The following is a 42,225-nucleotide window of genomic DNA, read 5'->3' as shown; positions in this document are numbered from 1 at the left end:
CCCCCCCCCCCCGTAAACCACCCTAACACCGTGGTTAACAATTACTTAATTTTTTCATACAAGCCCCCCTTTCGCCCATTTGTGGACGCAATCCCCCGCCACAGTATCTCCCGTTGGATGACAGAATGTCGGTCCAACTCGTGGGTTTGAGTTTCATGCGTTCTGGATCACAGCAGCCAAAGAAGGGGCTGAGCGATGAAAATACTGGCCGTCGACGACGATGAAAGCATCAGGGAACTTCTAACAGAAGCAGTCTCCGCTAAAACCACTCATCAGATCGTCACCGTACCATCTGGACCGGAAGCCATCCGGGCCATTGCCAAAGCAAAAATTCCGTTTGATTGCTTCCTATTGGACATTCAAATGCCGGTTATGGATGGCATCACGCTTGCGCGAAAAATTCGCAAAACGCGGGGACATGCCAACACACCGATCCTCATGCTGACAGCAATGTCGCAGAAAAAATATATCGATGCAGCATTTGCCGCAGGGGCGACAGACTATGTCACCAAACCTTTTGATTTTCTGGAACTGTTCAGCCGGATCTCAGTGGCCAGTCGCCTTGTTTCAGAACATCAGAGACTAGCGGTCAAGGCTTCGGAAATGGCATCCCTGAAACGTGACCTGCTTCACAGCACGAGTCACAGCCTGGAAGAGCCAATTGAAATCACAGGCGTGACACAGGTGCTGGGCTACGTCGCCTTTGAAAATCACCTGATAAATCTCACCCGAGGAGATCTGATGCGCAACGCCGCATTTGCGGTCAAGATCAACACCATCGAAACCGCCTATAAAACACTTCCGGCGATCGGTTTCCGCCAACTCTTGACGGACATTTCAAGCGAAATGATGTCTGTGATTGCTGAAAACAGTGTTGTGGCAACCTACAGAGGAGATGGTCTGTTCCTCTGTGTCATACCGCGTGCTGCCGCATTTTCTCAATCTCGCATCGAAGTTGAGCTCAACAAACGGCTAACCTACGTACCCTCAACTCAGATGGACGGGCTACAGAGTTCGGTCAACGTCGGAGAGCGCTTCAGTATGCTCTCTCTAACCCGCTGCGGTGCCATTGGCGCGCTGCAAAAAGCAGCACTCAGTGCCGAAGCGCGCGCCAATGATCACACCAAAGGCATTGTGAATCTGCGCAAGTCTGTGCGCCTACACCCAGGCACTGGCTTTCAAACTGAAATGGAACGCCGCGCATACGAACACCTTCTGCAGGATGCACTGCGCGACGAAACCCATCAACGACCAGCTATAGCTGCCTTCAGCTGAGCTGCGGATTAATGCCGCGTGCGATCAAGATCCATAAGGGCAACCTGCACAGGTTGCCCGTCGATTTTCATCACCGGCCCGGCTGGCTCAGCAATTAGCCCCAACGGCCTGATCCACCGCGGCCAGACAGCGGGCACCAACCCCATCACTTGCCTCGCCTCCATAGCACGGGCCGTTTGGATAAGCTTACGCATCAGGCGGGTTTGCACCTCGCGACGCCGTTGTGCAGGCACATCTCGCGCCACAAAGACCCGGCTTGCATCCAATACACGCGGATCAATCGGCGCCTCTTCATAAAGCAGATGCGTCGGGATCGACTCGAGCATGCCCTTCTGAGCATCACGCACCATGTAGGAGTACATCCCACAACGTGCAGTTGTCGGCGTGAGGCGCACACCTGCAAGAACGCGCTCCCCCTCATGCACCGCGATCCAGCTGCTCGCAGGCGTATCATATTGATCGTATTCCATACCCGCCACTTCTGGCAGGTCCCAATTATTTTGAACAATAAAGGACTGTTTGCGCGCCCTAAGTAAGTTGACCATCAGTTCGCCATGCTTGTGCATGTTCTCGAACGACAAGGTCGTCGTCAGCATATCCATCGGTTCTCCGGATACAGTATTGCCCCTAATTCAAACAAATACACTGGCACTCAAACGCGGCCATTCTGGCGCGCGCCGTATCACTAACCCTACCCACTGGATACAACACAGGACTGGGGACGGGAGCGCCCCAAAACACCCCAGACAAATACCTCGTCCACAAACACAAATCTTAAATCACTACAGGCATGGGTGGTTTTTGATCAAAAAACAAACAACCTAGCCGCGTGGACCCCACCAATCCCAATACACCTATGAGACGATTGAGCCACAAATTTGAGTCAACATCTACTGAAAAAGTTCACTACTAAAACTTTCCTCATAGTTTCTACTTTGTGAACACAGTTTTTGCAATTTTATATGAAGTCAGTGCAAAAAATTTACTCTCTATCAACCAATTGCACCGAGGTTCAGGGGACGCTGGGACAAAGCGACCTGACAATCGCGAAATTTCCCAGCCCATACCACCAAATTGCCACCTTACACGCGCAGGGTTGGCCAAACCTCCGCCCACGGCTTGGGCGCAATACTAGGGACAGATATGCAGGCGTATTTTCTGAACTTTCATGTAAAGGGTGAGATTGCTCACACGCTTTTGCTCTCTGAGCCGGAACCAAAACTTCTTGTGGACATATCCGCATCAGCCGCAACTGATGCAGAGGCTCCTGGCTTCCGCTACCCCAAGCGCGTTAGCTTCACCGTGCGCGACAAGAAGCTGATAGAACGGTTTCGCAAAACCGTCTCTCAAGGGGATGTGATTGAAGCCACCGGCACCTTTGATCAGTCCGGTTATGTCCCCCATCACCGCGGTCACGTAGACACCACCTTCGAATTGCTCGACTTTGTGCACTTCAGCGAACAGGTGGGTCTTGAACATGAAGGTCGCGTATTTCAGGCGCCCCTCTCGGCACGTCCGAACTGATAAACCTCAATAGTGTCGCTGGCCGAACACGTTCAGAACACATTCGAAAGCTTAACATGTCAGGAAATGCACAGAAGGTGCAGCCTCCACAAGCTTGTTTTTTCGGATGTCGCAGAATGCACACTGAACACCCCAAACACCGGACACTCAGGTCGCCACTCCTGTCAGCGATCGCCAAACGAGTGCGTCTGCTGGCACCAAAACGGCCTCCAAACATAGAAGACTCCCGGCGGCTCAAGCAACAGATCCACGATTTTGCAACTGGCGGTGTGGTGCTGTTTTGGCAACGTCAAGGAATCTACGCAGGCGCAGGCTTTCTCTGTGGATTCTATTACTCTTGGCCGCTGGCAGCATTTTGCTATCTGCTGGTGCAGACCGCAGATCTTTTTGACAGTGCCGTTTGCTACAGGGTGATCAACCGCACAGATCATTCCCTGAGATACAGCCACAAACTGCTGAAGCTTCTGTTTCTGTCCAATGGCCTCTCAGCCATGTCCATAGCGACGTTCACTTTGCTTTTGGCACGATTGGAAGGCCCAACAGAGCATTTTACCTCACTGTTCTTCTTGTTCGCCGCTGGGCTGTTTGCGGCTGTGAACAACCACCAGATCCCTCAAATTCTGGCCTTGCGGCTCGTCACCTATGGCGCGTTGTTCATCTTCATTCCTGCCTATGACATCGTCACACATACGGCCACGTTTCAATCCAAGATGTGGATGCACTTCGCCACCTCTCTGTTCGTGCTTTATTTTGTCTTGGAATGTTCAACGATTTTCCTGCGCATGTATCAGCGCACCCTGGATCAGCTTGATGATCTGCGCACGGAACGCGACCGCGCTCGTGAGAGCTATGAGATCAAATCCCAGTTTGTCTCCGTTGTAAGCCACGAGCTGCGCACCCCACTGACATCAATCACCGGCTCCCTCACCCTGTTGCGCGAAAGCGATCTGTCAAAGAACCCGGAAAGCGCAGACCGGATGCTGGAGATCGCGCATAAAAACAGCAAACGCTTGACCAAGCTCATCAATGACCTTCTCGACATTCAAAAAATGGAAGCCCGCAAGATGGTTTATCATCTTGCGCCGGTAGATGTGCAGGATCTGCTGGATGATGCGCTGCTATCCATTACTCCCTATGCGGATCAGTTCGACATTTCTGTGCGAACAATTCCATCAGACGTCCCTCTGACCATTCGCGCCGATCATGAGCGCATGATGCAGGTTCTCGACAACCTGCTGTCCAACGCAGTCAAGTTTTCCCATGCCGGCGGCTATGTGGAACTTGGCGCGCGGCTCTCCGATGGCTGTGCAGTTCTGGAAGTGCGCGACTACGGCATTGGCATTCCCGACCACAGCAGACACCTCGTGTTTGACAAATTCGCACAGGTCGACACGTCAGATTCGAGGAATTTCGACGGTACAGGGCTGGGTCTCTCGATCGCCCGCCAGATTGTGGAAGATCATGGAGCCTCCATTGATTTTGAAAGTGCGCCGGGTGAAGGAACGCGCTTCTTTGCGACTTTTCCTCTGTGCGACACAGACCCTGAGAGCAGCGGTCAAAATGACACCAAACGCCAGGCGGTCCGTTATGACGACGCATGATTTTCAAAGCAGTCTCATAGCCCTCAAGCGGCGGTTCCTCGCGGGCCTGCCAGAACGGGCAGCCGAAATTGCGTCCCTGACAGGCGCGCTCTCTAAATCCGGCCCCTGCCCTCTACAGCTCAGACAACTCCATCTGGCCAGCCACAAACTCGCCGGAATAAGCGCCACCTATGGGCTGGCTCAGCTTGGTGAAGTGGCGCGACACACAGAAACATGCCTTGAGGCCTGTCTCACTCAAGCCCCCACAGATCAATATCTCAGAAAGGTTTTGCAAACCGCCGACTTGCTGAGACAGGAGCTCAACCGTGTCATTTACACCGACAGCTTTGCTCAAATGCCCTGAGCATCGCTTACGATCTGTCGCAACTGATCAGGGAGACGCACGGGATCAAATGGTTTTTGGATGGCCCCGATGGCAGTCGAATGTATCTCAAAATGCTGCTGTGATGACACATCCTTGGACGTCATGAAAATGGCGGGTGTCTGCACTAATCCCGCTATCTTGCGCAGGGCGGCCAAGGTCTCAAATCCGCTCATCCCCGGCATCATAACATCAAGCAGCAATAGCTCCGGCGCAAATCCTTCGGCATGTGCCACTGCTTCTGCGCCACTGGCGCATTGCAAAACGTCGAAGCCCCCAAGATCTGAAAGCGCCAAAAGCGCGATCTCCCGAATGTCGGGATCATCCTCGACATGCAAAATTCTACGAATGTCGCCCATAGTTCACCCCAAATCCCCATCGCAGACTACCCGCACGTTCCAGCCCAAGGAACCCGCAATCCATCAGAACCGGCTATATCAAGGGCACATTGTCCAAAAGAGATGACGCGGCGTTGGGCAAAGCAGCCGAGCTTGCCCGTATAAGAAGATGCCCTAAGCTGTGCGAACCCATGCGATCAAGACCGGAGCCAGACATGACCACGCCCCCAATTATCAAAGAGCGTATCGGCCATACGATGGTTGTCACACTCAATGATCCCGACCGCCTCAACCCCATTTCAGCGTCCACTCGTGAAGCGCTCTCAGAAGTATTGGTCGAGGTTGAGGCTGATCCATCATTTCGCGCGATCATTCTGACAGGTGCTGGCGGCAATTTCTCATCCGGCGGAGACATTTCTGCAATGGATGCACCTATGCGTTTAAAGCGGATCAACTTTGAACATGTCAAACGCATGGTCAATCAAATCACCGGCGCCTCGGTTCCCGTCATTGCCGCTGTTGAAGGCTGGGCCGCCGGTGCTGGTCTGGCGCTGGCGATGCTCTGTGACACGGTTGTTGCGAGTGAATCCGCAAGGTTCATGTCGGCGTTCCCTAAGATTGGCCTGATTCCGGACTATGGCCTTCTTGCCTCTCTGCCCGCCCGCGTCGGACAGGCGCGCGCCCGACAAATCATGCTCTATGCCAACCCCCTCACCGCAGACACCGCACTCTCTTACGGCATGATCGATGAAATGGTCGAAGATGGCACGGCTCTGAAGGCAGCACTGGAGCTCACCGAGCATCTGAACACCCTCGCGCCGGAGGCGCTGCGCGCCATCAAAGCTTTTGATTCCGGTCGCCTTGATCACGCGCTGGACTACGAACGCAACGTGCAACCCCAACTCATGGCCAGCGACAATGCCAAAGAAGGGCGCGCTGCGTTTTTCGAAAAACGCGCGTCAAACTTTACTGCCAGTTAGCCCCAACTCACAAAAAGCCCGCCAAAATGGCGGTCCTTTCCGATCATACAAAATCGACGTGATGATACAGCGGCAACTCGCGAATGCGCTGTCCGGTTGCTGCAAATATCGCATTGGCCAGGGCCGGCGCCGCCGGAGGTATGGGCGGCTCTCCGACGCCGCGCACCGCGCTCCCATTCTCCAAACCGCGCACCATGATCTCAGGGCATTGCATCATGCGCATGCCCTCTGCGTCCCAATAGTTGGCTTGCTCTGCCATCCCATCGGAATAGGTGATTTCACTGTTCATCGCATGGCCAAGGGCAAAAACAACTCCACCCTGTACCAAATTTTCAAAATTCACAGGATCGATCACTGTCCCCACATCTGCGGCGACCCAGACTTTGTCGATGGTGATGCCATCTTCGGTATTGGTCACCTCAATCACTTCTGCGGTCGGAACCCCAAAGCTCTCAACAAAGGCGACGCCTCTGCCCTTGTTGGGCCCCAAGGGGCTGCCCCAGTTTGACATTTCACCAACAGCCTCAAGCACTTTACGGCTGACGTCATGTTGCATAAGACGAATACGTTCTTCTAGCGGGTCTGCGCCCGCCTCATGGATCAGCTCATCAAGCAAGCTGTCAAAAAAGAACCCGCCAGCCGACGCCCCAACCGAACGCCAGCTCGACACCGGCGCAAGCTCTGGTGCGCGATACGCCCGCATGCGGAAGTTTTCCAACCCATAAGGGTTGTTCCATGCACCCGCTGCAATCTGCATATCTGGGCCCGGCACTGTCACCCCTGCGCGTCCCATTTGAGATGCAACCACCGACGGCGTGGCAACCTCCAGATCCATGGCAATCACTTTGCCATCTTTAACAGCCCCGGAACCGCGCGCCATGCCAATGTGGCGCGGATAATCATGCGCAAAGTCCTCTTCACGGCTATAGGTTAGTTTAACCGGCGTTCCGCGCATCTGATTGGCAATTTCAGCAGCCAGCTCAACATGTTTGAATTCCAACCGATGTCCAAAACTGCCCCCCATAAAGTGATTGACCAAATCCACCTGCGCGGCGCTGTGCCCGGTAATTTTAGCCACAAGATCCTGCAGCATGCGTGGAATTTGGTGCCCGGTCCATACGGTCACCTTGTCATCTTCAACCAGAACAGTGGCGTTGAGCGGCTCTAAAGGTGCATGCGCCACATAGGGCACGCGATATTCTGCCTCGACCGCTTTGCCACTGGCAAGCGCTGCACTGACGTCGCCCTCGTTACGCCATTCTTTGTCCAGATGCGTCTCATTAAAAGACGCCTCAAGGGCTGCCCAATGATCCTCCTGCTCCGCAGGGTAAGGCGCTTCCCCCCACTCGGCATCAATCGCCTGCACAGCCTGAATGGCGCGCCAAGTGTTGTCGGCGATAACCGCGACACCGCCAGTCACCTCGACCACCTCTTGAACGCCCCGCATGCCTTTGGCAGCGCCGGCATCGTAGCTCAGCAGAGCCCCGCCCTGACGCGGGTTACACATAACGGCGGCATGCACCATGCCATCGATGTCCACATCGATACCATAGGCCAATGTGCCTGTTGATTTTGCAACCATATCAATACGGTTCATCGGCTTCCCAATGAGCCGCCACTGCGCGGGCGCGCGTAGGCGAATGTCTGTGACAGGCTCCAGCTCTGCCGCCTCCGCAGCCAGATCCGTGTAAGCAAGCGTGCTGCCATCTGGCAGAATCACTGCCCCTTGGGCTGTCTTCAGCTGTGCCACCGGCACGCCGGTCTTCGTGCTGGCCGCCAGCTTCAGCGTTTCACGCGCCACTGCACCTGCCTCTCGCAGCTTGTCAAAACTGTCAGGCATGGCTGTGGATCCGCCAGTCAGCTGCATGCCCAGCAACTTCATCATGCCGCCCATGACGCCTCGCGTGGCTTCCGCAGCAAAGCTCTCATCCGTCGCCATGAAGGGCGCCCCATCCGCCGCAAGTGCACGGTTCCAATAGGCTTTGTCCGGCTTGCCAAAATCGATCTGGAACTGGCCAAATTCAACGTCCAGTTCTTCCGCAATCAACGCCGCCTGCGCATGCGCCACACCCTGCCCTTTGTCGCCATGTGGCGTGATCAGAGTGATGCCATTGCCATCAATCACGACCCAGGGGTTAAATGTCGCCGCACCATCTGCAAGATCATTTTTCAGCGGATTTTCATAAGGCGTGCGGACTTTATAGACTCCAAACGCCACACCTCCAGCCACAGCAGCTGCGCCAATCAAAAAGCTACGACGTGCAATTTTTCCAACCTTGCCCATCACTTACGCTCCTTGAATTTTTGTTGCTGCTGTTTTCACGGCCGCACGAATACGAGGATAGGTGCCACAGCGGCACAGGTTGCCAGACATGGCTTCATCAATCTCTGCATCACTTGGATTGGGTGTCTCGGCCAACAGGGAGGCCGCCTGCATGATCTGCCCCGACTGGCAATACCCGCATTGCGCCACCTGATGTTCAATCCAAGCTTCTTGAACCGCATGTAATGCCTCTGGCTGCCCCAATCCTTCAATTGTGGTGATCTCGCCCTCCACATCGGACAGAACCGTCTGACAAGACCGCACCGCCACACCATCGACATGCACAGTGCAGGCCCCACAAGCAGCGACACCACAGCCGTATTTCACACCTTTGATACCAAGCTCGTCTCTCAACACCCACAAAAGAGGCATGTCATCCTCGACATCCACCTCATGCGTTTTTCCATCCACGATCAGTTGCATTGGCTGCCTCTCGTATTTCCTGTTCGCCTTCTACATCAGATAAAATACGCCAATGCCGCAGAAATCCACTCGCAGATTGTGCCAAACCCAAGCCCCCCTAAGTGACCTAAGGTGACGAATCGCCTGCAGAGGAACCGCCGCAGCGCAGAAAAACCATCCTCCGCCCAATGCTAGCGTTAGCGCCACCGGCAGCGGCACCGATAGCGACACCGCAACGATTTATCGCTAACATACTCATTTCTATTAGGATTTCACCTTCCCCAAACGCCCCCTCAGGACTATAGCCAAGGGTAACTTCTCATACTTTCAGAGCAGGACAGGAGCGCCTCATGACTGTTACCGTTGGCATCAATGGATTTGGCCGCATTGGCCGCAGCACGCTGATGCATATCGCCGAAGAGGCACGCCAGGATGTGCGTGTTGTGAAGATCAACGCAACCGGGCCGCTGGAAACCGCCGCCCACCTGATCCGTTATGACTCCGTACATGGCCGCTTCCGCAACGAAGTTTTGGCCGGAAATGGAACCATGGATGTGGGCCAAGGTCCGATGCGCATGTACTCCACCTACGACATGGACGAGCTGGATTGGGACGGTGTGGACATCGTCCTGGAATGCACCGGCAACTTCAACGATGGTGAGAAAGCCAAGAAGCACCTGGAACGTGGCGCCAAGAAGGTGCTGATCTCTGCCCCTGCGAAAAACGTGCAGAAAACCATCGTGTTTGGCGTGAACGACGATCAGCTCGAAGCCAACGACAACATGATTTCCAACGGCTCTTGCACCACCAACTGCCTCGCGCCTGTGGCAAAAGTGCTCAACAACGCTTTCGGCATCGAAAGCGGCATCATGACCACGATCCACGCCTACACCGGCGACCAGCCAACACTGGACCGCCGCCACAAGGATCTCTACCGCGCCCGTGCCGCAGCCATGTCCATGATCCCGACCTCTACCGGCGCGGCCAAAGCATTGGGCGAGGTTCTGCCAGAGCTGAAAGGCAAGCTGGACGGGTCCGCCATCCGCGTGCCAACTCCAAATGTGTCCGCAGTTGATCTGACGTTCACGACCTCCAAGGACGTCACCGAAGCGGATGTGAATGCCGTAATGGCCGAAGCTGCAGCAGGTGAGATGAAGGGCGTGCTGGGCTACAACGACCTGCCACTGGTCTCTGTGGACTTCAACCACACCACCGAAAGCTCCACATTTGCAGCGGACCAGACCAAAGTCATCGGCAAGCGTCTGGTGCGTATTCTGGCATGGTATGACAACGAGTGGGGCTTCTCCGCACGTATGGCGGATGTGGCTGCAAAAATGGGCAGCCTCTGATCTCAGCCCCTGAGCAGACAACAACTTGCGCCCCCGGATGGGGTCGGGCATACCAGACCTGACCACCACAATCCGGGGGCGCATTGCGTTATGACCAATCCGATCGCTGTCTTTATTGCTGTGTTTCTGCTGGTAGCATTGGGCGTCGACATGGTGTTCAACAGCAGCGAAGCAGCCCTGTTTCTGGCCAAAAAACTCTTTGACCTGATCGAATGGATGGCCTTCTGGCGGTGACGGTCCGCGTGTTTCGGTGGCTCAGCTTCCGCTGAGCCTGAGGGGGCGTTGCCCCCGTCACATCAAGATGTGACAGCCCCAAATATTCAAACGGGCCAAGAAACGCACCTGCTTCAAATCAGTTTTTAAGCCGATACCCCGTCTTCAACATCCACCACGCCACGGCACAGAGGGCCGCGGTCACCCCTGACACCACCATCAGGCCGAGGTAAGGACTGCTGTCAGACACACCAATCATTCCGTAACGCGCCCCATCAATCAGGTAGAAAATCGGATTGAACCTTGTGATGCCCCGCAACACATCCGGCAAGGCCGTAACCGAGTAAAACGTGCCAGACAGAAACGCCAATGGGGTGACGATAAAATTGGTAATCGCCGCCATCTGGTCAAATTTATTGGCAAAAATCCCGGCCACGATACCAACCGCGCCCATCATGGCTCCGCCCAGAACAACAAAGGCCAAAGCCCAGAGCGGATGCGCGATGCCCTGCCCCAAAACAAGCGCGATCGCAAATGAGATAGCACAGGCGACAAAAAGACCACGCGCCACAGCGCCAGCCAAATAACCCAGAACCATCTCCAGAGGCGCCAGAGGGGGCATCAACGTATCCACAATGTTGCCCTGCACCTTGGCAATCACCAGCGAGGAGGAGGTATTGGCAAAAGCGTTCTGAATAACGGTCATCATGGTAATCCCCGGGATCAGAAAGGTGAGAAATGGCACGCCCATGACATCGCTGCGGCTCGGTCCGATGGCGATGGAGAAAATCAGCAGAAACAATCCGGCGGTGACCAAAGGCGCCAGCAATGTCTGCGTCCAGACAGTGGCAAAGCGCAGAACTTCGCGCCGTGCCAAGGTCGCCAAACCGAGCCAATTCACCCGGCCAAACCGGCGCACGCCCATTTGAAGTTGATGATCATGACCTGATGCGGGCTTTTGCATGGGATGTCCTTCGGTGTTTTAGAGCAGCCGGGTTGTGGCCAATGCGCCATGGCGCGGCGCTGCGGTGATTCTTCGCCTTGTAACTCGGGCTGGGGTGATTAGAATAGGCCCCTGACCAAGAAATGCAGAGGCGGCCTTGTTAGGGGCCGCTTTTCTAGCTGAGGAAGTGACGGATGTCCTGGACCGACGAGCGCGTAGAGCTGTTGAAAAAAATGTGGGGCGAAGGCCAATCGGCCAGCCAGATTGCCAAAGAGTTGGGTGGGGTGACCCGCAATGCCGTGATCGGCAAGGTCCATCGTCTTGGCCTGTCCAACCGCGCGACCAGCTCTGGGGCAAAGGCAGAGGCCAAACCAAAGGCAGACGCAAAACCAAAAGCCGCGCCTAAGGCAAAACCAGCGGCCAAACCTGCTGCAAAGGCCGCCCCAAAAGCGGAGCCAAAACCAGAGCCGAAAACCGAACCAGCAGTGGCCGCGAAGCCTGCCCAGCCTTTGCGCAAAGCCATCATCCCAGCCGGACAGCCGCTGCCTCCACAACCGTCGGCAAATGAAATCAGCCCAGAGGCGCTGGCCAAGGTCAACGAGGTAGAGAAAACCGCCAAAAAGCTGACCCTGATGGAGCTGACCGAACGTACCTGCAAATGGCCAGTGGGCGATCCTGCCACATCTGATTTCTGGTTCTGCGGCCTGCCGGTTCAGGCCGGGAAGCCCTATTGTGAAGCCCATGTTGGCGTGGCTTTCCAACCGATGAGCGCACGCCGCGACCGCAAACGGTAACACCGCGCCTCAAATAGATGCAATTCACGTCATGGCCCCGCTTTTTGCGGGGCTATTTTTATGCGTAGCGTTGCGCGCAACTTATAGTTTAAATGCATGGGCAACAAAAAGAGGCTGAGCCATGTCCGGGCTTCTCTATGGGGATATCACCTGGCGCGAAGTTATCGCGGTGCTGCTGATTTCACTCACGCATATTGGTGCCACACCATTTCTCAAACGGTTCCCGAAGGTGTCTCGCTGGCTTTTGGATTTCAGCTCTGGCATTGGTTTGGGCTATGCCTTCCTCTACCTGCTGCCTAAAATCGCAGTGATGACTCAGGAAGTGGCCGTGCAATATCCTGATTTTGGAGCCATTTTTGAGCATCAGCTCTACATGTACCTGATGGCGGGTTTCCTGATCTACTATCTCGTCGACTTCAAACAGCACGACAACCGCCCTGCGCGTTTCGCCTTAACGCTCAACGCCGTCTCATTTGCCACCTACAACGTGCTGATCGGCATCACCATCACCCATTTCGAGAGTGATTTCACCACTGCCTATGCCGTTGCGGTTTTTGTGTTTTCCATACACCTCTTTGGCGTGAACAGCTTTCTGCATCGCGAATACCCCAAGGACTTCGCGCGGTGGATGGCGCCGCTCTTCATGACCGGGATGTATCTTGGCTGCATCCTGGGCAACCACATCGAAAAAGGCCATCATTACCAATCGGTTGCGACCGCCGTAGTGGGGGGCATTATCATCATCCTGTCGATCCGCCTCAAACTGCCACCAAGGGCTCGCGTGAATGTTGTGGCATTTCTGATCGGCGTGGCGTGCGCAGCCGCCGCCACCGCCGGATATATGGTCATCTGACAAAGCGTTAGGACGCAGGCACTGTCTGTCCCACCTCAGGATGGGCTTCAAATTGCGCTTTCAACTCTTCGGCGCGCTCAAAGAATGCGTTGCGCACCTCAGCAGCATAGGGATTGGCCACCTCAATCGCATGTAGCACCGTTGGCGGATCATCCTGCACCATGCGCACAGCTTCACGCAAAAGATCAAAGCTCGCCGTGGTCAGGCGCTCTGGCATCGGCCCCAAATCAGAAAGTACTTTGCCGATCATATGAGTGAGCCCTTGCACCACAGCCAACTCACGATCATGGTCCTGGGCGCTTGTCACCAACACTTGCAAACCACGCCGCCGCAATACTGCCGCCACGCGACGCCATTTGGAGCCGCGCACCGGGCACAACGCGATCTTATGTCCAGCAATGCCACTCCGCGCACTTTGAGGACCAAACAGCGGATGTGTGCCCAGAATCTCAACATGCGCGGGCAAGAGGCGCTGCATGTCCTGCATGGGCGCAACTTTGACGGATCCAACGTCTACCACCAATGTCCCCGGCCTCAGATGCGGCGCCAACACCCGACAGACATGCGCCATCGCGGAAACAGGCACCGCCAGAATGACAATGTCGCTCTGCGCCACCTCTGCCAGCCCCTGCAATGTCAGGCGCTGCCCATCAGGCAAGACGGCCCGGCTGTAAAGCGGGTCACAGATGGTGAGTTTGTTCCCCTGCGCCAATTCGCGTGCGATAAGGCGGCCAAATCCGCCAAATCCAACCAGCCCAACAGAAGGCTGCTGCGCCTGCTCCACTGAATGTGCGCGCTCAAATGTCTGTTTCAGTCCCATGATAGAGGGTCCCTTTTATAGGGCCTCGTCCTCAGGGGATGGATTGTCTGGAAGGTTTTTTGGCTTCATCCCCGTCAAACGCGGCGAATGAAGATGCAAAAGACCCCGCCACTATGTGGACAGGGGATAATAGATGCCAAAAAAGATGCCTTCAGTGTTCATGCGCGTTTGGTCGCACAGCCAGACGACCGCGTCAAGACACCTCAGACATCCCGCCCAACGGCGCTTTGACATCCAACCGCCGCACATAGAGCGCACAGAGCAAAGACAGCACGACACAGGTGATCATCAGAGCCATGCTTAAAACCACGCCATTGTCTGGCGTCAATAAAGCCCCGCTCACACTGGTCAGGACCGCTCCCAGCGCCACGCTCAACGCTCCCGACAGACCTGACGCGCTTCCGGCAAGTTGCGGACGTACGGACATTGCGCCACTGTTGGTGGCGGGCAAGGTCAACCCATTGCCAATACCAACAAAAATCACGCCTCCAACGAAACTGAAAGGATGCACCACCCCCAAGCAAGTGACCAGAAACCCGATGGAAAGCCCGCTCAGCGCAACAATCCGCCCCGCAATCATCAACCTCCACAGAGGCACCCGCTTTCCCAGCCTTCCGGAAAGAAACGAGCCAAAGGAAAATCCAATGGCAATGGCGCCAACGGTGATACCCACCACCGCAGGCCGCAAACCAAAGACCTGCGCCCCAACCAACACAGCCGCCGTGATGTAAACGTAAAACGCTGCGACAGAAAAACCGCTGCACAACGCATATCCCCAAAACCGGCGAGACGTCACAAGTTGGGGGTAGCTGGCAAATTGAGATCGCATCGTTGGCGATTTCTGAAGATTGGTTTCCCCCAGATCCCGCCAACACAAAAGCCAAAGACCAACACCTGCGAAGAGGTAGACCGCAAAATTCGCGCGCCAGCCAAAGGTCTCATGCAAAAGACCGCCCAGCGCAGGACCGGTCATGGGGGCAATAGCCATCACCATCGAAATATAGCCAAGCTTACTGGCGGCCTCCTGCGGCCCATGCATGTCGCGCACAACCGCACGGCTTAACGCGATGCCAACCACGCCTGCGGCTTGTAAGATACGCCAGCACAAAAAGCTTTCTATGCTCTGTGCCAGCAAACATCCCGCAGAGCCAAGTGAAAAAACAGCCAACCCATAGAGCATCATCGGGCGGCGTCCGAAACGATCCGACATCGGGCCCAAAATGATCTGCAACACAACCGTCGCCGCCAAAAATCCCCCCATGGCCAGATTGGCCACAGCATAGGTCGCGTCAAATTCATCCGCGATTGTCGCCAGCGACGGCAAAAACATATTAAGCGAAAGAACCGAAAGTGCGGTCAACAGAACCAAAGTGTTCAGATGCGGCGGGGTTGCACCTGCTTGAAGCAGTCTCAATTGCCCCCTCCCAAAAGCTTGAGCAGCCCCTTTTTCGCTTCATTTTCAAGCTTGTCTTTCAAAGCGTCTTCGGTGGATTGACCTTCCTTGGCCTCAAGACCCAGCTCTTTTTCAAGCGCTTTCACGGCATCGTCTTCCACCGCTTTTAGTTCCTCATCAAAACTCCCTTTGATCGCCGCTTCCAAATCGGGAACAATACTCGGGTTGTCCCAACTGCCCCGGATTTTAACCGGCACAATCACCGCGGCTCCCTCTGAGCCCTTCAGTTGTGGCGTGAATAGATAATCAATTGTGCGCAGCCCCAGCCCCACGGTGCCCTTCCCCGTCGCAGCCAACCTTGGCAGCGACATCGCCAGATCCTCGTTTAACAAAACACCGTCGGAAATTGTCCAACTGGCGGACATGGTGTCAAAAACCGTGGTCCCCCCGGTCACATCCCCCCGCAACAATCTATCCAAATCGATCCCTTCAATTGTACCGCGACCAATGCGAATTGTCCCGTCTCCACTCAGCCCGTTCATCAGAGCATCCAAACTCTGCCCAGAGCTCAAAAACCGCGTGTTCAAATCTGCCTTACCGGTAAAACTGTCCACATCCGCCGTTGCCGTCAAAAAGGGTTGCAACGCGATCTGGCGCACAGTCAGATCGCCGCGCACAGACAATCCACCACGGTTGTTGGCAACAAACGTGCCCCCCACAGTGCCGTCATAGGCTGCCATCTCTGCAATCGTGACCACCGCACGCGCGCGGTCAATCTCGACCGTCGCGCGGGTGCGCCCCACCTCGACACCGTCAAACGACATACTCTCAGCCGCAAAACTCACCGTGCCATTGACCAGCCCCAAAGCGCTGGCATTAATTTCATCCGTGGACCAACCGCCCTCCCCCGCAGAAGATGTCTGTGCTGCTTCGCCCGTCTCAGAAGACGCGAAAGCAAGTCGGTTGGTGGCAACCTGCGCCTTCACATATGGCGGGGTCACCGCGAGATCCACATCGGCCTGCACCGTCAGTGCGTTGCCCAGCGCTTCCAGCGTCCCGCCCCGCAGCGAAAACTGTCCTGCGCCCGTCAAAGTCACATTGCCAGACGCGGCCACAGGCCCCTCGGGGCCTGTCGTACCAAGCGCGGCAAAGAAAGCTGCCGCATCCGGTGCCGCGAGGCGCAATTGCCCGCTGGCTTCTGGTGTCAGGCCGAACCGCCCGTCAAACCCCGCACTGCCTCCAGCAGAGGTCAGGGTGATCGCCACCGAAGACAGCTGCCCCCGCAGCAAATCCAACGGCGCCGCGACAGAGGCCTCCATTTCAATCGCACGACCAAAAGGCGCGGCCTGTAGCGTCACATCTGCCGCTTTGTCATGCGACGGCCAGCGCATCTGCATGGACAGGCCGGAAAATTCATGACGTGTGCCGCCGTGCTCCAGATAACGCACCCGCGCATCTTTCATCACAAAACGCTCCAGCGCAAAGTCCTGTAACGCAACCCCGCCACTCTCGGTGCTCTCTGCATCTGGTGAAGGGGCCGGCGCATCCGCAGAGACACCGCTCAGGGTCCAATTAACGGCACCTTCCGCGTTTTTCTGCAAAAGCACATCCGGCGCGTCCAGCTCGATGTTCTTGATCCGCACCGCCCCGCTCAGCGCAGCCATGACATCCACGCCAATCACCGCTTTTTTCGCAGAAAACATCGGTCCCAGATCCGACCACGGCGCATTGGCAAATTGCACATCTTCGGCGCTGATCCCCAAGACCGGATACCAACTGATCCCAACCGGGCCACCAAAGCTCAGCTCCCGACCAGTCTGCGCTTTCACCTGATCTGCGGCCAATTTGGCAAGTTTTTCCCCCGGCAGCGCCACGACAAGCACAACAGCGCCAATCAGCAAAACAACAAACGCCCCAATCAATCCACGGATCAGCTTCATCACGGATCTCCTTTTCTGCTCAGAGAGAGCCTATGCCTGTAAAAGCCGACTGGCAATCACCCCGACCGGGGTGCCAGCCCCCTTACGCACAAGAAATCCCAAAGCGCCGCGATCCCCTTTGCCAAACTGCGCGCGCTCGCCTATATGGGCGCCATGTCCAGCAATCCGCCAGAACTCCGCCCCGACTTGGCAAATGCCCGCATTCATCAGGATGCCCGCGCCAGCGATCTTCGCCCCGGCCAGCCGACCATCGGCATGGTGTCCCTCGGCTGTCCCAAAGCCTTGGTGGACAGCGAGCGTATCCTCACGCGCCTGCGTGCAGAGGGCTATGGCATTTCCCCCGACTATTCCGGGGCCGATGCGGTGATCGTGAACACCTGTGGATTTCTGGACAGCGCAAAGGCAGAAAGCCTTGAGGCGATTGGCGAAGCCATTCAGGAAAACGGGAAGGTGATTGTCACGGGATGTCTGGGCGCGGAGCCTGAATACATCACCGGTACACACCCCAAAGTCCTCGCCGTGACCGGCCCGCATCAATATGAGCAGGTGCTGGACGCCGTACATGGCGCCGTGCCTCCCAGCCCTGATCCTTTCATCGATCTGCTGCCCGCCAAGAATGTTTCCCTGACACCGCGCCACTACAGCTATCTGAAGATCTCTGAAGGCTGTAATCACAAATGCAAATTCTGCATCATTCCGGACATGCGCGGCAAACTGGCCTCGCGCCCAGTTCATGCGATCCTGCGCGAAGCGGAAAAGCTGGTGGACAATGGCGTGCGCGAACTCTTGGTGATATCTCAGGACACCTCTGCCTATGGGCTGGATCGCAAATACTCCACGCACCCATGGAAAGATCGTGAGGTGCGCAGCCACATCACCGAGCTGGCCCGCGAGCTGGGCCAGTTTAACGCCTGGGTGCGCCTGCACTACGTCTACCCCTACCCGCATGTGCGCGAGCTGATCCCACTGATGGCGGACGGTCTGATCCTGCCCTATTTGGATATCCCGTTCCAACACAGCCACCCCGATACGCTCAAACGCATGGCGCGTCCTGCCCATACGTCCAAAACGCTGACAGAAATCGCCGCATGGCGCGACATCTGCCAGGACATCACCCTGCGCTCCACCTTCATCGTCGGCTACCCCGGTGAAACCGAAGAAGAGTTCCAGCATCTTCTGGATTGGATGGACGAAGCCCAACTCGATCGTGTGGGCTGCTTCCAATACGAAAATGTCGATGGTGCGCGCTCCAATGATCTGCCCGATCATGTGCCTGCTGAGGTCAAACAGGAGCGCTGGGAACGCTTTATGGAGAAAGCTCAGGCGATCTCTGAGGCCAAACTTGCGGCAAAAGTCGGCCAGACCATGGAGGTGCTCGTTGATGACATTGACGCGGACGGCATCGCCACATGTCGCACCAAAGCAGACGCACCGGAAATTGATGGCAACCTGTTCATCGATGAAAACACCGATGGGCTCAAGGTGGGCGACATTGTGTCCGTTGAAGTTGATGAAGCCGGTGACTACGATCTTTGGGGACGGCGTCTTTGAAGGCGCAATAACCACTTGCGCCAAAGCTGCGCCGTCACTCTCAAGGAGACGGCGCAATGCCTCAGGAAACACGCATTCTTTACAACGCAGACTGCCCTGTCTGTAATGCCGAAATCTGCCACTATCGCAGTTACAGCGAAGACAACGGCATCACACTTGGCTTTGATGACCTGAACACAGAAGCCCTCTCAACATGGGGCCTTGATGCAGACATAGCGGCAAAGCGCCTGCATGTGGTGCAGGATGGCACGCTTTATGATGGCATTCCTGCCTTCATTGTCCTATGGCAGGAGATGCCAAGATACCGCTGGCTCGCGCGCCTTGTGAGCGTGCCGGGCATTCGGCATGGGGCCATTCTGATCTATGATTATCTTCTCGCCCCAACGCTTTACGTCTTTCACCTCAGAAGACAGCGCAAAGCAGATAAAACACTCTCTCAGTGAGAATTGCGCAAACCGTCAAACAGCGACTTGTGCATACAGAACTCTGGAGCCCCCTCTTGACGCGCAGAGGGAGTTCCCAACCAATGCTGACACTGGTCCACAAATGGGCAGGTGCGACACCGCGTGATCATTTCCGCATAGCCCTGCGCGCTCAGTGTATTCTCGGCCATCGCTTCGCTCAGTGAGACCCCGACAGCGCGCGCCACGCTTCTCGTAAGCCAGAAATGCACCTGCGGGTCGCCCAACGGCACAACCGTTCCCATTATCCATGCGCCTCCAGCGCTTTTTTTAATCTGTCAAATCGCGTCCGGTTCACACAGGCGCTCGGCGCGATGTCTTCGTGTTCGGGTCCCTCAAGCGCATGGCGGCCCAGCCATTTTTGGCAACCTTCTCCCCAGGCACAGCTGCGACACTGCTCCACCATGGCGGCCCAATCCGCCTGCGACAGCTCAGACCTCTCCATAGCAGCCACAAGATCCGTCTGCGTCAGCTTCGCCATGCGCTGCGCCAGCCAGAAGTGTTTATTCCGATCTCCAAGAGGTTTCATAAATACGCTTTCCACTCATAAAATCAACGACTTGTGCCACAGCCTTTACGTGTCACCTTTGAGCCGCATCAATAAATCACCGTTGCGGCAGTAGTTCGGGGGGCGCTCCATCGGCACCTCTCGACGTAAAAGCCCGGCGCAGTGCTGCGGGGCATCACATCCACAACAGCGCGCAACTGCATGAGAAATCTCATCCATTGTAAGCGCACCGGATATGGCACTGTCTTGAAGATCTACACCCACACGATGCGCCATATCATCAAACAGCGCCGTGTGGCGGCGCATCTTTTCTCTCTGCGGTACAGGCGTGGTCATGCCGATCTCTCCCGATCACGATGACCCAAGCCTATCAAAGCGCGCAGGCGCCGCCCTTGACTTGCATCAACAGACGAGGACCGCGCTTTCCACACCTCATGTTTTAAGGGATTTTCAATCGATCCACTGGAGCGCTTAAGTCGTTGAAAACCGGAACATAAATCGACTCAATACACCCCAATCCATTGATAGGAATCGAAAATTTACACAGAATTAATCGATACAAAAACCCGTCCAACCGATTGAAATAATGACTTTATTTCAGGGTATCAAAATAAGCACGCACACAGTCCTGAACCCGACGAAACCGGTCTCCGCCAAGCTTCACGCCACCATACCAGCGCGTCACAACAACGATATGATCGCTCAGCTCTTCACGCTCCAGCATGCGCAAGATCACAAGTCCCGCACCGCTTTCACCGTCATCCCCCTTCAAAGGGGTGCCATCGCTCAGCAAAGCTGCCCAGGTGTTGTGGGTCGCTTTGGCAAATTTCTTATTGCGCTTAAGCTCCTTGAGGAACTTATCCACAGCCTTGCGATCTGTAACAGCCCCACCGGACACCGCGTATTTGCTGCCGCGGTCTGTCACCACATTGGTCAGTTGCAACACCTGCCTAAAGCCCCGCAGCCGTTTGTCTCACAACACTGATCCGCGCGCTGTTGGGCGGGTGTGTGCCCAAAAACTGGTTGCCTGGATCCGGCGTGCGCTCAAAGAAATTCACGCCGATAAGCGGGTCATAACCGGATTTATGGGTCAAAACCGTGCCCAAACTGTCCGCTTCCAACTCATGTTGCTTGGAATAGGAGCGCGCACCAACTGTGGCACCAAGATCCATCGCAGCCTGCACAGAGCTCGCATCGCCCCCCGCCGCCGCAATCAGCAAGCCTCCCGCCAGCGCACCGAAGCTGGCGTTGGTCTGCTGGCGCGCAATATGGCCACCAATGTGATGTGCCGCTTCATGCCCCATGACAAAGGCCAATTCATGCGCGTTACGTGTTTCGGCGATCAGGGGCGCGGTGAAAATGATCAACGGGCGACCGTTTTTATCCAATGTTTGATAGGCATTGGCGATCTTGGTCTCTTCTTTGTCCACCGAAATCAGATAGTCACAATTGGTGCCACTGGTTGTGCGTGCTTTGCATTCGCGCTCCACAATAGGCTCCATCCGCGCCTTGATCGGCGCCAGACGCGACACCGCCTGACTGTAGCTGATTTTTTCAACCTTCGGCTGTGGCGCAGCCTGTGGGCCCGGCTGAGGAGACGGAGATGTTGTGGTCGAAACACAGGCTTGCAACACCAGCCCAGCAAAAACCAAAGCGCCAATCGCTCGATTGCGGTTTGAATGGACCATGAAACCCTCCTGTCGCACCGTCGCTGCGCAAAACAGTGACGTTTCGGTTGAATTTAGGCCCCCTGCCCAAAAGACGCCAGTGGGAAAAGCTTGCACCTTTGCCCCCATGCGTTAGGCTGAGCTTATGTTCAGCATCGAGCACGAATTTGACTCCACCGTTGTGACACTCGTTGACGAGGGAACGGCTCCCTTGGGCGAAGATGTGGTGATCCACATGTTCGAAGACTGCGTCACAATCGAACAATATGACGCCCGCACAGACCGAATGCAGAAAATCACCCTGTCCAACACGCAGGTGCAGGATCTTGCCGCGGCCTTGGATCTGCCCGAGGGGGTTTACATGCTCAAAAGAGAGCCAAGCTGACCCACAACTTCACGGTCCGTCAATGCGAAACACCTTGTCGCGGGATGTCGCTCCGCGGATCAGGGTGAGCCGCGATTTTGCAAGACCCAGATGCTTGGCCAACAGCTTTTGCACAGCCACATTGGCCTTTCCATTTTCAGGAACGGTCGTGACATAGACTCGCAGGACATCGCCGTCCTGCATGATCCGGTTGCGCGACGCCTTCGGTGTAACACGTACAGCGATTTCTGCCCCAACAGCCATAGGCGGCTCGATTTCAGCACCCATGTGCCTATCCCTCCTGTAACGGCGATTTACATTCCACAATCTCAACGCATAGGGTAGCCCTCGCAGCACAGTGGGAGAGAGAAATAATGGCGCAAGGCACCGGCTTCTTTTTTGATGAGAAATGCTTCTGGCACAGCGGTGGCAACTACGCGCTGACATTGCCCGTTGGCGATTTGGTGCAGCCTCTCGCCGCTGGCGGCCTGCCCGAGAGCCCTGAAACCAAGCGACGCCTTAAAAACCTGATGGATGTCACAGGGTTAAGCGCCGAACTGCACCTACGCTCTGCCCCTGCGGCAACCGATGCGATGCTGGCTAGAGTGCACCCTTCTGATTTTCTGGAAAAATTCAAATCCGTCTCCGACGCGGGCGGCGGTGAAATCGGCCTGCGCACACCTTTTGGCAAAGGCGGCTATGAAATCGCCGCGCTTTCCGCAGGGCTGGCCACCGAAGCCGTGCGCGCCGTCGCTACGGGTGATCTGCAAAACGCCTACGCCCTCTCCCGCCCCCCAGGGCATCATTGCCTTCCGGACTGGCCGAATGGGTTCTGCCTCTTGGCCAACATCGCAATCGCCATCGAAGAGGCCAAAGCACAGGGACTGCTACAAAAAGTGGTGGTGCTGGATTGGGATGTGCACCATGGCAACGGCACGGAAGCGATATTTTATGACCGCGACGACGTGCTGACCATCTCCATGCATCAGGAGCACAATTATCCTCTGGATAGCGGCGACATCACAGATCGAGGGCGCGATGCCGGCCTTGGGGCCAATATCAACATTCCCCTGCCCCCCGGTGCAGGACACAACACATATCTCTACGCCATGGAACAGATCGTGCTGCCAGCTCTAAAAGCCTATCAGCCGGACATGATCATTGTCGCCTGTGGCTTTGATGCAAGCGCCTTTGATCCGCTCTCCCGCATGCTCGCCTCCGCCGACACTTTCCGCCAAATGACCAAACAGATCATGCGCGCCGCTGAGAACCTCTGTGACGGAAAGCTGGTTTTGGTACACGAGGGCGGCTATTCTGAAGCCTACGTGCCATTTTGTGGCCATGCGGTCATTGAGGAGCTCGCAAGCTCCGATATCCGCGCCGAAGACCCAATGGCCGCCGCCCTCGCCAAACGCCAGCCAAATGCCCGCGTCGAAGCATTTTTTGCCACATTGGTCGATGAGATGGCCAAAACTTTTGCCAGCCCGCCCGGTTGAAACCCACCCGCGCCACGCCACATACGAAACAACCTCTGAGGGAAGATCACATGCCTCAAGCCAACACTGCTGCGCTGGACTTTCTGCTGAGCCGCCGCTCACGCCCAGCAAAGACACTAACCACACCTGCCCCCACACGTGAGGAGCTGGCTCCTTTGCTACAGGCCGCTCTGCGCAGCCCCGATCATGGCAAGCTGGAACCATGGCGTCTGATCGTTCTGGAAAAACCAGCCTTGATCCGGCTTGGCGCTTTGGCCGCAAAGCGTGGAGAAGACTTGGGTCTGGAACCTGAGCAGATCAGCAAGGCACAGGATCAGTTTGCCAATGCTGAGTTGGTCGTCGCCGTGATCGAGGCACCAGTGCTCAGCGAGAAAATTCCTGACATTGAGCAAAGCTATTCTGCCGCCTGCGTCTGCCTGCAACTCCTGAACGCCGCACTGGCCGCCGGATGGGGCGCGAATTGGCTTTCCGGCTGGGCAAGCCACGACCGCAGCTTTGTCGAAACCGGCCTGGATCTCAGCCCGCGTGAGCGTGTTGCGGGTTTCATTCACATCGGCACAGAAAAAGCCACGCCGCCAGAACGCCCACGCCCTAATATGGAGTCCAAAGTGACATGGCTCTCAGCCTAGCAATCACCTCTTTCGGCAAAACACTGTCTCAAGTCGGAGACCCGCGTTTCCGGCGGGTCTTGTTCAAGGGTATTGGCCTGACTTTTGTTTTATTGATCGCCGTTTACACAATTTTCTTGATGTTTCTGAACTGGATTGGCGCAGGCCAGACAGTACAAGAGCTGGTGGGCAACATTTCTTGGGTTGGAGATGTCTTCACCTTCGCCTCAATGCTGCTGATGATCTTTCTATCCATCTTTCTGATGGTGCCCGTCGCCTCTGCCATCACATCAATGTTTCTGGATGAGGTGGCCGACGCAGTAGAAGATCGCCATTATCCGCATCTATCTGACGTGCCAAGCGTCGGATTTTCCGAAGGTTTAAAAGACTCGGTCAATTTTCTTGGCGTGCTGATCGCGGCCAATATCTTTGCGCTCTTGCTCTATGTGATCTTCACGCCCTTCGCGCTTTTCATCTTCTGGGGCTTGAATGGCTTTCTGCTGGGGCGCGAATATTTCCAACTGGTCGCCATGCGCCGTGTCGGGCGTGCCGAAGCCAAAAAGCTGCGCAAGAAACACATGGGCACCATCTGGCTGGCTGGCACCTTGATGGCCATGCCGCTGTCAGTCCCGTTGCTGAACTTGGTGATCCCAATTCTGGGCGCGGCCACCTTTACCCATCTGTACCATCAACTGGAGCCGTCGCAGGGGCATCACCCATCCGATTGAACCAGTCAAAGTCGCGAATGGAAATCACACCGGATGTGATGATGAAATAAAGGCCAACCCACATCACCGCCGCCGCAAGCGTGGTGATTTTGGCTTTGGTTTTCAGATGGTGATTTTCCGGCGCGCCCGCATGCGTGCCGGGCACAACCTCTCCCAGATCTCCTTGCGTCTCAAGACGAATCGGAATGACGATGAGAAAAGTCATGAACCAGAGAACCGCATATAAAACGAGGGCAGAAGTGATGGTCATGGCGCGCTCCTAAAAAATGACAACGGGCGTCGCCGCCCGCTGAAGCTGTTACACAGCTTCGCAGATCTCAGACCTGCTCAAGCTCCACAAGACATCCGTTGAAGTCTTTTGGGTGGAGGAAAAGCACGGGCTTGCCATGGGCGCCGATTTTTGGCTCCCCACTGCCCAGAACCCGTGCGCCTGTGGCTTTCAGATGGTCACGCGCCGCCAGAATGTCATCCACTTCATAACACACGTGGTGAATGCCACCTGAGGGGTTCTTCTCAAGGAACCCATTGATCGGGCTGTCTTCTCCCAATGGGTAAAGCAACTCAATCTTGGTGTTTGGCAGCTCGATGAAGACAACGGTCACACCGTGATCCGGCTCATCCTGCGGTGGGCCAACCTTCGCGCCAAGCGCATCGCGATACTGGGCGCTTGCGGCTTCCAGATCTGGCACGGCAATGGCCACGTGGTTCAATCGTCCAATCATCTCATTCTCCTCCGAAGGTCGCTGTAGTCCCGCTCGCCTGCCCTTATGAAAGCTGCAACGCCCCTGTGCAAGCGACAGGGCGTCGCGTCTGCCCTTAACCCTTCGTTAGGCAACCTCCGACTAGCCTATGCGCACGTTTCGGTATCAGTTTTTCGCTTCCCGAGGATCTCAGACATGAACGACCACTCGCCTTTCTCATCGCTGACCACCCCCTCCGCCGCGCGCCCGCTGCTTGGCATGACGGTTCTTGTGGTCGAAGACAGCCGTTTTTCATCTGATGCGCTGCGCCTGATGTGCGTCCGCTCAGGTGCCCGGATCAGACGCGCAGACTGTCTGACCTCCGCACGCAAACATTTGAAAACCTATTTGCCCACCGTCGCGATTGTCGACATGGGCCTGCCGGATGGCTCTGGCGCAGAGCTGATTGCAGAGCTGGCCGAAGCCACACCAAGGGTGGAATTGATCATCGGCACCTCCGGCGATGATTTTGCCGAAGACAGCGCTCTGGCGGCTGGTGCGGACGGCTTCATTGCCAAACCTTACGGCAGCCTTTCCGCCTTTCAACAAGCGATCCTGTCGCGCCTGACGGATGCCTATCGGCCCACAATTGCACGTGTGGCTGACAATGAAGCCGTTCAGCCTGATCCTGTGGCCCTGCGCGATGACCTCCTGCATGCTGCAGACACGCTTAAGGCCGACGATACAGATCTCGTAGACTATGTGGCACAGTTCCTCGGGGGCCTCGCCCGCAGCGCAAACGACACGCCCCTCCTGCAAGCCGCACAGGCGGTCGAAACAGCGCGCAAAGCCGGTCAGCAGGCGCAGCCAGACGTGGCGCATCTCCAGACGCTCATTCAGGATCGGCTGGACGCCACCGCAGCAGTCTGATCCGCAGCGTCGCAACCAAGAACATCAACAGGCCCTCACCACCTGCGGGCCTTGATCACACTTTAAGAAATCCCGTGTCTTTCATCCCTGCTTGGGATCGCTGGCAACCCGAACAAGCTGGGTCATATCACTCAGCCGCTCCCGCTGCTGCCCCGCATCATCAAAGTTGCCGGGCGACAGCCAGACATCAAAAGCGCTCCTCAAAGCCGGCCAGTCTTTGTCAATCACGGCAAACCACGCCGTATCCCGATTGCGCCCTTTGTAGACCAGTGCCTGACGAAACACGCCCTCATAGCTGAAACCAAGACGCTGCGCCGCCCGACGCGACGGGGCATTGAGCGCATCACATTTCCATTCATAACGTCGATATCCCGCCTCAAAAGCCCATTGCATCATCAGAAACATGGCCTCCGTGGCCGCAGGCGTGCCCTGCAGCACCGGCGCAAAGTTGATATTGCCCACCTCGATCGAGCCCGCCTCAGGCGCAATCCGGAGAAACGAGGCCACCCCTGCAAAGCGACCTTTGGTTTTGTCAAAGATCACGTAAAAGAAATGATCAGGGTTTGCGACGGTCTCGCGCACCCAGCGATGGTACTGCGCCGCGGAATGAAACGGCCCATAAGGCATGTAGTCCCATACCCAATCCGCATCCTGATAGGCTCGAAACAACAAAGCGGCATGCGCCTCTGCATTGAGCGGTTCCAACCGCACATACCGGCCATCTAGGATATCTCCCGACGGTCGAGGGGGCGCTTGCCAATTCGGGACAGCAAAGCCCAGCGGCCTTGGCTCTTTCATAGGGTCATTCCTTCGTTTGTCGAAGTAGTGACACAGCCCCCAGCCTGCGCCAAGACCCTTTTCATTTCATGACAATAGCGCCGGGCTGTCCCCAAGGGACATCCCCGGAAACACCGCCGTTTCCAAAGCCTGTCGGCTCAGACCAAAACTCTCCCGGATCGCCCAGCCTGCATAGCGGCGCACATCATCCGTGGGCATCAGATCGCGACGCTCAAACAGATCTTCCTCTGCCAAGCCCGGCCATTGCCCAAGCAACCGCCCACCCCGCAACGCGCCCCCGGCCAGAATCATACTGCCACCGGTGCCGTGATCCGTGCCCTTGGAGCCATTCTCCGCCACCGTGCGCCCGAATTCCGTCATCGCCAGAACCGTGGTCTTGCCCCAGACCTCCGCACCCAGTTCGCTTTTCAACGTCAAAAGACTATCACTCAGCCGCTCCAGAGGCCGTTGCAGCGTCTTGGCCTGCCGCGCATGGGTGTCAAACCCGCCAAGTGAAAAACAGGCCACCCGCGCCTCTTCTCGCAACTGCGCCGCCGCAAAGGAGGCCACCCGTTGATGTGCACTCCCTGCACTCTTTCCCTTGGCTGTCATCTGAGCGGCCATCATCTCGTCGAAATCGCCCATCACCTCTGAATCATCAACCTCAATGACGCCACCGCCAGGTGCATCAGAGGCCAGCGCAAAGGCCTGCGCCAGACTACGTGCCATTTCCGGATCACGCTCCATGGTCAACTGCATCAGCCGCGCGCCCTGACTGGACAGAACAAAATTCACATCCGGTGACCAGCTTTCCACCTCCGCTGCCCCGCGGCTCAACAACATAGGATCTGCCCCGATCGCATAGGCGGTGACCATTTCACCACCGGGCATATGCTGCAACATGCGATTGAGCCAGCCATCGCTCTCCCCCGCGCCGCCCAAAGTCGCCGTTCCCGCTTCCAGAAGGTCCTGACCGTCAAAATGGCTGCGCTTATGCCGATAGGGTGTTGAAACCGCCTGCACAATGTCCAGCTCCCCTGCCTGCCACAGCTCATAGAGCGGCGCACAGCCGGGATGTAGCGTAAACCCTTCCGCCAGCATCATCTCTGACGGCGCAGCCTGCGACAAGGTTGGGCGCAGCCGCGTCATCATCTCCGAATTCGGAGGCCGCAAGAAATCCAACCCGTCCATCCCCCCGCGCAGAATGATCACCACCAGCCGGTTCTCTCCCCGCGTGGCGGCAAAACTCACCGGCGTCACCAAAGGGCTTGCGGCGATCGAGCATCCCGCCAGAAGACCGGAGGAGAGGAAACTGCGCCGATTAAACACCGTATCATTCATGTTTCACTCTCCCCTCAAATCCGCTGAAACGCTGGCGACATCAAAACGAGCGCCACGCCTTCCTGCCGGTTTTCTGCCGCCTTGGCCGCGAAACGCACCGCAGCTGGAGCCTCTGGCCCGAGCGCTGTTTGCACAAAGTCGCGCGGATCAGGCAACCGCGTCATCACCGCCGCAGGCGCTGCCAGCGCCCATTGCAGCCGCGCGCCAAGTCCCTGTGCCGAAAGCCAATAGGCATCTGCCTCCTCAAAGCCGTCCGGCCCCAAAGGCGTGCGCCACGGCTGCCCCATAAATCTCAGCGGATGCATGACCAGCCGCATAATCTCTGCCGGCTTGGCCGCCTTCATCCGCGCCTCAGGCACCGCCAAAGCCCGCAAGGCCGAAGACACAAACAGCTCAGGCCGCTTAAAATTCCCCTGCCCGTCTTTCAGCGGAGCCCAGGCTGCGGGATGTTCCAGCAAAGCCTGCGTCACCTCGGCAAGATCCCCATCCGTCTCCAGATAGCGTCGCTGCAGACTGGCGATCAGCTCCGCATCTGGCACGTCACTGACAAAATGACGGGCAAGTTTCCAAGCAATATACCCAGCCGTGTCGGGATGGCGCGCCAAATCGCGCAGCACCGCATGAATGTCATCTAACCCCGCACGTCTCCCGCCATATGTCTTGCCCAGCACCTCTTCCGCGCCCGGCTCTGCACGCTTGTCCAAGAAACGTGCAGGCTTGCCCACGCCCGTTGTGAGTCCGGTCAGCAATTCGGCCAGTTGCCGTACATCCGCCTGCGTGTAATCCCCTGTGACGCCCAGACTGTGCAACTCAAGAATTTCACGCGCCAGATTTTCATTCAGACCTGCAGGGCGTTTGCCTTTCCGGTATCGCGCCGTACGGCTGTTGGGCCCAATAGACACGTCCTGATTCAGGTACACCAACATCTGCGGATGGGTAACAGCCGCAATCAACAGATCCTCAAATCGGCCTGTCACATGTGGGCGAATGGCATGTTCCACATGCGACACTGCGAGATAGCGGTAATAAATATTCTTGCCCGGCGCAGAAAAATGATCTGCCCAAAACGCCACCAACCGCTCCCGCAACGCATCCTGTGTCCAGACGCGACGCTGCAGCTCTGTCATCATGAAACCCAGAATTTGGCCATGCGCCCGCTTGCGATTTTTCTGAAACAACACATCGCGCTTTTCCCGATCGTCACTGCCTTTTTGCGCCTGCCGCACGGCCTGCCGATGCGCAAACAGTTCTGAAATCCGCTCGTAAAACACGTCATCTTTCGGGATTGCAAACTGCTCCGCCGCCACATCCGGCCCACGCAGCTGAGCCATCATCTGCGCGACAGTCTCAGGCCCCGCCACCTCAGGCGACCGGCCATAGCCAAACCGTGTTTGTGCCAACCCGCGATCAAAGCTCATGGTTCAAACCTTCACAAAAAACAGACGGCAGCCGACGGACGCGCCGCTGAAATGAGACGCCTGCTTCAGCATATAATGCGCATTGTAACCTGTGCGCTCACACAGGCCCAAATACTTTCGGACAGGCAACAACCTGCCAGCCTTCGGCGAAAATTGCACAGAAAAAGGGCCACTTTCTCGCGAAAGCGGCCCTTAAATTCACGCGGCGCTGCCAGTTACTCCTGCGGGATCACCCGCAGCCCCAGCTCCATCAGCTGATCGCTGGAAGGATCATTAGGTGCGTTCATCATCAGGTCTTCAGCGCGCTGGTTCATCGGGAACATCATCACTTCGCGGATGTTCTGCTGATCGGCCAGCAGCATCACGATGCGGTCCACACCAGCCGCACAGCCACCGTGGGGCGGTGCACCATAGGAGAAGGCTTTGTAAAGCGCGCCAAAGCGCTCTTTCACTTCCTCTTCGCCATAACCAGCAATCTCAAATGCTTTCAGCATGATCTCAGGCTGGTGGTTCCGGATCGCACCAGAAACCAGTTCATAGCCGTTACACGCCAGATCGTACTGATAGCCTTTCACAGCCAGCGGATCGCCGTTCAATGCCTCAAGACCGCCCTGCGGCATGGAGAAGGGATTGTGTTCAAAGTCGATCTTGCCGCTTTCTTCATCTGCTTCATAGATCGGGAAGTCCACGATCCAAGCAAAAGCAAAGCGGTTCTCGTCGATCAGACCCAGCTCTTTGCCAATCACATCACGCGCACGCCCTGCGATCTTTTCAAAGGCTTTGGGTTTACCGCCAAGGAAGAAGGCCGCATCACCCACGCCCAGACCCAGCTGCTGGCGGATCGCCTCAGTGCGCTCAGGGCCGATGTTCTTGGCCAGCGGGCCAGCGGCTTCCATGCCACCTTCCACTTCGCCGGACTTCAGCTTGGCCTGTGCCTCTTTCACCGAAATACCCAGTTCCTGCGCCACGCTGTCTGCGGTTTTGTCGCGCCAGAAGATGTAGCCCATGCCCGGCAGGCCTTCGCCTTGGGCAAATTTATTCATGCGGTCACAGAACTTGCGGCCACCCCCAGTTGGTGCCGGAATGGCGCGCACTTCGGTGCCTTCCTGCTCCAGCAGTTTGGCAAAGATCGCAAAGCCGGAGCCTGCGAAGTGCTCGCTCACAACCTGCATCTCAATCGGGTTGCGCAGGTCAGGCTTGTCAGAACCATATTTCAGCGCCGCTTCCGCATAAGGGATCTGCGGCCAGCTCTCTGGTGCGTCTACCTTGCGGCCACCGCCGAACTCTTCAAACACACCCGCCAACACAGGCGCGATGGTGTCAAAGACGTCCTGCTGCTCTACAAAAGACATCTCCATGTCGAGCTGGTAGAAATCGGTCGGGGAACGGTCAGCGCGCGGATCTTCGTCACGGAAGCACGGCGCGATCTGGAAGTATTTGTCAAAGCCCGCAACCATCATCAGCTGTTTGAACTGCTGAGGGGCCTGTGGCAGCGCATAGAATTTGCCGGGGTGAATGCGCGACGGCACGAGGAAGTCGCGCGCACCTTCTGGGCTCGATGCCGTGATGATCGGCGTCTGATACTCGCGGAAGCCCTTGTCCCACATGCGCTTGCGCATGGAGGACACAACATCAGAGCGCAGCACCATATTCTCCTGCATCTGCTGACGACGCAGATCAAGGAAACGGTACTTCAGACGGGTTTCTTCGGGGTATTCCTGATCGCCAAACACCATCAGCGGCAGCTCATCTGCTGCGCCGAGGATTTCCAGATCCCGCACGAACACTTCAATTTCGCCGGTCGGGATCTTGTCGTTGATCAGATCCGCGTCACGCGCTTTGACGTTGCCATCAATGCGGATACACCACTCGCTGCGCACCTTCTCCATTTCGGAGAAAACCGGGCTGTCCGGATCACACAGCACCTGCGTGATGCCAAAATGGTCGCGCAGGTCGACAAACAGAATGCCGCCGTGATCGCGGATGCGGTGCACCCAGCCAGACAGGCGGACGGTGTCGCCCACGTTGGATTTGTTCAGGTCGGCGCAGGTATGGCTGCGATAGGCGTGCATGTGCGGCCCCTCTTTCAGGGTGAAAAACATTGGTCGCGCCGATACACCTTTTTGGGCGGCCAAAGTCAAGAGAACTGCGCACGCCTGACCGCAAAAAGCGCCACGTCAGCGCAAGGGCGCTTCCTCAAGCACAGCCAAAATCTCTCCGCGCAGCGCGTTTGTCAGATGCACACGCTCCGCCGCCACCAAATCCGCCACCGTCAGCACAGCCTCGCGCACCACCCCCGCATTGAGCAGGCTTTGACGATAGACCCCCGGCAAACAGCCAGACGCCACCGCTGGCGTGAGCCGCCGCCCATCCGGCATGGTCAAAACCACATTGGTGATCGTGCCCTCACACAATTCGCCGTGCTCATTCAGAAACAGCCACTCCTGAACACCCTCTGGCAAATCGGCACGCGCTTCATCATAGATCGCACGCCGCGTGGTCTTATGCTGCAAAAACATATCATGCGACGACAGCCGCACATCCGAGATCCGGCACACCCAGGGCTTTGGGGCTGCGACAGGCATTTCCGCAGTGGTGATTTCCACGTCCCCCGCCGCTTCAAGCGTCAAACGACAGCGCAACGGGGTCTCGCTCCGCAATGCAGCCACAGCGCGCATCACAGCGGCTTCTGAAAACACAAAACCCAGCGCTTTGGCTGATTTTTCAAGCCGCGCCAGATGCAGCGTCAGACGTGCCACCGCCTCCCCCGGCTCATAGCGAAAGGTCTCAATCAGACGGGTTCCGGCTGGAACGCTCTGGCAAAGCGGGCTTTCCATAGGGCTTCCTCATATTCACTTGGTGCCGTGCTGTCCCAGACAACACCGCCGCCCACATTCAACACAGCCCGCCCGGCCTCCACCATCAGGGTGCGGATCGCCACATTGAAATCGCTGCGCCCATCCGGTGCGGCCCAGCCAATGGTGCCACAGTAGATGTCACGCGGCCAGGGCTCCAGATCGCGCAGGATCTGCATCGCGCGCAGCTTGGGCGCCCCGGTGATGGACCCACAGGGAAACAGCGCCTGCAAGATATCGCTCAGCGTGACGCCATCCTTGAGCTGCGCCGCCACCGTGGAGGTCATCTGATGCACGGTCGCATAGCTTTCGATCTCAAACAGCTTGGGCACATGCACAGAGCCCGGCTGCGCAACGCGACTGATATCATTGCGCAAAAGATCCACAATCATCAGGTTTTCGGCCCGGTTCTTCTCATCGTTGACCAGCCAATCCCGCCGCCGCGCATCTTCCACCGCATCCTCGCTGCGCGGCTGCGTGCCCTTCATCGGGCGCGTTTCAATGCGCCCCTGCGCATCCGTGCGGAAAAACAGCTCAGGCGACCGCGACAGCAGCGTCGGCAACCCCTCTTGCTGCACCAGCGCCCCATGCCCCACCGGCTGGCGCGCCACCAGCGCCGCATAGAGCGCTTCCGGATCGCCTTCGATCTGCGCATCCATCGGAAAGGTCAGGTTGGCCTGATAGATATCCCCTGCGCCGATATAGTCATGCACACGGTCAAAAGCGCTCCGATAGGTGGCGCCGCTCCAGCGCGGCTCAAACGCTTCAAGTTCAAATCCCTCCGGCGCAGGCAGTGCAGCTGCGGCTTGCGGTGCCTTGAAAACCCCAAACTGCATCAGCGGCAATCGCCGGGATTTGGGCAACATCCGCCGCAGACGCGGCTCCAGCACATAGCCCAGCTCATAACTGGCATAGCCCGCAAGCCAAAAGCCCGCCTCCTGCGCCTGTGACAGCACATCAAAGGCCAGCGGCACCTCTTTTGGGTCCGTCACCGAAATCACATGCTCTGGCGCTGAAAACAGCGCCGCATCCCCATTCGGTCCCCTATCAAAGCGAATCTGCACCCGGCTCTCCTGATCGGCGTTTCGTTCTCCCGCCCATATACGTCGCATCTTAGCAGATAACAGGGGTCAAAACCGACAGATCAATACATTTTCCCGATCCCCCTTGCGCCTTGTTCCCCGATGCGTATAACCCACGACAATTTGCGCATTCGGCGACTGCTGCCCGTCGCCATTCAAGCCCGAGGTCCACCATGCCCAAAAGAACCGACATCTCCTCGATCATGATCATCGGGGCTGGCCCCATTGTGATCGGCCAAGCCTGTGAATTTGACTATTCCGGTGCACAGGCCTGTAAAGCCCTGCGCGAGGAAGGCTACCGCGTCATCCTGGTGAACTCCAACCCGGCGACCATCATGACCGACCCGGGCCTCGCCGACGCGACCTACATCGAGCCAATCACGCCAGAAACCGTCGCCAAGATCATCGAAAAAGAACGCCCCGATGCGCTGCTGCCCACCATGGGTGGTCAGACCGGTCTGAACACCTCGCTGGCGCTGGAAGAGATGGGCGTTCTGGATAAATTCGGCGTGGAAATGATCGGCGCCAAACGTGACGCAATCGAAATGGCCGAAGACCGCAAACTCTTCCGCGAAGCCATGGACCGTCTTGACATCGAAAACCCACGCGCCACCATCGTGACCGCGCCCAAGAAAGAAGACGGCTCTGCTGATCTGGACGCAGGCATCGCGCAGGCGCTAGAGGCCCTGGATGACATCGGCCTGCCTGCCATCATCCGCCCCGCCTTCACATTGGGCGGCACAGGCGGCGGTGTGGCGTACAACAAAGAAGACTACATCCATTTCTGCCGCACCGGCATGGATGCCTCCCCGGTGAACCAGATCCTCGTGGACGAAAGCCTGCTGGGCTGGAAAGAATACGAGATGGAAGTGGTGCGCGACAAAGCGGACAACGCCATCATCGTCTGCGCCATCGAAAACGTCGATCCAATGGGCGTGCATACCGGCGACTCCATCACCGTGGCCCCTGCGCTCACCCTGACGGACAAAGAATATCAGATCATGCGCAACCACTCGATCAACGTTCTGCGTGAGATCGGTGTGGAAACCGGCGGCTCCAACGTGCAATGGGCCGTAAACCCCGCCGATGGCCGTATGGTTGTGATCGAAATGAACCCACGCGTGTCACGCTCCTCTGCGCTGGCGTCCAAAGCCACCGGTTTCCCGATTGCAAAAATCGCGGCCAAACTGGCTATCGGCTACACGCTCGATGAGCTGGACAACGACATCACCAAAGTGACGCCTGCGTCCTTTGAGCCAACCATCGACTATGTTGTCACCAAGATCCCGAAATTCGCCTTTGAGAAATTCCCGGGCTCTGAGCCTTACCTGACCACGGCGATGAAATCCGTGGGCGAAGCCATGTCCATTGGCCGCACCATTCACGAATCCATGCAAAAGGCGCTGGCCTCCATGGAAAGTGGCCTGACCGGCTTTGACGAGGTCACCATTCCCGGCCTCAATGTTGGCCCATGGGAAGAAGCGGACGACAAAGCCGCCGTGATCAAAGCGATCAGCCTGCAAACCCCTGACCGCCTGCGCACCATTGCACAGGCGATGCGCCACGGCCTCACCAATGAGGAAATCCACGGCGTCACCATGTTTGACCCTTGGTTCCTTGACCGCATCCGCGAGATCGTCGAAGCCGAAGCAGATGTGCGCAAAAATGGCCTGCCGGTTACCGAAAAAGAGCTGCGCGCGCTCAAAATGCTGGGCTTCACCGATGCCCGCCTTGCCGCACTGTCCGGTCGCGACGAAGACAACGTGCGCCGCGCCCGTCAGAACCTCGGCGTGACCGCCGTGTTCAAACGCATCGACACCTGCGCCGCCGAGTTTGAGGCGCAAACCCCTTACATGTACTCCACCTACGAAACCCCAATGATGGGCGAAGTGGAATGCGAGGCGCGCCCGTCTGAGCGTAAGAAGGTTGTGATCCTTGGCGGTGGTCCAAACCGCATCGGTCAGGGCATCGAGTTTGACTACTGCTGCTGTCATGCGTGCTACGCGCTGACCGAGCAGGGCTATGAAACCATCATGATCAACTGCAACCCGGAGACCGTGTCCACCGACTATGACACCTCTGACCGTCTGTATTTTGAGCCGCTCACCTTTGAGCACGTGATGGAAATCCTGCGTGTGGAGCAGGAAAACGGCACGCTGCATGGTGTGATCGTTCAGTTTGGCGGCCAAACTCCGCTGAAACTGGCCAATGCGCTTGAGGAAGAAGGCATCCCGATCCTCGGCACCACGCCAGACGCCATCGACCTTGCCGAAGACCGCGAGCGGTTCCAGGCGCTGGTCAACAAGCTGGAGCTGAAACAGCCAAATAACGGCATCGCCTCCACCGATGCAGAAGCGCTGAAAATCGCAGAAACCATCGGCTTCCCGCTGGTGATCCGCCCCTCCTACGTGCTGGGTGGCCGTGCGATGGAAATCGTGCGCGACATGGGCCAGTTGGAGCGCTACATCGCTGAAGCCGTTGTGGTCTCTGGCGACAGCCCGGTGCTGCTGGACAGCTACCTGTCTGGTGCCACCGAACTCGATGTGGATGCGCTTTGTGACGGCACCGACGTACACATCTCTGGCATCATGCAGCACATCGAAGAAGCCGGCGTGCACTCTGGCGACTCCGCCTGCTCTCTGCCGCCCTACTCGCTGGACAAAGAGACCATCGCGGAAATCGAGCGTCAGACCCGCGCCCTTGCGCTGGCCCTAAACGTCGTTGGCCTGATGAATGTGCAGTTCGCCGTGAAAGACGGGGACATCTACCTCATCGAGGTAAACCCACGCGCCTCCCGCACCGTGCCGTTTGTGGCCAAATCCACCGACAGCGCGATTGCCTCCATCGCCGCACGTGTCATGGCCGGTGAGAAACTGGCAGACTTCCCCAAACGCGCGCCCTACGTGGAACTGGACGCCACCAAAGATCAACCGATTGCCGATCAGATGACACTGGCAGACCCCAACATGCCATGGTTCTCCGTGAAAGAGGCCGTTCTGCCTTTCGCCCGCTTCCCGGGTGTGGACACCATCCTGGGGCCAGAAATGCGCTCCACCGGTGAAGTCATGGGCTGGGATCGCAGCTTTGCCCGCGCCTTCCTCAAGGCACAGATGGGCGCAGGCATGGAGCTGCCAACCTCCGGCAAGGCCTTCATCTCCGTCAAAGACGAAGACAAGACAGACATGATGGTGGATGCCGCCAACATCCTGATCGGCATGGGCTTCACCGTGGTCGCAACCTCCGGCACAGCATCTTGGCTGACCGAAAAAGGCGTGGACTGCACCAAGGTCAACAAAGTCTATGAGGGCCGTCCAAACATCGTGGATCACCTCAAAGATGGCGACATCTCTCTGGTGATGAACACCACCGAGGGCGCACAGGCGGTCAACGACAGCCGCGAAATCCGCTCCGTCGCGCTGTTTGACAAGATCCCCTACTACACCACTGCGGCCGCCTCCCACGCCGCAGCCCGCGCCATGAAAGCGCGTGAAGAAGGCGATCTGGAAGTGCGCAGCCTGCAAGGGTGAGCCGCGTCTCACGAACGGGCGTAGCGCCGAACATAAACAGTCTCCCAAAGGGCAGCCCACCGGCTGCCCTTTTTCTGTGCCTTGACAGGCCCCAGCCCCCTCCCTAAAACCCGCGCTTTTCCTTAAGGCGCGGAGAGCAGACCATGAGCACCAAATCCCACACTTTGGGCATCGACTTTGGCACCTCCAACTCCGCCGCCGGCGTTGCGGTGGATGGCAAACCTCACCTCATCCGCTTTGCGTCCGGCGAAACCACCCTGCCCACCACCTTCTTCTTTGATTTTGACACCCGCGCCACCCTACTGGGCACCCCAGCCAATCAGGCGCTTCTGGATGGGGCCGAGGGCCGCTTCATGCGCGCACTCAAACGCGTCTTGGGCACCACGCTCATGCATGAAAAGCGCCAGATCCTGAACACCCGTGTCACCTTTGTCGACATCATCGCCCGCTTCCTGCGCCACATCAAACAACAGGCCGAAGCTCAGACCGGCCAGACCTTCAGCCGCGCCCTCTCCGGCCGCCCGGTGGTGTTTCACGGTGCCAATGATCCGCGTGAACAACAGGCCGAAGAGGATCTGCGCGCCTGCTATCTGGCCGCAGGGTTTTCCGAGGTTGCCTTCATGGCCGAACCCGAAGCCGCCGCCATCGCCAATGGTGCGCTCAATCAGCCCGGCGCACTGGGCCTGATTGTGGATATCGGCGGCGGCACCTCCGACTTCACCCTGTTTCGCAGCCACGACAGCGGCATCACCACGCTGGCAAACCACGGCGTGCGCATCGGCGGCACCGACTTTGACCGCGCCATCAGCATTGACCGCGTCATGCCGCTCTTTGGGCGCGGCACAGAGCTGCGCAACCAATTGGGCAAAGGCACGCACACCGCGCCCAATGCCATCTTCAATGATCTGGCCACTTGGGAGAAAATCCCCTTCCTCTACACCGCGCAAACCCGGCGCGCCGTCGAAGACATGCACCGTCAGGCCGAAGCGCCGGATCTGATCGCACGTCTGGTCACCACTCTGCGCGATGAGCTGGGCCATGACATCGCCTTTGCCGTTGAGGCAGGCAAAGTCGCCGCCAGTCTACAAAAAACCGATCCCCAAATCGGCCTCACCCTCATTGAGCCGGGCCTACAGGCCCCCCTGCCCCCCGAGGCCCTGCCCCTGATCCTTGCGGATCACGCGCAGAAGCTGCACAGCGCGATGCAAGGCATCCTCACCGAAACCCAAACCGCGCCCGAAGACATCACACAGGTGATCTATGTCGGGGGCTCAAGCCTCCTGTCGGTGGTGCAAGACACCGCCAAAGCCCTCTTTCCGAGCGCAGATCACAAAGTGGCCGAGGTCTTTACAGCCGTGGCCGATGGTCTCGCGATTGCTGCGGAATCACACATTTAGCCCCTTTTCTCAGCCCGCTTTTTAGGCCTCTCTGCCAATGCCAAAGCAAAGCTTTGGCAGCGAAGCGCCTGTCTCTCTGTTCCTGCGTGTGGCATTTCTCATCAAACGCTCAACTAAAAGGTCAATTGCGAGCACTATAAGAGCACGAAGGCTCTCATAAACCATCTACGATTGCATCACCGCATGCATGCATGCTTCTATGTGACAATGGAAAACATACAGATTTTTATGCCCATTGCATTTGCCATATTGATTTTGACGCTAGCGCTACTCTCCTCGCTCTTCTATTTTCGATTACGCCGCGCCAAGCAGAAAAAACGAGAGATAACCCACAAAGCAGAGCAAGATATTGCCAAAATAAAAGAAGACTTAGAGACACGATTAGCCGAAGTACAGGCTGAGGCAGAACGAAAAGCTCATGCGGTTCAAACCGAGCACAGCAGAGCTTTGGAGCGATACGCTTCCATAATTGACCTAGAGGCTGAAGTAGAAAGGCTCAACGCTCTTGGCCAAAGCCAAGTTGATGAAGCCAAGTCTAGGGTATTAACACTCAATGGCGAAGCTCTTGCAGAACAAGAAAATATTCGGAAGCTGCGTGAAGATTATAAACAAAAACGATCCACATACGATCGCTTGAAAAGCGAACTCGCCATATTCGATGAAAGGTTGGCATTGGCTGAATTGGGTGTCTACGAACCTCATTTTGACTTTGGGGATAGCGAGGCATTCAAGAACGCGATTAAAGGGGTCCGCGATAGCCAAAAAGACATGGTTAAGAGAAAAACGGCGGTTTTTGGTACCAAAGTGTGGACCGTGGATGGCAGTGTGAAGAAAGGCGAGACAATGATAAATCGCGCTGTTCGCATTACCTTGCGGGCTTTTAACAATGAATGCGAGGCCGCCATTGCAAATACACGCTGGAACAACGTGCAAGCAATGGAGAAGCGGATAATTCGCGCACGTGATGCAATAGACAAACTAAATGCATCTAACAACGTCATTATTTCGAATAACTACTTACAAGCCAAATTAAGGGAACTTCGTCTTACTCACGAATACAGAGAGCAATTGAAAATTGAACGCGATGAACGCGCAGAGGTCTCCCGACTACAGAGAGAAGAAAAACGCCTACTTCAAGAAACTAAGGCAGCACAGAAAGAAGAAGAGCGTTACCAACAACTCTTAGAAAAAGCGCGGGCTGAACTAGGCGTTGTCACATCAGCAGCCCATCAAGCTAAAGTCGAAGAGTTGGAACAACTTTTGATCGAAGCACATGCAAAAACTGAACGGGCACAAGCCATGGCGGAAAAGACCAAGAGCGGGTTCGTCTATGTTATTTCGAATATCGGCTCATTTGGGGAAAATGTTATAAAGATTGGTCTTACAAGACGGTTAGACCCGTCGGACCGAGTGCGCGAGCTGGGCGATGCATCCGTGCCGTTTTTGTTTGACACTCATGCCATGATTTATTCCGAAGAAGCCCCTGCGCTTGAGGCTGCGTTGCACAGTGAGTTTGCCGAACAAAGGATTAATGCTGCGAATATGCGCAAAGAGTTCTTTCGAGTAACGCTATCGGAGGTCAAAGAAGCTGTTCAGCGTTTGGCCCCTAATGCTGAGTTTCACACTAATATTGAAGCTCAAGAGTTTTATGAAACTTTGGCAAAGCGAAAGGAACTTGCCAAACAGCTCGCAGAAAATGACGCAAGAGAACTACCTACCGAAATTTAACCTCATAACCTGTCCGAACCTTCGGTGCGGGCAGTGTCGGGAAGTCACAGCATCAATGTCTTGTGAGGCAGGAAGACACAATTACCAAATTTTTCTCCAGCTACAGCTCAGTCCATGATGCAGCTCAAACTTAACCAACCGCTCCGCCAGCGCACGCTGTTGCGCCCGTCCTCAATGCAACAGAAATGGGCCGCGACTCACCGAGTCGCGGCCCTGAAAATCGCACCGCCGCGTTACAGACGGAATACAGACGCGATACCGACGTGAATTTTCAGACCTTTTCCTGCGTATATTTCCGCAGCTCTGTGCGCGCCACCTGACGGCGATGCACCGCGTCAGGGCCATCTGCCAAACGCAACGTACGCATATGCGTCCATGCTGTTGCCAAGGGCGTGTCCTGCGACACACCGGTGCCGCCAAACATCTGCACCGCTTCATCAATCACTTTCAACGCCACATTCGGCGCCACCACTTTGATCTGACTGATCCATGGGGCGGCGGCGCGGGCATCGCCCTGATCCATCATCCATGCGGTCTTCAGACACAGCAGACGCGCCTGCTCAATCTCCATCCGGCACTGAGCAATGATATCATAGTTTGCCCCCAAATGCGCGAGTTTTTTGCCGAAGGCTTCGCGATCCAGCGCCCGCCTGCACATGTGCTCAAGCGCAATCTCCGCCTGACCAATCGCGCGCATGCAATGGTGAATGCGCCCCGGCCCAAGCCGCCCCTGTGCGATCTCAAAGCCCCGGCCCTCTCCCAGCAGGATATTCTCTGCAGGGACGCGCACATTGGTGAATTTGATGTGCATATGCCCATGGGGCGCATCATCCTGACCATAGACCATCATCGGGCGCAAAACCTCGATACCCTCGGTGCCCGCTGGCACCACGATCATGGATTGCCGCTTGTGCACCGGAAGCGAGTCATCCCCGGTTTTCACCATGACGATATAGACTTTGCAGCGCGGATCCCCCGCCCCAGAAGCCCAGTATTTTTCGCCATTTAGCACGTAGTCATCGCCATCCCGTACACAGGACATGGAGACATTGGTGGCGTCTGAGCTGGCCACATCCGGCTCGGTCATCAGATAGGCAGAGCGGATCTCACCCTTGAGCAAAGGCGCGAGCCACTGCGCCTTCATCACCTCTGTGCCGTAGCGCTCAAACACCTCCATATTGCCAGTGTCCGGCGCAGAACAGTTGAACACCTCCGCGCCCAGAGGGGTCTTGCCCATCTCTTCCGCAAAGAATGCATATTCCACCGTAGAGAGCCCGAAGCCTTTGTCAGAATCCGTCAGCCAGAAGTTCCACAAACCGCGATCTTTGGCCTCGGCTTTGAGCCCTTCCAGGATCTCTGCCTGCCGCTCTGTATAGGCCCAGCGATCCCCTTTGCCGATCTCCGCGTGATAGGCGTCTTCCAGAGGCATCACCTCTTCGCGGATCATCTCCTTGACTTGCGCCAAGAGCGCCTCATTTTCCGGCCGCATTCCCAGGAACATCGCTCTTCTCCTCTCAAAATCCTCGCCCCAACATGTCGTGTCCCCTCCACCATTGTCCACGATCTGACCCAGGAAATGACGCAGGGTCTTAAAAATCAGGGGTTCGCGAGACGTTAAAAAGCTCCGCAAAATTTTCTGCAATTTACTACAATTTTTTTCGCCCAAAAATGCATTTCAGGTCTTGCGCCTCCCGCCCCCTCTGAGTAAACACCGCCCCACAGTTGGGGTGTAGCCAAGTGGTAAGGCACCGGTTTTTGGTACCGCGCACCGTAGGTTCGAATCCTACCACCCCAGCCATCAATCCAGACATCAGTGTTTATTGGCCTCAGCGGCTTTGCTAGCGTCAAAAGTGCCCCTAAAAATGCCCCCGCTTTCGGCTCCGTCTGAGTATAGTCAGCAAGGACAGCGATAGGGATAAGTAATGATGGCGCAGGGAAGAGATGCGGAGAAGCCCGGAAGCTTCCCCACCTTGCATGATCATCCTCCCAAACCCAAAG

General features: G+C 56.7%; 42 protein-coding genes and 1 tRNA gene. 20 read left to right on the top strand and 23 right to left on the bottom strand.

Features of this window, described 5'->3' with window-relative positions; genetic code table 11:
• Window positions 1-195 precede the first annotated feature (195 nt).
• Entirely contained in the window at window positions 196-1,275 is a 1,080-nt protein-coding gene (locus SHM7688_RS12885; RefSeq protein WP_058240359.1) for a response regulator, read from the top strand.
• An 8-nt stretch (window positions 1,276-1,283) separates the two neighbouring features.
• On the opposite strand, the gene SHM7688_RS12880 is transcribed toward SHM7688_RS12885, so the two are convergent.
• On the bottom strand, window positions 1,284-1,877 hold the full coding sequence (locus tag SHM7688_RS12880; RefSeq protein WP_306341268.1) for an acyl-homoserine-lactone synthase: 594 nt from the start codon (window positions 1,875-1,877) through the stop codon (window positions 1,284-1,286).
• A 541-nt stretch (window positions 1,878-2,418) separates the two neighbouring features.
• Here SHM7688_RS12880 and SHM7688_RS12875 point away from each other — a divergent pair.
• The 3 genes from SHM7688_RS12875 to SHM7688_RS12865 all read left to right on the top strand — a co-directional run bounded on the left by SHM7688_RS12875 (window position 2,419) and on the right by SHM7688_RS12865 (window position 4,743).
• The gene (locus SHM7688_RS12875; RefSeq protein WP_058240358.1) at window positions 2,419-2,799 is read left to right on the top strand and encodes a hypothetical protein; all 381 of its coding nucleotides are present in this window, start codon (window positions 2,419-2,421) and stop codon (window positions 2,797-2,799) included.
• A 116-nt stretch (window positions 2,800-2,915) separates the two neighbouring features.
• On the top strand, window positions 2,916-4,400 hold the full coding sequence (locus SHM7688_RS12870) for a sensor histidine kinase (RefSeq protein ID WP_158500699.1): 1,485 nt from the start codon (window positions 2,916-2,918) through the stop codon (window positions 4,398-4,400).
• A complete protein-coding gene (locus SHM7688_RS12865) occupies window positions 4,387-4,743 on the top strand; it encodes an Hpt domain-containing protein (RefSeq protein ID WP_058240356.1) in 357 nt (118 codons plus the stop codon). The genes SHM7688_RS12870 and SHM7688_RS12865 overlap by 14 nt, the downstream gene beginning before the upstream one ends.
• On the opposite strand, the gene SHM7688_RS12860 is transcribed toward SHM7688_RS12865, so the two are convergent.
• Window positions 4,731-5,120, bottom strand: a complete 390-nt coding sequence (locus tag SHM7688_RS12860; protein ID WP_058240355.1) for a response regulator — start codon at window positions 5,118-5,120, stop codon at window positions 4,731-4,733. The genes SHM7688_RS12865 and SHM7688_RS12860 overlap by 13 nt on opposite strands.
• Window positions 5,121-5,314: 194 nt before the next feature.
• On the opposite strand from SHM7688_RS12860, the gene SHM7688_RS12855 reads away from it, so the two are divergent.
• Window positions 5,315-6,079 (top strand): enoyl-CoA hydratase/isomerase family protein, encoded by a 765-nt coding sequence (locus SHM7688_RS12855; protein ID WP_058240354.1) that lies wholly within the window; start codon window positions 5,315-5,317, stop codon window positions 6,077-6,079.
• Between the two features lie 43 nt (window positions 6,080-6,122).
• On the opposite strand, the gene SHM7688_RS12850 is transcribed toward SHM7688_RS12855, so the two are convergent.
• The gene (locus SHM7688_RS12850; RefSeq protein ID WP_058240353.1) at window positions 6,123-8,363 is read right to left on the bottom strand and encodes a xanthine dehydrogenase family protein molybdopterin-binding subunit; all 2,241 of its coding nucleotides are present in this window, start codon (window positions 8,361-8,363) and stop codon (window positions 6,123-6,125) included.
• A 3-nt stretch (window positions 8,364-8,366) separates the two neighbouring features.
• Window positions 8,367-8,825 carry a (2Fe-2S)-binding protein gene (locus tag SHM7688_RS12845; protein ID WP_058240352.1) on the bottom strand — a complete coding sequence of 153 codons (459 nt, stop codon included), beginning with the start codon at window positions 8,823-8,825 and terminating at the stop codon, window positions 8,367-8,369.
• Between the two features lie 329 nt (window positions 8,826-9,154).
• Between SHM7688_RS12845 and gap the strand changes: the two genes are divergently transcribed.
• Both gap and SHM7688_RS19895 read left to right on the top strand, forming a co-directional pair.
• Entirely contained in the window at window positions 9,155-10,153 is a 999-nt protein-coding gene (gap, locus tag SHM7688_RS12840) for a type I glyceraldehyde-3-phosphate dehydrogenase (protein ID WP_058240351.1), read from the top strand.
• 90 nt (window positions 10,154-10,243) lie between these two features.
• Window positions 10,244-10,387 carry a hypothetical protein gene (locus SHM7688_RS19895; RefSeq protein WP_058240350.1) on the top strand — a complete coding sequence of 48 codons (144 nt, stop codon included), beginning with the start codon at window positions 10,244-10,246 and terminating at the stop codon, window positions 10,385-10,387.
• A gap of 118 nt (window positions 10,388-10,505) precedes the next feature.
• Here SHM7688_RS19895 and SHM7688_RS12830 read toward each other — a convergent pair whose 3' ends face one another.
• Window positions 10,506-11,330, bottom strand: a complete 825-nt coding sequence (locus SHM7688_RS12830) for an ABC transporter permease (protein WP_058240349.1) — start codon at window positions 11,328-11,330, stop codon at window positions 10,506-10,508.
• Between the two features lie 173 nt (window positions 11,331-11,503).
• Here SHM7688_RS12830 and SHM7688_RS12825 point away from each other — a divergent pair, with 173 nt between their 5' ends.
• Both SHM7688_RS12825 and SHM7688_RS12820 read left to right on the top strand, forming a co-directional pair.
• On the top strand, window positions 11,504-12,103 hold the full coding sequence (locus tag SHM7688_RS12825; protein WP_058240348.1) for a GcrA family cell cycle regulator: 600 nt from the start codon (window positions 11,504-11,506) through the stop codon (window positions 12,101-12,103).
• Between the two features lie 121 nt (window positions 12,104-12,224).
• On the top strand, window positions 12,225-12,956 hold the full coding sequence (locus SHM7688_RS12820) for a hypothetical protein (protein ID WP_058240347.1): 732 nt from the start codon (window positions 12,225-12,227) through the stop codon (window positions 12,954-12,956).
• A gap of 7 nt (window positions 12,957-12,963) precedes the next feature.
• Here the strand turns inward: SHM7688_RS12820 and SHM7688_RS12815 are convergent, their stop codons facing one another.
• The 3 genes from SHM7688_RS12815 to SHM7688_RS12805 form a co-directional block, all read right to left on the bottom strand.
• Window positions 12,964-13,776, bottom strand: coding sequence for a prephenate dehydrogenase/arogenate dehydrogenase family protein (locus SHM7688_RS12815; RefSeq protein ID WP_058240346.1), 813 nt, complete (start codon window positions 13,774-13,776; stop codon window positions 12,964-12,966).
• Window positions 13,777-13,969: 193 nt separating this feature from the next.
• On the bottom strand, window positions 13,970-15,190 hold the full coding sequence (locus tag SHM7688_RS12810; protein ID WP_306341267.1) for a multidrug effflux MFS transporter: 1,221 nt from the start codon (window positions 15,188-15,190) through the stop codon (window positions 13,970-13,972).
• Window positions 15,187-17,109 carry an AsmA family protein gene (locus tag SHM7688_RS12805; RefSeq protein ID WP_058240345.1) on the bottom strand — a complete coding sequence of 641 codons (1,923 nt, stop codon included), beginning with the start codon at window positions 17,107-17,109 and terminating at the stop codon, window positions 15,187-15,189. The genes SHM7688_RS12810 and SHM7688_RS12805 overlap by 4 nt, the downstream gene beginning before the upstream one ends.
• A 153-nt stretch (window positions 17,110-17,262) precedes the next feature.
• Between SHM7688_RS12805 and rimO the strand changes: the two genes are divergently transcribed.
• Window positions 17,263-18,660 carry a 30S ribosomal protein S12 methylthiotransferase RimO gene (gene rimO, locus SHM7688_RS12800; protein WP_058240918.1) on the top strand — a complete coding sequence of 466 codons (1,398 nt, stop codon included), beginning with the start codon at window positions 17,263-17,265 and terminating at the stop codon, window positions 18,658-18,660.
• A gap of 56 nt (window positions 18,661-18,716) precedes the next feature.
• On the top strand, window positions 18,717-19,103 hold the full coding sequence (locus SHM7688_RS12795) for a thiol-disulfide oxidoreductase DCC family protein (protein WP_058240344.1): 387 nt from the start codon (window positions 18,717-18,719) through the stop codon (window positions 19,101-19,103).
• On the opposite strand, the gene SHM7688_RS20070 is transcribed toward SHM7688_RS12795, so the two are convergent.
• The 5 genes from SHM7688_RS20070 to SHM7688_RS12770 all read right to left on the bottom strand — a co-directional run bounded on the left by SHM7688_RS20070 (window position 19,097) and on the right by SHM7688_RS12770 (window position 21,317).
• Window positions 19,097-19,366, bottom strand: coding sequence for a DUF6455 family protein (locus SHM7688_RS20070; RefSeq protein WP_058240343.1), 270 nt, complete (start codon window positions 19,364-19,366; stop codon window positions 19,097-19,099). The genes SHM7688_RS12795 and SHM7688_RS20070 overlap by 7 nt on opposite strands.
• On the bottom strand, window positions 19,366-19,650 hold the full coding sequence (locus tag SHM7688_RS12785) for a DUF6455 family protein (protein ID WP_058240342.1): 285 nt from the start codon (window positions 19,648-19,650) through the stop codon (window positions 19,366-19,368). The genes SHM7688_RS20070 and SHM7688_RS12785 overlap by 1 nt, the downstream gene beginning before the upstream one ends.
• A 45-nt stretch (window positions 19,651-19,695) precedes the next feature.
• Entirely contained in the window at window positions 19,696-19,965 is a 270-nt protein-coding gene (locus tag SHM7688_RS12780) for a DUF6455 family protein (protein WP_058240341.1), read from the bottom strand.
• Between the two features lie 256 nt (window positions 19,966-20,221).
• On the bottom strand, window positions 20,222-20,575 hold the full coding sequence (locus SHM7688_RS12775; protein ID WP_058240340.1) for a YigZ family protein: 354 nt from the start codon (window positions 20,573-20,575) through the stop codon (window positions 20,222-20,224).
• A 4-nt stretch (window positions 20,576-20,579) separates the two neighbouring features.
• Window positions 20,580-21,317, bottom strand: coding sequence for a M48 family metalloprotease (locus tag SHM7688_RS12770; protein ID WP_058240339.1), 738 nt, complete (start codon window positions 21,315-21,317; stop codon window positions 20,580-20,582).
• Between the two features lie 124 nt (window positions 21,318-21,441).
• Between SHM7688_RS12770 and SHM7688_RS12765 the strand changes: the two genes are divergently transcribed.
• A complete protein-coding gene (locus tag SHM7688_RS12765; RefSeq protein WP_058240338.1) occupies window positions 21,442-21,681 on the top strand; it encodes a DUF8831 family protein in 240 nt (79 codons plus the stop codon).
• Between the two features lie 9 nt (window positions 21,682-21,690).
• On the opposite strand, the gene SHM7688_RS12760 is transcribed toward SHM7688_RS12765, so the two are convergent.
• Window positions 21,691-21,948 carry a DUF167 domain-containing protein gene (locus tag SHM7688_RS12760; RefSeq protein WP_058240337.1) on the bottom strand — a complete coding sequence of 86 codons (258 nt, stop codon included), beginning with the start codon at window positions 21,946-21,948 and terminating at the stop codon, window positions 21,691-21,693.
• Window positions 21,949-22,034: 86 nt separating this feature from the next.
• On the opposite strand from SHM7688_RS12760, the gene SHM7688_RS12755 reads away from it, so the two are divergent.
• Genes SHM7688_RS12755 through SHM7688_RS12745 form a run of 3 tightly spaced genes read left to right on the top strand, consistent with a single transcriptional unit; the run spans window position 22,035 to window position 24,492 of the window.
• Window positions 22,035-23,156 carry a histone deacetylase-like amidohydrolase gene (locus SHM7688_RS12755; RefSeq protein WP_058240336.1) on the top strand — a complete coding sequence of 374 codons (1,122 nt, stop codon included), beginning with the start codon at window positions 22,035-22,037 and terminating at the stop codon, window positions 23,154-23,156.
• Between the two features lie 50 nt (window positions 23,157-23,206).
• Window positions 23,207-23,785 carry a nitroreductase family protein gene (locus tag SHM7688_RS12750; protein WP_058240335.1) on the top strand — a complete coding sequence of 193 codons (579 nt, stop codon included), beginning with the start codon at window positions 23,207-23,209 and terminating at the stop codon, window positions 23,783-23,785.
• Complete coding sequence (locus tag SHM7688_RS12745) at window positions 23,770-24,492, top strand: EI24 domain-containing protein (protein ID WP_058240334.1); 723 nt, start codon at window positions 23,770-23,772, stop codon at window positions 24,490-24,492. Before SHM7688_RS12750 ends, SHM7688_RS12745 begins: the two co-directional genes overlap by 16 nt.
• Here the strand turns inward: SHM7688_RS12745 and SHM7688_RS12740 are convergent.
• Entirely contained in the window at window positions 24,437-24,742 is a 306-nt protein-coding gene (locus SHM7688_RS12740) for a DUF1467 family protein (protein ID WP_058240333.1), read from the bottom strand. The two genes, SHM7688_RS12745 and SHM7688_RS12740, sit on opposite strands and share 56 nt — an antisense overlap.
• 67 nt (window positions 24,743-24,809) lie before the next feature.
• Complete coding sequence (mce, locus tag SHM7688_RS12735; RefSeq protein ID WP_058240332.1) at window positions 24,810-25,214, bottom strand: methylmalonyl-CoA epimerase; 405 nt, start codon at window positions 25,212-25,214, stop codon at window positions 24,810-24,812.
• 174 nt (window positions 25,215-25,388) lie between these two features.
• Here mce and SHM7688_RS12730 point away from each other — a divergent pair, with 174 nt between their 5' ends.
• Window positions 25,389-26,102 carry a response regulator gene (locus SHM7688_RS12730; RefSeq protein ID WP_058240331.1) on the top strand — a complete coding sequence of 238 codons (714 nt, stop codon included), beginning with the start codon at window positions 25,389-25,391 and terminating at the stop codon, window positions 26,100-26,102.
• Window positions 26,103-26,183: 81 nt separating this feature from the next.
• On the opposite strand, the gene SHM7688_RS12725 is transcribed toward SHM7688_RS12730, so the two are convergent.
• From SHM7688_RS12725 to SHM7688_RS12700, 6 genes are all read right to left on the bottom strand, one after another.
• Window positions 26,184-26,900, bottom strand: coding sequence for a GNAT family N-acetyltransferase (locus SHM7688_RS12725; RefSeq protein ID WP_058240330.1), 717 nt, complete (start codon window positions 26,898-26,900; stop codon window positions 26,184-26,186).
• 66 nt (window positions 26,901-26,966) lie between these two features.
• Complete coding sequence (locus tag SHM7688_RS12720; protein ID WP_058240329.1) at window positions 26,967-28,220, bottom strand: DUF1501 domain-containing protein; 1,254 nt, start codon at window positions 28,218-28,220, stop codon at window positions 26,967-26,969.
• Between the two features lie 14 nt (window positions 28,221-28,234).
• Window positions 28,235-29,638: a DUF1800 domain-containing protein gene (locus SHM7688_RS12715; RefSeq protein ID WP_058240328.1), complete on the bottom strand. Its 1,404-nt coding sequence runs from the start codon at window positions 29,636-29,638 to the stop codon at window positions 28,235-28,237.
• A 215-nt stretch (window positions 29,639-29,853) separates the two neighbouring features.
• Complete coding sequence (gene aspS / locus SHM7688_RS12710) at window positions 29,854-31,710, bottom strand: aspartate--tRNA ligase (RefSeq protein ID WP_058240917.1); 1,857 nt, start codon at window positions 31,708-31,710, stop codon at window positions 29,854-29,856.
• Window positions 31,711-31,815: 105 nt separating this feature from the next.
• On the bottom strand, window positions 31,816-32,475 hold the full coding sequence (locus SHM7688_RS12705; protein ID WP_058240327.1) for an aminotransferase class IV family protein: 660 nt from the start codon (window positions 32,473-32,475) through the stop codon (window positions 31,816-31,818).
• The gene (locus SHM7688_RS12700; protein ID WP_058240326.1) at window positions 32,430-33,557 is read right to left on the bottom strand and encodes an aminodeoxychorismate synthase component I; all 1,128 of its coding nucleotides are present in this window, start codon (window positions 33,555-33,557) and stop codon (window positions 32,430-32,432) included. The genes SHM7688_RS12705 and SHM7688_RS12700 overlap by 46 nt, the downstream gene beginning before the upstream one ends.
• A 191-nt stretch (window positions 33,558-33,748) precedes the next feature.
• Here SHM7688_RS12700 and carB point away from each other — a divergent pair, with 191 nt between their 5' ends.
• The 3 genes from carB to SHM7688_RS12685 all read left to right on the top strand — a co-directional run bounded on the left by carB (window position 33,749) and on the right by SHM7688_RS12685 (window position 40,227).
• Window positions 33,749-37,102, top strand: coding sequence for a carbamoyl-phosphate synthase large subunit (gene carB, locus SHM7688_RS12695; protein WP_058240325.1), 3,354 nt, complete (start codon window positions 33,749-33,751; stop codon window positions 37,100-37,102).
• 143 nt (window positions 37,103-37,245) lie between these two features.
• On the top strand, window positions 37,246-38,499 hold the full coding sequence (locus tag SHM7688_RS12690; RefSeq protein ID WP_058240324.1) for an Hsp70 family protein: 1,254 nt from the start codon (window positions 37,246-37,248) through the stop codon (window positions 38,497-38,499).
• 228 nt (window positions 38,500-38,727) lie between these two features.
• On the top strand, window positions 38,728-40,227 hold the full coding sequence (locus tag SHM7688_RS12685; protein WP_058240323.1) for an SNIPE associated domain-containing protein: 1,500 nt from the start codon (window positions 38,728-38,730) through the stop codon (window positions 40,225-40,227).
• Between the two features lie 271 nt (window positions 40,228-40,498).
• On the opposite strand, the gene SHM7688_RS12680 is transcribed toward SHM7688_RS12685, so the two are convergent.
• Complete coding sequence (locus SHM7688_RS12680; protein WP_058240322.1) at window positions 40,499-41,728, bottom strand: acyl-CoA dehydrogenase family protein; 1,230 nt, start codon at window positions 41,726-41,728, stop codon at window positions 40,499-40,501.
• A 222-nt stretch (window positions 41,729-41,950) separates the two neighbouring features.
• On the opposite strand from SHM7688_RS12680, the gene SHM7688_RS12675 reads away from it, so the two are divergent.
• Window positions 41,951-42,025 (top strand) — tRNA-Gln (locus tag SHM7688_RS12675).
• Window positions 42,026-42,225: the final 200 nt, after the last annotated feature.

The organism is Shimia marina, from assembly GCF_001458175.1.
GTDB lineage: Bacteria > Pseudomonadota > Alphaproteobacteria > Rhodobacterales > Rhodobacteraceae > Shimia > Shimia marina.
This window is presented reverse-complemented; position numbering and strand designations above follow the sequence as displayed.

Coding starts and splice junctions, on each gene's coding strand:
- SHM7688_RS12885 (WP_058240359.1), top strand. CDS start 196: ATGAAAATACTGGCCGTCGACGACGATGAAAGCATCAGGGAACTTCTA.
- SHM7688_RS12880 (WP_306341268.1), bottom strand. CDS start 1,877: ATGGATATGCTGACGACGACCTTGTCGTTCGAGAACATGCACAAGCAT.
- SHM7688_RS12875 (WP_058240358.1), top strand. CDS start 2,419: ATGCAGGCGTATTTTCTGAACTTTCATGTAAAGGGTGAGATTGCTCAC.
- SHM7688_RS12870 (WP_158500699.1), top strand. CDS start 2,916: ATGCACACTGAACACCCCAAACACCGGACACTCAGGTCGCCACTCCTG.
- SHM7688_RS12865 (WP_058240356.1), top strand. CDS start 4,387: ATGACGACGCATGATTTTCAAAGCAGTCTCATAGCCCTCAAGCGGCGG.
- SHM7688_RS12860 (WP_058240355.1), bottom strand. CDS start 5,120: ATGGGCGACATTCGTAGAATTTTGCATGTCGAGGATGATCCCGACATT.
- SHM7688_RS12855 (WP_058240354.1), top strand. CDS start 5,315: ATGACCACGCCCCCAATTATCAAAGAGCGTATCGGCCATACGATGGTT.
- SHM7688_RS12850 (WP_058240353.1), bottom strand. CDS start 8,363: ATGGGCAAGGTTGGAAAAATTGCACGTCGTAGCTTTTTGATTGGCGCA.
- SHM7688_RS12845 (WP_058240352.1), bottom strand. CDS start 8,825: ATGCAACTGATCGTGGATGGAAAAACGCATGAGGTGGATGTCGAGGAT.
- gap (WP_058240351.1), top strand. CDS start 9,155: ATGACTGTTACCGTTGGCATCAATGGATTTGGCCGCATTGGCCGCAGC.
- SHM7688_RS19895 (WP_058240350.1), top strand. CDS start 10,244: ATGACCAATCCGATCGCTGTCTTTATTGCTGTGTTTCTGCTGGTAGCA.
- SHM7688_RS12830 (WP_058240349.1), bottom strand. CDS start 11,330: ATGCAAAAGCCCGCATCAGGTCATGATCATCAACTTCAAATGGGCGTG.
- SHM7688_RS12825 (WP_058240348.1), top strand. CDS start 11,504: ATGTCCTGGACCGACGAGCGCGTAGAGCTGTTGAAAAAAATGTGGGGC.
- SHM7688_RS12820 (WP_058240347.1), top strand. CDS start 12,225: ATGTCCGGGCTTCTCTATGGGGATATCACCTGGCGCGAAGTTATCGCG.
- SHM7688_RS12815 (WP_058240346.1), bottom strand. CDS start 13,776: ATGGGACTGAAACAGACATTTGAGCGCGCACATTCAGTGGAGCAGGCG.
- SHM7688_RS12805 (WP_058240345.1), bottom strand. CDS start 17,109: ATGAAGCTGATCCGTGGATTGATTGGGGCGTTTGTTGTTTTGCTGATT.
- rimO (WP_058240918.1), top strand. CDS start 17,263: ATGTCCAGCAATCCGCCAGAACTCCGCCCCGACTTGGCAAATGCCCGC.
- SHM7688_RS12795 (WP_058240344.1), top strand. CDS start 18,717: ATGCCTCAGGAAACACGCATTCTTTACAACGCAGACTGCCCTGTCTGT.
- SHM7688_RS20070 (WP_058240343.1), bottom strand. CDS start 19,366: ATGGGAACGGTTGTGCCGTTGGGCGACCCGCAGGTGCATTTCTGGCTT.
- SHM7688_RS12785 (WP_058240342.1), bottom strand. CDS start 19,650: ATGAAACCTCTTGGAGATCGGAATAAACACTTCTGGCTGGCGCAGCGC.
- SHM7688_RS12780 (WP_058240341.1), bottom strand. CDS start 19,965: ATGACCACGCCTGTACCGCAGAGAGAAAAGATGCGCCGCCACACGGCG.
- SHM7688_RS12770 (WP_058240339.1), bottom strand. CDS start 21,317: ATGGTCCATTCAAACCGCAATCGAGCGATTGGCGCTTTGGTTTTTGCT.
- SHM7688_RS12765 (WP_058240338.1), top strand. CDS start 21,442: ATGTTCAGCATCGAGCACGAATTTGACTCCACCGTTGTGACACTCGTT.
- SHM7688_RS12760 (WP_058240337.1), bottom strand. CDS start 21,948: ATGGGTGCTGAAATCGAGCCGCCTATGGCTGTTGGGGCAGAAATCGCT.
- SHM7688_RS12755 (WP_058240336.1), top strand. CDS start 22,035: ATGGCGCAAGGCACCGGCTTCTTTTTTGATGAGAAATGCTTCTGGCAC.
- SHM7688_RS12750 (WP_058240335.1), top strand. CDS start 23,207: ATGCCTCAAGCCAACACTGCTGCGCTGGACTTTCTGCTGAGCCGCCGC.
- SHM7688_RS12745 (WP_058240334.1), top strand. CDS start 23,770: ATGGCTCTCAGCCTAGCAATCACCTCTTTCGGCAAAACACTGTCTCAA.
- SHM7688_RS12740 (WP_058240333.1), bottom strand. CDS start 24,742: ATGACCATCACTTCTGCCCTCGTTTTATATGCGGTTCTCTGGTTCATG.
- mce (WP_058240332.1), bottom strand. CDS start 25,214: ATGATTGGACGATTGAACCACGTGGCCATTGCCGTGCCAGATCTGGAA.
- SHM7688_RS12730 (WP_058240331.1), top strand. CDS start 25,389: ATGAACGACCACTCGCCTTTCTCATCGCTGACCACCCCCTCCGCCGCG.
- SHM7688_RS12725 (WP_058240330.1), bottom strand. CDS start 26,900: ATGAAAGAGCCAAGGCCGCTGGGCTTTGCTGTCCCGAATTGGCAAGCG.
- SHM7688_RS12720 (WP_058240329.1), bottom strand. CDS start 28,220: ATGAATGATACGGTGTTTAATCGGCGCAGTTTCCTCTCCTCCGGTCTT.
- SHM7688_RS12715 (WP_058240328.1), bottom strand. CDS start 29,638: ATGAGCTTTGATCGCGGGTTGGCACAAACACGGTTTGGCTATGGCCGG.
- aspS (WP_058240917.1), bottom strand. CDS start 31,710: ATGCACGCCTATCGCAGCCATACCTGCGCCGACCTGAACAAATCCAAC.
- SHM7688_RS12705 (WP_058240327.1), bottom strand. CDS start 32,475: ATGGAAAGCCCGCTTTGCCAGAGCGTTCCAGCCGGAACCCGTCTGATT.
- carB (WP_058240325.1), top strand. CDS start 33,749: ATGCCCAAAAGAACCGACATCTCCTCGATCATGATCATCGGGGCTGGC.
- SHM7688_RS12690 (WP_058240324.1), top strand. CDS start 37,246: ATGAGCACCAAATCCCACACTTTGGGCATCGACTTTGGCACCTCCAAC.
- SHM7688_RS12685 (WP_058240323.1), top strand. CDS start 38,728: ATGCCCATTGCATTTGCCATATTGATTTTGACGCTAGCGCTACTCTCC.
- SHM7688_RS12680 (WP_058240322.1), bottom strand. CDS start 41,728: ATGTTCCTGGGAATGCGGCCGGAAAATGAGGCGCTCTTGGCGCAAGTC.